The sequence below is a fragment of the Brevundimonas sp. ALps5 genome (genome assembly GCF_058681645.1).
In genome coordinates this window covers 173,015-229,867 of sequence record NZ_CM178744.1, presented here as the reverse complement: position 1 = coordinate 229,867, position 56,853 = coordinate 173,015, and the positions used below count along the sequence as shown (strand labels likewise).

49 protein-coding genes, 2 tRNA genes and 1 pseudogene (2 of these 52 only partly in view) are annotated in these 56,853 nt (G+C 68.8%); 32 read left to right on the top strand and 20 right to left on the bottom strand.

Annotation, left to right across the window (positions count from 1 at the left end):
* The 8 genes and pseudogenes from ACW172_RS00910 to ACW172_RS00875 all read left to right on the top strand — a co-directional run.
* Positions 1–835, top strand: the 3' portion of a protein-coding gene (locus ACW172_RS00910; RefSeq protein WP_492033322.1) for a pectinesterase family protein. The gene continues 290 nt to the left of window position 1, outside the view; 835 of the gene's 1,125 nt are visible here — the last part of the coding sequence; its start codon lies off the left edge, out of view; the stop codon is at positions 833–835.
* Positions 836–953: 118 nt separating this feature from the next.
* Positions 954–2,123 (top strand): pectate lyase, encoded by a 1,170-nt coding sequence (pelA, locus tag ACW172_RS00905; protein WP_492033321.1) that lies wholly within the window; start codon positions 954–956, stop codon positions 2,121–2,123.
* 10 nt (positions 2,124–2,133) lie between these two features.
* A complete protein-coding gene (locus tag ACW172_RS00900; protein WP_492033320.1) occupies positions 2,134–3,726 on the top strand; it encodes a carboxylesterase/lipase family protein in 1,593 nt (530 codons plus the stop codon).
* 38 nt (positions 3,727–3,764) lie between these two features.
* Positions 3,765–4,967 carry a TetR/AcrR family transcriptional regulator gene (locus ACW172_RS00895; RefSeq protein WP_492033319.1) on the top strand — a complete coding sequence of 401 codons (1,203 nt, stop codon included), beginning with the start codon at positions 3,765–3,767 and terminating at the stop codon, positions 4,965–4,967.
* 42 nt (positions 4,968–5,009) lie between these two features.
* Positions 5,010–5,198 (top strand): annotated as a pseudogene (locus tag ACW172_RS00890) (LuxR C-terminal-related transcriptional regulator); the annotation flags it as partial.
* A gap of 166 nt (positions 5,199–5,364) precedes the next feature.
* Positions 5,365–5,625, top strand: coding sequence for a hypothetical protein (locus ACW172_RS00885; RefSeq protein ID WP_492035033.1), 261 nt, complete (start codon positions 5,365–5,367; stop codon positions 5,623–5,625).
* A 115-nt stretch (positions 5,626–5,740) separates the two neighbouring features.
* Complete coding sequence (locus tag ACW172_RS00880) at positions 5,741–6,109, top strand: hypothetical protein (protein ID WP_492033318.1); 369 nt, start codon at positions 5,741–5,743, stop codon at positions 6,107–6,109.
* 31 nt (positions 6,110–6,140) lie between these two features.
* Complete coding sequence (locus tag ACW172_RS00875) at positions 6,141–6,548, top strand: hypothetical protein (protein WP_492033317.1); 408 nt, start codon at positions 6,141–6,143, stop codon at positions 6,546–6,548.
* A 19-nt stretch (positions 6,549–6,567) separates the two neighbouring features.
* On the opposite strand, the gene ACW172_RS00870 is transcribed toward ACW172_RS00875, so the two are convergent.
* The 4 genes from ACW172_RS00870 to ACW172_RS00855 form a co-directional block, all read right to left on the bottom strand.
* A complete protein-coding gene (locus tag ACW172_RS00870; protein ID WP_492033316.1) occupies positions 6,568–7,746 on the bottom strand; it encodes a hypothetical protein in 1,179 nt (392 codons plus the stop codon).
* 30 nt (positions 7,747–7,776) lie between these two features.
* On the bottom strand, positions 7,777–8,253 hold the full coding sequence (locus ACW172_RS00865) for a phage tail protein (RefSeq protein ID WP_492033315.1): 477 nt from the start codon (positions 8,251–8,253) through the stop codon (positions 7,777–7,779).
* A 35-nt stretch (positions 8,254–8,288) separates the two neighbouring features.
* Positions 8,289–9,845, bottom strand: coding sequence for a hypothetical protein (locus tag ACW172_RS00860; RefSeq protein WP_492033314.1), 1,557 nt, complete (start codon positions 9,843–9,845; stop codon positions 8,289–8,291).
* 368 nt (positions 9,846–10,213) lie between these two features.
* Positions 10,214–10,288 (bottom strand) — tRNA-Asn (locus ACW172_RS00855).
* Positions 10,289–10,354: 66 nt separating this feature from the next.
* Here ACW172_RS00855 and ACW172_RS00850 point away from each other — a divergent pair.
* Both ACW172_RS00850 and ACW172_RS00845 read left to right on the top strand, forming a co-directional pair.
* A complete protein-coding gene (locus tag ACW172_RS00850) occupies positions 10,355–11,155 on the top strand; it encodes a TrmH family RNA methyltransferase (RefSeq protein WP_492033313.1) in 801 nt (266 codons plus the stop codon).
* A 354-nt stretch (positions 11,156–11,509) separates the two neighbouring features.
* The gene (locus ACW172_RS00845; protein WP_492033312.1) at positions 11,510–13,159 is read left to right on the top strand and encodes a M28 family metallopeptidase; all 1,650 of its coding nucleotides are present in this window, start codon (positions 11,510–11,512) and stop codon (positions 13,157–13,159) included.
* A 64-nt stretch (positions 13,160–13,223) separates the two neighbouring features.
* Here ACW172_RS00845 and ACW172_RS00840 read toward each other — a convergent pair whose 3' ends face one another.
* Positions 13,224–13,616, bottom strand: coding sequence for a DoxX family protein (locus ACW172_RS00840; protein WP_492033311.1), 393 nt, complete (start codon positions 13,614–13,616; stop codon positions 13,224–13,226).
* A 77-nt stretch (positions 13,617–13,693) separates the two neighbouring features.
* A complete protein-coding gene (locus ACW172_RS00835) occupies positions 13,694–14,392 on the bottom strand; it encodes a pirin family protein (RefSeq protein ID WP_492033310.1) in 699 nt (232 codons plus the stop codon).
* A 147-nt stretch (positions 14,393–14,539) separates the two neighbouring features.
* On the opposite strand from ACW172_RS00835, the gene ACW172_RS00830 reads away from it, so the two are divergent.
* The 3 genes from ACW172_RS00830 to ACW172_RS00820 all read left to right on the top strand — a co-directional run bounded on the left by ACW172_RS00830 (position 14,540) and on the right by ACW172_RS00820 (position 18,866).
* Complete coding sequence (locus ACW172_RS00830) at positions 14,540–15,472, top strand: LysR family transcriptional regulator (RefSeq protein ID WP_492033309.1); 933 nt, start codon at positions 14,540–14,542, stop codon at positions 15,470–15,472.
* Between the two features lie 43 nt (positions 15,473–15,515).
* On the top strand, positions 15,516–15,902 hold the full coding sequence (locus tag ACW172_RS00825; protein ID WP_492033308.1) for a hypothetical protein: 387 nt from the start codon (positions 15,516–15,518) through the stop codon (positions 15,900–15,902).
* 102 nt (positions 15,903–16,004) lie between these two features.
* Positions 16,005–18,866, top strand: coding sequence for a M16 family metallopeptidase (locus ACW172_RS00820; protein ID WP_492033307.1), 2,862 nt, complete (start codon positions 16,005–16,007; stop codon positions 18,864–18,866).
* 83 nt (positions 18,867–18,949) lie between these two features.
* Here the strand turns inward: ACW172_RS00820 and ACW172_RS00815 are convergent, their stop codons facing one another.
* Positions 18,950–19,870 (bottom strand): hypothetical protein, encoded by a 921-nt coding sequence (locus tag ACW172_RS00815; protein WP_492033306.1) that lies wholly within the window; start codon positions 19,868–19,870, stop codon positions 18,950–18,952.
* Between the two features lie 240 nt (positions 19,871–20,110).
* Positions 20,111–20,184, bottom strand: a tRNA-Cys gene (locus tag ACW172_RS00810).
* Positions 20,185–20,314: 130 nt separating this feature from the next.
* On the opposite strand from ACW172_RS00810, the gene ACW172_RS00805 reads away from it, so the two are divergent.
* The 5 genes from ACW172_RS00805 to ACW172_RS00785 all read left to right on the top strand — a co-directional run bounded on the left by ACW172_RS00805 (position 20,315) and on the right by ACW172_RS00785 (position 27,386).
* Positions 20,315–20,944, top strand: a complete 630-nt coding sequence (locus tag ACW172_RS00805; protein WP_492033305.1) for a protein-L-isoaspartate O-methyltransferase family protein — start codon at positions 20,315–20,317, stop codon at positions 20,942–20,944.
* A gap of 137 nt (positions 20,945–21,081) precedes the next feature.
* Entirely contained in the window at positions 21,082–22,560 is a 1,479-nt protein-coding gene (locus ACW172_RS00800; RefSeq protein WP_492033304.1) for a TolC family outer membrane protein, read from the top strand.
* Positions 22,561–22,758: 198 nt separating this feature from the next.
* Positions 22,759–23,343: a DUF2497 domain-containing protein gene (locus ACW172_RS00795; RefSeq protein ID WP_492033303.1), complete on the top strand. Its 585-nt coding sequence runs from the start codon at positions 22,759–22,761 to the stop codon at positions 23,341–23,343.
* Positions 23,344–23,421: 78 nt separating this feature from the next.
* Positions 23,422–26,223, top strand: a complete 2,802-nt coding sequence (locus ACW172_RS00790) for a valine--tRNA ligase (RefSeq protein WP_492033302.1) — start codon at positions 23,422–23,424, stop codon at positions 26,221–26,223.
* A gap of 425 nt (positions 26,224–26,648) precedes the next feature.
* Positions 26,649–27,386, top strand: coding sequence for a TlyA family RNA methyltransferase (locus ACW172_RS00785; RefSeq protein WP_492033301.1), 738 nt, complete (start codon positions 26,649–26,651; stop codon positions 27,384–27,386).
* Positions 27,387–27,653: 267 nt separating this feature from the next.
* Here the strand turns inward: ACW172_RS00785 and ACW172_RS00780 are convergent, their stop codons facing one another.
* Positions 27,654–28,385, bottom strand: a complete 732-nt coding sequence (locus tag ACW172_RS00780; RefSeq protein ID WP_492033300.1) for a YMGG-like glycine zipper-containing protein — start codon at positions 28,383–28,385, stop codon at positions 27,654–27,656.
* A gap of 232 nt (positions 28,386–28,617) precedes the next feature.
* On the opposite strand from ACW172_RS00780, the gene ACW172_RS00775 reads away from it, so the two are divergent.
* Complete coding sequence (locus ACW172_RS00775; protein WP_492033299.1) at positions 28,618–29,862, top strand: class I SAM-dependent RNA methyltransferase; 1,245 nt, start codon at positions 28,618–28,620, stop codon at positions 29,860–29,862.
* Here the strand turns inward: ACW172_RS00775 and ACW172_RS00770 are convergent.
* From ACW172_RS00770 to ACW172_RS00760, 3 genes are read right to left on the bottom strand one after another with little or no spacing between them, the layout of a single operon-like run.
* Positions 29,852–30,622: a pseudouridine synthase gene (locus ACW172_RS00770; RefSeq protein ID WP_492033298.1), complete on the bottom strand. Its 771-nt coding sequence runs from the start codon at positions 30,620–30,622 to the stop codon at positions 29,852–29,854. The two genes, ACW172_RS00775 and ACW172_RS00770, sit on opposite strands and share 11 nt — an antisense overlap.
* Positions 30,623–30,661: 39 nt before the next feature.
* Entirely contained in the window at positions 30,662–31,159 is a 498-nt protein-coding gene (locus tag ACW172_RS00765; RefSeq protein WP_492033297.1) for a GlcG/HbpS family heme-binding protein, read from the bottom strand.
* Between the two features lie 26 nt (positions 31,160–31,185).
* Positions 31,186–31,734 carry a DUF938 domain-containing protein gene (locus tag ACW172_RS00760; RefSeq protein WP_492033296.1) on the bottom strand — a complete coding sequence of 183 codons (549 nt, stop codon included), beginning with the start codon at positions 31,732–31,734 and terminating at the stop codon, positions 31,186–31,188.
* Between the two features lie 290 nt (positions 31,735–32,024).
* Here ACW172_RS00760 and ACW172_RS00755 point away from each other — a divergent pair, with 290 nt between their 5' ends.
* Both ACW172_RS00755 and ACW172_RS00750 read left to right on the top strand, forming a co-directional pair.
* Positions 32,025–33,887: a phosphoenolpyruvate carboxykinase (GTP) gene (locus ACW172_RS00755; RefSeq protein WP_492033295.1), complete on the top strand. Its 1,863-nt coding sequence runs from the start codon at positions 32,025–32,027 to the stop codon at positions 33,885–33,887.
* A gap of 116 nt (positions 33,888–34,003) precedes the next feature.
* Positions 34,004–35,035 (top strand): NAD(P)/FAD-dependent oxidoreductase, encoded by a 1,032-nt coding sequence (locus ACW172_RS00750; RefSeq protein WP_492033294.1) that lies wholly within the window; start codon positions 34,004–34,006, stop codon positions 35,033–35,035.
* A gap of 3 nt (positions 35,036–35,038) precedes the next feature.
* Here the strand turns inward: ACW172_RS00750 and ACW172_RS00745 are convergent, their stop codons facing one another.
* Positions 35,039–35,767: a TonB family protein gene (locus ACW172_RS00745; RefSeq protein WP_492033293.1), complete on the bottom strand. Its 729-nt coding sequence runs from the start codon at positions 35,765–35,767 to the stop codon at positions 35,039–35,041.
* Positions 35,768–35,936: 169 nt separating this feature from the next.
* On the opposite strand from ACW172_RS00745, the gene ACW172_RS00740 reads away from it, so the two are divergent.
* Both ACW172_RS00740 and spbR read left to right on the top strand, forming a co-directional pair.
* Positions 35,937–36,734: a transglycosylase SLT domain-containing protein gene (locus ACW172_RS00740; RefSeq protein WP_492033292.1), complete on the top strand. Its 798-nt coding sequence runs from the start codon at positions 35,937–35,939 to the stop codon at positions 36,732–36,734.
* A gap of 418 nt (positions 36,735–37,152) precedes the next feature.
* A complete protein-coding gene (gene spbR / locus ACW172_RS00735) occupies positions 37,153–38,295 on the top strand; it encodes a SpbR family protein (RefSeq protein ID WP_492033291.1) in 1,143 nt (380 codons plus the stop codon).
* A gap of 102 nt (positions 38,296–38,397) precedes the next feature.
* On the opposite strand, the gene ACW172_RS00730 is transcribed toward spbR, so the two are convergent.
* The 3 genes from ACW172_RS00730 to ACW172_RS00720 form a co-directional block, all read right to left on the bottom strand.
* On the bottom strand, positions 38,398–38,874 hold the full coding sequence (locus tag ACW172_RS00730; RefSeq protein ID WP_492033290.1) for an Hpt domain-containing protein: 477 nt from the start codon (positions 38,872–38,874) through the stop codon (positions 38,398–38,400).
* 68 nt (positions 38,875–38,942) lie between these two features.
* Positions 38,943–39,740: an NAD kinase gene (locus ACW172_RS00725; RefSeq protein ID WP_492033289.1), complete on the bottom strand. Its 798-nt coding sequence runs from the start codon at positions 39,738–39,740 to the stop codon at positions 38,943–38,945.
* A gap of 64 nt (positions 39,741–39,804) precedes the next feature.
* Complete coding sequence (locus tag ACW172_RS00720; RefSeq protein WP_492033288.1) at positions 39,805–40,932, bottom strand: DUF2336 domain-containing protein; 1,128 nt, start codon at positions 40,930–40,932, stop codon at positions 39,805–39,807.
* Positions 40,933–41,102: 170 nt separating this feature from the next.
* Between ACW172_RS00720 and ACW172_RS00715 the strand changes: the two genes are divergently transcribed.
* From ACW172_RS00715 to ACW172_RS00700, 4 genes are all read left to right on the top strand, one after another.
* The gene (locus ACW172_RS00715) at positions 41,103–41,870 is read left to right on the top strand and encodes a class II aldolase/adducin family protein (protein ID WP_492033287.1); all 768 of its coding nucleotides are present in this window, start codon (positions 41,103–41,105) and stop codon (positions 41,868–41,870) included.
* Positions 41,867–42,667: a hypothetical protein gene (locus tag ACW172_RS00710; protein ID WP_492033286.1), complete on the top strand. Its 801-nt coding sequence runs from the start codon at positions 41,867–41,869 to the stop codon at positions 42,665–42,667. Before ACW172_RS00715 ends, ACW172_RS00710 begins: the two co-directional genes overlap by 4 nt.
* Before the next feature lie 164 nt (positions 42,668–42,831).
* On the top strand, positions 42,832–43,995 hold the full coding sequence (locus ACW172_RS00705; RefSeq protein WP_492033285.1) for an efflux RND transporter periplasmic adaptor subunit: 1,164 nt from the start codon (positions 42,832–42,834) through the stop codon (positions 43,993–43,995).
* Positions 43,995–47,231: an efflux RND transporter permease subunit gene (locus tag ACW172_RS00700; protein ID WP_492035031.1), complete on the top strand. Its 3,237-nt coding sequence runs from the start codon at positions 43,995–43,997 to the stop codon at positions 47,229–47,231. The genes ACW172_RS00705 and ACW172_RS00700 overlap by 1 nt, the downstream gene beginning before the upstream one ends.
* 125 nt (positions 47,232–47,356) lie before the next feature.
* On the opposite strand, the gene ACW172_RS00695 is transcribed toward ACW172_RS00700, so the two are convergent.
* Positions 47,357–47,830, bottom strand: a complete 474-nt coding sequence (locus ACW172_RS00695; RefSeq protein WP_492033284.1) for a c-type cytochrome — start codon at positions 47,828–47,830, stop codon at positions 47,357–47,359.
* A 158-nt stretch (positions 47,831–47,988) separates the two neighbouring features.
* On the opposite strand from ACW172_RS00695, the gene ACW172_RS00690 reads away from it, so the two are divergent.
* From ACW172_RS00690 to ACW172_RS00680, 3 genes are read left to right on the top strand one after another with little or no spacing between them, the layout of a single operon-like run.
* Complete coding sequence (locus ACW172_RS00690; protein ID WP_492033283.1) at positions 47,989–48,273, top strand: FeoA family protein; 285 nt, start codon at positions 47,989–47,991, stop codon at positions 48,271–48,273.
* Entirely contained in the window at positions 48,273–50,174 is a 1,902-nt protein-coding gene (feoB, locus tag ACW172_RS00685; RefSeq protein ID WP_492033282.1) for a ferrous iron transporter B, read from the top strand. Before ACW172_RS00690 ends, feoB begins: the two co-directional genes overlap by 1 nt.
* Positions 50,175–50,213: 39 nt before the next feature.
* Positions 50,214–50,993, top strand: coding sequence for a prepilin peptidase (locus ACW172_RS00680; protein WP_492033281.1), 780 nt, complete (start codon positions 50,214–50,216; stop codon positions 50,991–50,993).
* A gap of 13 nt (positions 50,994–51,006) precedes the next feature.
* Here the strand turns inward: ACW172_RS00680 and ACW172_RS00675 are convergent, their stop codons facing one another.
* Positions 51,007–51,639 (bottom strand): TetR/AcrR family transcriptional regulator, encoded by a 633-nt coding sequence (locus ACW172_RS00675; protein ID WP_492033280.1) that lies wholly within the window; start codon positions 51,637–51,639, stop codon positions 51,007–51,009.
* Between the two features lie 349 nt (positions 51,640–51,988).
* Here ACW172_RS00675 and ACW172_RS00670 point away from each other — a divergent pair, with 349 nt between their 5' ends.
* Entirely contained in the window at positions 51,989–52,189 is a 201-nt protein-coding gene (locus tag ACW172_RS00670; protein ID WP_492033279.1) for a hypothetical protein, read from the top strand.
* A 6-nt stretch (positions 52,190–52,195) separates the two neighbouring features.
* Here the strand turns inward: ACW172_RS00670 and ACW172_RS00665 are convergent, their stop codons facing one another.
* Both ACW172_RS00665 and ACW172_RS00660 read right to left on the bottom strand, forming a co-directional pair.
* Positions 52,196–54,043: a M56 family metallopeptidase gene (locus ACW172_RS00665; RefSeq protein WP_492033278.1), complete on the bottom strand. Its 1,848-nt coding sequence runs from the start codon at positions 54,041–54,043 to the stop codon at positions 52,196–52,198.
* Positions 54,040–54,426 carry a BlaI/MecI/CopY family transcriptional regulator gene (locus ACW172_RS00660; protein ID WP_492033277.1) on the bottom strand — a complete coding sequence of 129 codons (387 nt, stop codon included), beginning with the start codon at positions 54,424–54,426 and terminating at the stop codon, positions 54,040–54,042. Before ACW172_RS00660 ends, ACW172_RS00665 begins: the two co-directional genes overlap by 4 nt.
* Positions 54,427–54,764: 338 nt before the next feature.
* Here ACW172_RS00660 and ACW172_RS00655 point away from each other — a divergent pair, with 338 nt between their 5' ends.
* Positions 54,765–56,853 carry the 5' portion of a TonB-dependent receptor gene (locus tag ACW172_RS00655; RefSeq protein WP_492033276.1) on the top strand. The gene runs 233 nt beyond the window's last position, so only the first 2,089 of its 2,322 coding nucleotides appear in the window; its start codon is at positions 54,765–54,767; the stop codon falls past the right edge of the window.

The window sequence follows — 56,853 nt, the reverse complement described above, 5'->3', positions numbered from 1 at the left end:
CGTGATCAATCATCTGGCCGCCTCGGGACTGGCGGGACCGGACGGGCGCAACTGGGGCACGACGCGCAGCGCGACCCTGTTCGTGCGGGCGCCGGACTTCCGGGCCGAAAACCTGACCATCAACAACGCCTTCGACGGCCTGGCCGAGATGACGAAGCCGGGAGGCCTCAGGTCGCACGACGGGGCGGGACCGCAGGCCGTGGCCCTGATGCTGGACCGGGGCGCCGAGCGGTCCGTGATCCGCGACTGCGACGTCCTCGGCTATCAGGACACCCTGTTCGCCAATGTCGGGACGGCCCTGTTCGAGCGCTGCCTGATCGTCGGCAGCTATGACTTCATCTTCGGCGCGGGGCGGGTCTGGTTCGAGGGCTGCGAGATCCTCTCGCGTCCGCGTCCGGGCGAGACGGCCGACAAGATGGGCGACGGCTATATCGCCGCGCCCAGCACCCCGATCGACCAGCCGTTCGGCTTCGTCTTCCATCGCTGTCGGCTGACGAAGGAGGCGGAGACGGCGAAGGCTTCCGTCTTCCTCGGGCGGCCCTGGCGGCCGACGACGACCTTCCCCGACGGCCGCTACGGCGATCCGCGCTTCGTGGCGGCGGCGAGCTACCTCGACTGCTGGATGGACGACCATATCGCTCCGGAGGGCTGGACCGAGATGTGGTACACGGGCCGCGACGGCAATCCGCGCACCATGCTCCAGCCGGAAGAGGTGCGCTTCTCCCAGCATGGGTCGGTTGGGCCGGGCGCTGCGGCGTTCGGACGTGGCAAGACGCTGACCGACTCCGAGGCCGCCGCCGTCACCCGCGCCGCGGTCATCGGCGACCTGCGCTAGCATACCGTTTCCCCAAATCGGACCTTCCAGCGGCCTTCTGGCCTCTTGACGTCCGCACGCAACGGGCGCACCCCTAAAGAAAAACATACCACAAACACAAATGGCCCGGGGAAACGCCATGACTGTACGAAAGGGGCTCGCCGCCGTCCCGCTTCTTGCCGGTGTGGCGGCGGGCGCGGCGTGGGCCCAAACGCCTGCGCCCGTACCGTCGGCCCAAACCGCCTCGCCCGATCAGGCCGCTCTCGCGGCCATGACGCCCGAGCAGCTCCGCGCCCGGGCGCAGGCGCGGATCGCCAATCCCAACCGCCCGACCGGCTGGTGGGCCGAGACGGTCAGCAAGCAGCCCGACGCCTGGTACCGCACGCCCGAAGGCCTGCAGATGACCGCCAACATCCTGTCCTGGCAGGATCCGACCGGCGGCTGGCCGCTGATGAACACGACGCGGGAGCTCAACCGGGGCGACCCGGCGCAGGCGGGGCCGTGGGGCACGAAGGGCGCCCTGATCAAGGCCACGGTCAATGAGATGCGCTTCCTCGCCCGGGCCTACCGCGCGACCGGCGATGAAAAGGATCTGGCCGCCGTGCGCCGGGGTCTGGGCTTCATCCTGATGTATCAGTACCCGACCGGCGGCTGGCCCCACTCCGTGCCGCCGCCCGCCGAGGGCTATGAGCGCTACGCCACCTTCAACGACGACATGATCGTGGATGTGATGAGCCTGCTGCGCGAGGTCGCGGGCGGAGGGGACTTCGCGAGCCTGCCCGAGGCCGACCGTCAGGCGGCGAAGGCGGCCTTCGACAAGGCGCTCGATTTCATCCTCAAGACCCAGATCGTCGTCGACGGCCAGCGCACCGCCTGGGGCCAGCAGTATGACGAGGTGGCGCTGGAGCCGCGCGCGGCCCGGCGGTTCGAGCCCGTAGCCATCTCGGGCGGGGAGAGCGTCGGGGTGCTCCTGCTGCTGATGAGCCTCGAGGATCCGTCGCCGGAGGTCCGGCGTGCGATCCGCGAGGGCGCCGACTGGTTCGACCGGAGCCAGCTGCACGGCATCCGCTTCGTGCGCGAGAACGGCGACGGCCAGGTGCGGCCCGACCCGGACGCCCCGCCGCTGTGGGCGCGCTATTACGAGATCGGGACCAACCGGCCGATCTTCGCCGGGCGCGACGGTGTGATCCGCTACGACCTCAGTGAAGTCGAGCAGGAGCGACGCGGCGGCTACGGCTGGTACAGCCCGGCCGGGGCGCAGGTGCTGACCGCCTGGACCCAATGGCGTCAGGCCCATCCCGAAAACTGAGGAGAACCCGATGGCTGATCTCGATCGCCGGAGCCTGCTGGCCGCCGCCGGGGTCACGGCGGCCCTCGCCGCGCCGGGGCTCGCCTACGCCCAGTCTGTGCCCATCGCCCGCACGGCTTACGGACGCGTCAGTGGCTTCCGCAACGGCGACATCCTCGGCTTCAAGGGCATTCCCTACGGCGCGGACACGGCGGAGACCCGGTTCGCGGCGCCGAAGCCGCCCCGGCCCTGGCGCGGCGTGAAAGCCTGCACCGCCTTCGGACCCATGGCGCCCCAGCCGGGCAGCGGGGCCAACAGCGGCTATCTGCCCGACCGCGCCTTCACCACCGACGACACCTCGGAGGACATGCTGAAGCTGAACGTCTGGACCCCCGGTCTGGATGGGAAGAAGCGGCCGGTGCTGGTCTGGATCCACGGCGGCGGCTTCATCAACTTCTCGGCCAACAGCGACCTCTACGACGGGACCCATCTGGCGCAGTTCGGGGATGCGGTGGTGGTGTCGATGAACCACCGGCTGAACAGCTTCGGCTATCTGTATCTGGCGGAGCTCGGGGGCGAGGAGTTCGCGGATTCCGGCAACACCGGCATGCTCGACCTGGTCCTGATGCTGCAGTGGGTGCGGGACAATATCGGCGCGTTCGGCGGCGATCCCGGCTGCGTCACCATCTGGGGGCAGTCGGGCGGTGGGGCCAAATGCTCGGTCCTGATGGGGATGCCGGCGGCGCGCGGCCTGTTCCATCGGGTCATGACCATGAGCGGCCAGCAGGTCACTGTCACCCCGCCCGAGATGGCCACCGAAACGGCGAGGAAGGTCCTGACCCAGGCCGGGGTCTCGACCCCCGCCGAGCTGAAGCGCCTGACGAAGGACCAGCTGATCGCGGCCAGTCGGGGCGTCTATTACGGCCCGGTGCTGGACGGGCGGACCCTGACCCGGCACCCGTTCGAGCCGGACGCCACGCCCCTGTCGGCCGACGTGCCCCTGATCATGGGCAATACCCATGACGAGACCCGGCTGCTGATCGGCCCCTCGGATCCGGCGCTTTTCGACCTGAAGTGGGACGATCTGCCCGCCAAGCTGACCCGGGCGATCCAGTCCTATATGGGCCAGATGACCCCCGAGGCGGTGACCGCCTGGTATCGCGACAAATATCCGATGTATTCGCCGTCGGAGGTCTTCTTCGCGGCGACCACGGCGCTGCGGTCGTGGCGGGCCCAGATCATCCAGGCGGACCGGCGCGCGGTGCAGCCGGGCGCCTCGACCTGGGTCTATCAGTTCGACTGGAAGAGCCCGGCCATGGGCGGCAAATGGGGCGCGCCCCACTGCGCCGACATCCCCTTCTACTTCCGGAACAATCGGGAGATGGTCTCCATGACCGGCGGCGGGGCCGAGACCGACGCCCTGGCCGAGACCATGTCGAAGGCGCTGCTGAACTTCGCCCGCACCGGAAACCCGAACGGGGCGGGGGTTCCGGACTGGCCGAAGTATGAGTTGCCGGGCCGGGTCACCATGCAGTGGGACACCGTCAGCCGGGCGACGCCCGATCCGCGCGGCGAGGAGCGGCGGCTGGTCGGGCTGATCCCTTACCGCCAGCCAGGGACGTGACGGTTGCGGTTGTCGGGCCGGGCGGGCAGTCAGGGGCGATGACCGACGCCGCCGCCTCCCCCCGCTTCGAGAGCAAGCGCCGGCTGATCCTCGACGAGGCCACGCGGCTGTTCAAGGCGCGCGGGCTGAAGGGGGCGACCCTGATCGACGTCGCCCGCAGCATCGGCCTGAGCAACACCAGCGTCAGCTACTACTTCCCGCGCCGCGACGATCTGGCGGCGGCCTGCTTCTTTCGCACGATCGCGGCCTATGACGCCCTGCTGGACGCGGTGGGGCCGGTGGAGGCGGAGGGACGGATCCGCGCCTTCATGGATCTGTATTTCGCCCATCTGGCCCGGATGGCGCGGGGCGAGGCGCCGGACCTGATCGGCTTCAGCGACCTCAGCGCCCTGACCGGGCCGCAGGCGCAAGCCGTGTTCGAGGCCTTCGTGAACCTGTTCCGGCGGGCGAGGGCGGTGCTGATCGGGCCGCCGCGTCCGGGCGACAGCGCGTCCGCAAGGAACGCCCGCGCGCATCTGCTGCTGTCGGTCGTCTTCGGCGCCGCCCACTGGGCGCGGGAGTTCCAGGCGGAGGACCTGCCCCGGATCGGGGCGCGAACGGCGGACATCCTGCTGAACGGCCTGTCGGGAGCGGGCGCGATCTGGCCGCCCGAGCCGCTGGATTTCGACGCCGGACCCGACGACGGCGCGCGCGAGGCCTTCCTGCGCGCGGCGACGCGGTTGCTCAATGAAAAGGGCTATCACGGCGCCTCGGTCAGCCAGATTTCGGCGCGGCTGGGCGTGACCAAGGGCTCCTTCTACCACCACCTCGACACCAAGGCGGACCTGGTCAGCGACTGTTTCGACCGCAGCTTCGGCATCGTGCGCCGGGCCCAGGACGCGGGCTTCGCGCTTGAGGCGTCAGGCTGGGAACGGCTGTCGCGGACGGTGGCAGGTCTGGTGCGGTACCAGTTGTCGGAGCAGGGGCCGCTGCTGCGCCACACCGCCCTCAGCGCGGCGCCGCAAGAGGTGCGGTCCGACATCGCGGCGGCGACGCGTCGGGTCGGGGACCGCTTCGGACAGATGGTCGCGGACGGGATGATCGACGGCTCGATCCGGCCGGTGGACCAGACCCTGGCCGCGCGGATGCTGGACGACATGATCAACGCCGCCGCCGAGCTATGGCGCTGGGCGCCGGGCCTGGATGAGGCCGGGGCGGTCCGCGGCTACGCGCGGCCGATGATGTTCGGTCTGCAGGGCTGACGGCCCGCGGGCGGCCGCCGTCTAGCACTAAAGCCTGACAGTATGACGCCTTGCGTCGCCGCGCGTCTGGCGGCAACGATGATCGGGCGGAGAGGCCGCGGGTGCAGGTCCATGTCAGGAGCCCACGACAAGCTGACGGAACGCGAGCGCGAATGTCTGCGCCTCGTCCACGCGCACCTGAACTCCAAGCAGATCGCCCGCGAGCTGGGCATCAAGCCGGGCACCGTCGACCGGCATTGCGAGAACGCGGTCCGCAAGCTGCAAGCCGGCAACCGGATCGACGCGGCCCTGCGTCTGGCGGCCTCGGAGACCCTTGGGACCGGTTCCCAATCCGATCCGATCCCAATGGCCCATTGGCCCTCTTCGGCCTCCTTTGAGGGGGCAAACGAGGAAGACCATGACCGCGAAACAGGATCTGATACCGAGCGTCAGCTGGGTCGGGGTGGAAGCCATTCTCATGGGGATGGCCAATACGCCCGACAAACGTCTGATGGTCGGCCATCTGGTGGAGGGCACGCGCAAACAGGCACCCTTCCTGACGCCCGAAGGGGTGATGACCGAGCTCTTCTATCTGGCCACGGCATTGCTCGATCAGGACTTCAATCCGTCCTTCACGGGAACGAGCTCCTCGGGCGCATCCTCGTCGTCTTCGGCGTAGCCGCCGTTGCGGCCTTGATCCTTCTCAGCCTCGCGGGGGCCGAAAGCTTCGCCTTTCTTCTTCAGAAGTTCCGCTACGGCGGCTGAAGCCCCCGGTCCATCTCCGGAAGCCCGATATGAAACGCGCCGAAAAGGCCGCGAGCATCGCCGCTCGCCTGCACAAAGCCCTGAGCCAGGCCGAGGCCGGTCAGGACCAGTCCATCGCCCGCCTGGGCCGTCTGGCCGAGACCCTGACCCGGTCACGCCGCGACGCCGGCCTGTCGCCGACCGTCGGCCAGCCGGTGTTCGACGCCCTGTCCCGGGCCATGGCCGCCCAGATCGAATCCCAGCGCGCCATGGTCGATCTGCATCAGGCCCTTGCCGAGGTGCAGGAGCGCACCGCCTTCCGCGGCCTCAAGCTGGGTGGGCTGGACAAGGACGATCTCTTGAGCCCGCGCGTATTCCGCCACTTCCCTCGCCTATCACTGGTTGAGGAAACCGCCTGATCAGAGGTAGGAGACGGCGGGGGGAACCGCCGTGTCGCCGATCTATCTGTTCACGCTCGTCATCTTCATCGTCGTCGGCCTCGCCGCCCTGCTGCGCGGGGGGCGGTGGGAACGGATCGCCGTGGGCGTCCTGGCGGCGGCCTGGATCGGCTCGGCCCTGACGCCCTTCAACAAGATCGATCCGCCGTGGATGGCCATCGCCATCGACACCGCCGTCTTCCTCTTCTTCCTCTACGCCGCCCTCTATTCGGGACGCGGCTGGACCAGTGCGGCGGCGAGCTTCCAGTTCCTGATCCTGTGCACCCACTTCGTCTTCGCCCGCGACCGCGCGCTGGAGCAGTGGGCCTATATCTCGGCCTACTACGTCTGGAACCTGGGGGTCATCGGCGCCCTTGCCTGCGGCGTGGTGTGGCGCGGGGGAAGGCGGGCTCAGCCCTGACACCCGGCGGCGCGCTGCTTCAGTCGTGCATTCCCTCGGCCTCGGCCTCGGCGTCCGACATCTGGGTGTCGAAGGGATTGGCGTCCGTCGGAGACGCGGACGAAGGGGCGAAGGGTGAGGATTCGAGTCCGCCGGGGGCCAGGCTGTCCGCCGGAGCGAAAGGCGAGGGCTCAAGGGTGTTGGACGAGGCGCTCTCGAACGCCCGGGTCGTATAGTGGAACTCGCGGGACGGTTCCTGGGCTGTCGACGGCTCGGCGACAGAGGTGGTGCTGAAGGAGTTTCGGCGCGGGCGCGCGGCCACGGATGACGGACCGCGGAAATAGTCGATGGCGCTCACCCGTGTCGATGTCCGGCCGTGGATGTCGAACGCGGAGGAGGTGACGTCCTGAAGCGTGGCGCGATCCTTGGCGACGGCCAGGGAGCTCATCGCGCGTCGCGGGGAGATCAGACCGTTGGCGGCCAGCCGGTTGACCGCGTCGATGATGCCTTCGGTCTCGGCCGAGGGCCGGCCGTTGATCACCACCGGATCGAACTGGTTCGAGATCTGGCCATTGGTCCGGGCGTCGCCGAAACGCAGGTTCAGGATGCCGTTGCAGGCCTCGTCCATGACCTGGTTGAACAGGCCCACGTCATTGTTCACCCGGGCCTGGTGGAGGCGGGCGTAGAGATCTTCGCCCGCCTGGTCGCCGGCCAGGGCGCGCAGGAAGCCGGCCAGGGCCTCATCCTCCCGCGGCCGCGCCGATGAAGAGGACGAGCCGAGCCCCTGACGGTCGCGGCGGTTCAGGGCGTCGCGGGCGTCGATCAGGATGATGCGGATGCGGCTGTCGGCCAGGATGTGGTTGCGGGACACCCGGGCGGCCCTCAGGCGCGGACCCCCGCCGTCGAGGGGCAGGATCCGCATGGCGTATTCCGAACCCGGTCCCCGACGGCTTTCCGCGAGCATGTCCTGGGTGACCGCCTCGGACATGGACGAGCGGCCATGCGCCGCCCGCTCCCCGTAGGAGGCGGTGTAGATGATGTTTTCGGTGTCCCGCCCGAAACCGCGCGAGCGTTTGTTCGACTCGGGCAGCGGCCGCTCACCGCTTCTGTGGCTGCGCGTGGCGAAGGGTGACGAGGACGAGGATGAGGATGAGGATGAAGAGGAAGACGCGGAATTGCCGTCCTCTTCAAAGGCCTCACGGGATCGCTTCTTGGTCATTCGAGCGGGACCTCCGTTGGCGGGGCGCGATCAGCCGCCGGCGTAGATCAGATAGTAGACATAGACGTTCTTGGGGCGCGTTTCGGTGCTTCCGCCGGTCGCGCCCGTCGCATTGGCCGTCATCGTACCCTGGAGATAGACCGGATAGTCGCCCTGACCGTGATATCCCCACGGCTGCCCGAGGGCGTGGGCGTGCGAAACTATTTCATCCTGCTGTCGCGTACCGACCGCGTCGCCGGTGTTGCCGCCGGCGGCCTGGGCTGTTCGGCCGGTGGTATCGGGATCGTTGCCGGCTCCGCCGTCGACGCCGCGCAGGAACATGCCGCGCAGATCCGGCAGGTTGAAACTGGTGCTGTCGCCGCCGAAGGCGTTGTCCAGGGCGCCCGAGAGCGCGGGGTAGTCGGTGCTGGCCAGCGGTCGACCGTCGCACAGGAGCCAGTTGGCCGGCAGGCTGTTCAGATTGGAGCCGACGAAGGGAATGATGGCGCCGACGGGCAGGGTGGTCATGGGGTTCGCTCGCATGTCTGGAATGGGATCGTGGGTCAGCTGATGGCGACGGCGCGCAGGGCGTAGCCCGCGGTCGTCTGGCCCTCGGCCGGCGTGACGGTGATGGTGACGGTGTTCAGACCCACCACCAGGTAGTCGTAGAAGTCGTTGGAGGTGTAGTCCTTGCTCCGCAGGGTGACGGAGGTGAGGTTGTCCGTGCCGCTGCCCGACTCGCGCGCGTCGACGTGACGGACGATCGGGGACACCGGGTGCGCCGGATCGGGTTCGTTGACGAGGATGGTCACGACACAGCCCGCATCCGTCAGTTTCCAGTGCTTGAGATGCAGGGCCAACTCGACCAGTTCGTCGGTCACCTTGAAGTAGAGGGTGGTCTGGGCGGGCGCGGCGGCGGTGACGGCCGAGGCCGAAAGCACGGTGTCGTTGGTCGCGGGAGCGTCGAAGCCGGAGCCCGTGACATAGAGGGTGTTGGCGCCGCTCTTCGCCCGGAAGGGGGCGCCGTTTGACGCCGGGGCGCAGATGAACTCGCCCTTGACGAAGCCGACGATCGCCCCGTTGCGGGACCCTGTGGCCAGGATGGGATCGAGCGCCAGAAGCGGCAGGTTCAACGACACGGTGTCGACGGCCTTGTTCGCCGCCGCGATCACCAGGGAGGCGCCCTTGGAGTCGTGCGTGCCCTGCCAGTAGGTGATGGCGTGATCGAAGGCGACGATCTCGTCGGTCGTCGCCGCGTCGCCCTCGAGGGTGAAGATCCAGCGGGCCGTCGCGACGAAATCGACCCCGAACTGCGACAGCTCGCTGGGCGGGTACAGGAAGGTGCCGTCCCACAGCCGCTTGCCGACGAAGGGCGGCATGTCGATCTGCGGCGCCGTAGCCTGAAGATTGCGATAGTCGATGACGTTCCAGGGATACTCCTGCCCCCACACCCAGGAGAGCGTCTGTTTGGCGCTGTCCAGGAAGGCGTAGGAGGCCCAGTCCTTGACCGTCATCGACGCCCCGGTGCCGTTGAGGGCGGACTGGGAGCTGGTATGCCCTTGCGATTTCGACTGTTCGGTGGTGGAGGTGGTGGAGTGACCCATGCTGGCCGAGACGCCGCCGGTCGCCGCCTCTCCGAAGAAGCCCACGGAATCGGACACCTCATAGGAGTTGGTGACCGAGAGGGAGGAGCCCGAGGAATACTGGACGGAGTTGGCCTGATCAGCGCTCGTGGACTGGTTGCCGCTGGTCGAGACCGAGGCGTTGAGCGTCCTGGGGTGATAGTCCTCGATGATGAACTGCAGCCCCGCGGCGGTCGTGGAGGGCGTGACCATCTGCACCGCCAGCACCGGATAGCCGCTGTAGGAGGTGACCTGGTTCAGGGCGTTGAAGGAATTGGCCAGGGTGCTGGACAGGCTGAGCTTCTGATGCAGCGAGACGATGTAGCCCCGCATGGCCTTCAGCCCCCCGACCGGGCCGGCCGCGCCGTAGGACTGCCGTAGATCCCTGTATTCCTTGACCTCGTAAAGGCTGGCCAGGACGCCGATCTGTTCGGGCACCGTGGCGCCGATCGTCACCGGGGATTGTTGCACCAGGGCGTTGATGTAGCGTGCCGTCATGAATCCTCCGCCTGGACGATCGCCGCATGCCCCTGGGCGGGGTGTGGGCGGCGTCGCCCCTTGTGATTGAGGCCGTGCCAGGCACGACGAGGACGCAGCCTCCATCCCGTCCGTGCGGCGCGCCGCGACTTGCGCCGCGGCCAAGCCTGGTCGAACGGCTCTTGCACCCTTGGGGTGTGAGTCGGATTGGTTTCATCCCTGACGCGATAGGGGCCGAGCTTGGGCGCAAAATCAAGCGGCCCGGCGAGGCGTCCCACATTCGGGACGCGGCCGCGTCGGCGATACGTCAACCCGGCCGAGGCAGGGCGGAAAGCGGAAGGTTGTCGGGGGGTCTGTTAAGTCAACAACGCAGATGACTTGGGCCGAGATGGCTCCGCAGGTAGGATTCGAACCTACGACCAGCCGATTAACAGTCGGCTGCTCTACCACTGAGCTACTGCGGAACATCTGCTCGGGAGGCGGGCGTATAGCAGTGGCCTCGCGCGTCTTGCAACGGCTAATGTGGGGCCATGCGCATCATTTCCATCGAGGCCCCGGATGATCCCCGGATCGCCGCCTATCGCGATATCAAGGAGCGCGACCTGACCGGGCGGGAAGGGCTGTTCATCGCCGAAGGGGAGGTGGTGCTGCGCAATCTGGTCTCGTTCGCCAGCCTGTGCCGGCCCAGCTCGATGCTGCTGGCCGAGAAGCGAATAGCGGCGCTTGAGCCCCTGATCGCCGCCGCCCCGGACGATATGCCGGTCTATGCGGCCAGCCAGGCGGTGCTCGATTCGGTCGCGGGCTTTCCCCTGCATCGGGGCATACTGGCGCTCGGCGAGAAGCCCGCGCCGGAAGAGGCGTCCGTGGTGCTGGACCGGCTGGGCGAGGATGCCGTGGTCGTCGCGGCCGAGGGCATCGGCAACCACGACAACATCGGCGGCCTGTTCCGCAATGCGGCGGCCTTCGGGGCCGGGGCGGTGCTGCTGGACGACCGGTGTGGCGATCCCTTCTATCGCAAGTCGATCCGGGTCTCGGTCGGGGCGGTGCTGCGCACGCCGTCGCCGCGACCCCTGCCGCTGGAAGAGTTGGTCGAGACCCTGAAGGCGGCGCGGTTCGAGGTCATCGCCCTGACGCCCTCGGCGACCGAACCCCTGGCGGCGCTCAGGCCCGGCGGACGCCGCGCCCTGCTGCTGGGTTCCGAGGGGCCGGGCCTGCCGCAGGGGATCATCGACCGTTGCCGCGCGGTGGGGATCGCCATGGCGGGAGGCTTCGATTCCCTGAACGTGGCCGCGACCTCGGCCATCGCCCTGCATCAGCTGACCCGCGCCTGACGGCTGCGAACCGCTGGCGAATTCGCCACCCACGTGAGGGTCGGCGAAGCAATTGCGCCCATCGGGTGACAATCATGCGAAATCAGGCCGTTAACGCTTTGTTGACCTTGCCGAAACCGCGGTTCCGTGTCGCCATGCGTCCGGGGAGATTGTCATGGGCAGCATTCTGGATTTCGTCACCCGCAACGGCCGCATCGCGACGGCTTTGGGCGTGGTGGTTTTCGCGGTCAGCACGGCCGGCGCCATCGGTTGGATGACCGCTCCGGTCTAGCCGATTCAGGGCGTTAGAGGTCGACACGACGGCCGTCGGGGGGCAGGGTTCGCCCGTCCCCGACCAGCTGCCGAGTCCGTCTGATGCCCCTGCACAAATCGATCACCGCTTCCGCCGTCGCCCTGCTGCTGGCGAGCGCAGCGTCCGTTGCGAGCGCCCAGGATCCGCAACACATCGATCCGGCGCGGCTGAACGCCCATATCGCGGCCCTCGCCGACGACGCCATGGGCGGGCGCGGCCCGACCACGCCGGGCGAAGAGGCGGCGGTGAACTATGTCGCCGACCAGTTCAAGGCCATGGGGCTGGAGCCTGCGGGCGATGACGGCGGCTGGTTCCAGACCGTGCCGATCAACCGCTTCCTCCAGGATGGTCCGGCCGTTCTCACCGCCAAGGCGGGCGGCGAGGCCCTGACCTTCAATCGCGGAACCGACATCATCGTCGGCAGCCATCGGCCGGTGTCCCGCATCACCCTGACCGACGTGCCCGTGGTCTTCGTCGGCTATGGCGTGACGGCGCCCGAGCGCGGCTGGGACGACTTCAAGGGCGTGGATGTGCGCGGCAAGATCGTGCTGATGCTGGTCAACGACCCGGACTTCGAAGTCGCCGCCGACAGCCCCGTGGCGGGCAAGTTCGACGGCAAGGGCATGACCTACTACGGCCGCTGGGTCTACAAGTTCGAGGAGGCCGCGCGTCGCGGCGCGGCGGGGGTGCTGGTCATCCATGAGACCGCCGGCGCCGGTTATCCGTGGACCACGCTGCAGAACTCCTCCACCGCCGCCGGCTTCGACATCGTGCGCCAGAACGTCGAGGCCGAGCGGGTCCAGGCCCAGGGATGGATCCAGCAGCCGATCGCGGCGAAGCTGATGGCCGCCGCCGGCCTGGACTATGCGACGCTCAAGGCCCAGGCCCAGACGGCGGACTTCCATCCGGTGGCACTGGACGGCGTCACCCTGTCGATGGACTTCGGCCTCAAGTACGAGCGACTGACGACCCGCAACGTCGCGGGCAAGCTGACCGGCACGACGCGCCCGAACGAGACGGTGATGTTCGGCGCCCACTGGGACGCCTTCGGCCACGCGACGCCCAACGCCCAGGGCGACGACATCTACAACGGCGCGGTCGACAACGCCTCGGGCGTCGCCGGGGTGCTGGAGCTGGCGCGGCTGTTCGCCGCCGCCCCGCGCACGGAAAGGTCCGAGATCTTCGTCTCCTGGGCCGCCGAGGAGGCGGGGCTGCTGGGGGCCTACTACTATGCCGCCCACCCGCTGGTGCCGCTGGAGACCACGGTCGCCAACATCAATATGGACTCGCTTCTGCCCGGCGGGCCGTCGCCCGAGATCGTGGTCATCGGCTATGGCAAGACCGATCTGCAGGACCGGCTGGCGCGCGATGCGGCGAAGGAGGGCCGGACCCTGATCGCCGACCCGGCGCCGCAGGTCGGGGCCTTCTACCGCTCGGACCACTTCCCGCTGGCGAAGATGGGGGTGCCGGCCCTGTTCGCGGCGGCGGGCTTTACCGGAGCGTCCGAGGCCAGCCGGATCTATGTCCGCGACCGCTATCACCAGCCGACCGACGCCTGGGAGCCGGGCTGGGACATGACCGGCGCCGCGGCCGACGTCCAGTTGCTCTATGACGTGGGCCGCGAGCTGGCGACAGGGACCGACTGGCCCAGATGGACCCCCGGCAATGAGTTCGAGGGCGTCCGCGAAGCCAGCGCGGCCTCCCGGAAGTAGGCGGATACGAAAACGGCCCGGAGCGAACTCCGGGCCGTTTGTCATTGACGCTCAGGCTGTCAGCTTACTTGCGCTTGCTGTCCAGGCTCCAGGCGCCCGCGCCGGCGCAGGCCAGGTACAGGAAGATGAAACAGAACAGGATGGCCGCGTCGCCGCCGTTCACGGCCGGATACGGGCTCTTGGGGAAGTGGAACATCCAGTAGGCGACGGCCATTTCGCCGGCGAGGACGAAGGCGGCCGGACGGGTGAACAGGCCCAGGATGATCAGGGCGCCGCCGACGACTTCAAGCACGGCGCCGATCCAGAACAGGCTGAACATCGGGACCACGCCGGGCTGGGCGCCGTCGGGGAAGCCCCACAGCTTGATCACGCCGTGAGCGAGGAACAGCAGGCCCGCGACGATGCGGAGGGCGGCGAGGGCGCGGGGCGCCCAGGGAGCGGTATTGAAGGAAGCCATTGTCTTTCTTTCTCTGAAGAGAGGCCCGACGGCTGTGAGACCGCCGGGTCTTATTGAAACAGTGTTAGTTCCAGTTATCAGGCAGCGTCAACCAGGACAATCTCTGCATCCTTGATTGCGCGAACCGTCAAGGTTTCTTCGTCGGTGATGGCGACGCCGTCACGGGCATTGAGCAGGACACCGTTGACCTCGACCTCGCCGAGGGCGGGGACCAGATAGCCGCGGCGGCCGGCGCCCAGGGGATAGGTCGCCGTTTCACCGGCCTTCAGCGTCGCGCCCACGACCCGCGCATCGGTGCGGATGGGAAGCGCGTCCGTGTCGTCCTCGAAGCCCGAGGCCAGAACCACGAACTGACCGGCGCGGTCGCCCTTGGGGAAGGGCTTGGCGCCCCAGGCGGGTTTCTCACCGCGACGGGTCGGCTCGATCCAGATCTGGAAGATCCGGGTCAGGTCCGGCTCGGCGTTGTATTCGGCGTGGCGGATGCCGGTGCCGGCGCTCATGACCTGAACGTCGCCGGCGACGGTGCGGCCCTTGTTGCCCAGGCTGTCTTCATGGGTGATGGCCCCTTCGCGGACATAGGTGATGATCTCCATGTCGGCGTGCGGGTGGGGCGGGAAGCCCGAGCCGGCGGCGATCTCGTCGTCGTTCCAGACCCGCAAGGACCCCCAGCTCATCCGCTTGGGGTCGTAGTAGTTGGCGAAGGAGAAGTGGTGCTTGGCGTTCAGCCAACCGTGGTTGGCGCCGCCCAGGGATTCAAAAGGTCTGCGCTCGATCATCGTCTCGTCTCCGCGGTCCCGGCAGGGGCGGGGACATCCCCGCCGCGCTCGCCGCCGCTCTTGGCTTGAGGGCAAGATAGCGATCCGCTACCGATCAGAAATAGAAACAGCGGAAACACATCGTTTCCACCAGCGGTCCTGAAACCCATGTCGAAACTGCCCGACCTCGAAGCCCTCGCCATCTTCGCCAAGGTGGCCGAGACCCAGTCCTTCTCGGGCGCGGCCGAGGCGCTGAACCTGTCCAAGGCGACGGTGTCCAAGGCCGTCAGCCGGCTGGAGGTGCGTCTGGGCACGACCCTGCTGCACCGGACCTCGCGCCGCTTCGCCCTGACCGAACAGGGCAGGGGTCTGGCCGCCCGCGCCGCCCAGATGGTCGCCGAGGGCGAGGCCGCCGAGGCCCAGGCCCTCGACCAGTCGATGAACCCGCGCGGCCTGGTGCGCCTCGCCGCGCCGATGTCGTTCGGCATCGCCTATGTCGCGCCCGCCCTGCCGGAGTTCCTGGCGCGTCACCCCGACGTCTCCATCGACCTGCATCTGTCCGACGAGGTGGTCGATCTGGTCGGCGGCGGCTTCGACTGCGCCCTCAGGATCGCGGCCCTGCCGGACTCGTCGCTGACGGCGCGCAAGCTTCGCACCATCAAGCGCCATCTGGTCGCCTCGCCCGAATATGTCGCCCAGCGCGGCCGGCCCCAGGACCCGGAGGAGCTCTCGCGCCATTCCTGCTTCGGCTATGCCTATCTGCCGACGCCCAACACCTGGAAGTTCCGGCACAGGACCGACGGGCGCGAGGTCATGGTCCGGCCGCACGGTCCCTTGCGCGCCAACAACGCCGACGCCCTGACCGCCGCGCTCCTCGCCGGCCTGGGCATCGCGGAACAGCCCGACTTCTTCCACTGGGACGACCTCGCCAAAGGCCGTCTGGAGATCCTGCTGCCCGACTGGGAGCTGCCGCGCATCGACCTGCATCTGGTGGCGCCCGGGGGCGGGCCGAGACCGGCGCGGGTCACGGCCCTGATGGACTATCTGGCCGGCCGGTTCGCGGGACCGCTGTGGCCGGGCGACACCGGCGGCAAACGCTGATCTTGCGCATTGCCAGACGGCGGCAGCGGCCTATTCTGGCGCCATGAAAACCCTGATCGCCGTCCTGTCTCTCGGTCTCGCGCTCGCGGCCTGCGGGTCTCCGCCCGCGCGGACCGCGCCCAAGGCCGAGGATGACCCCGTCAAGGCCACCCGCGCCCTGTTCGGGACCGACGACTGGAACCTGATCGGCGGCAAATGCGTCGCCATCCTCGAGCTTCCGGCCAATGCGGGCCAGACGGAGAACGACGCCGCCCACACCCGCTGGAAGAAATGGCTGGAACACAGCATCCAGTCGGAGCTGGCCGGGCAGATGGTCACCCTGAACAAACAGACCTTCGCCGCCTCGCCGGCGGACACCCTCACGGCGGCCGCCACCTACTGCCGGGGCAAGATCGACGAGGTCGCGCCGCAGACCGCGCCCGCGGCCTGACCGCCGTCCGGGCGTCGAGCCGCCGCATTACAGATCGGTCACTTTTCCCGCCGCGCTTGCGGGCCTAGGTCTGGAGCAGACCTGTCCGGAAAGTGAAATCGCATGAAGTTCCGTCTGTTGGCCGCCGCCTCCGCCGCCGCCCTCCTGGCCGCCGCCCCCGCCTTCGCCGAGGGCGCCGCATCGCCGCCCGCCGCCGCCACCGCCACCGCCGGGATCGAGGTGCCGCCGCTGGGCTTCACCAAGCGCACCCTGGCCAACGGTCTGGACGTCTATACGGCGCGGGATGCCTCGACCTCGAACGTCACGGTCCAGGTCTGGTACCGCGTCGGCTCCAAGGACGACCCCCAGCAGCGCTCGGGCTTCGCCCACCTGTTCGAACACCTGATGTTCAAGGCCACCAAGGACTTCCCGGACGAGACCTTCGACCGCCTGACCGAGGACGTGGGCGGCAACAACAACGCCTTCACCTCCGACGACGTCACCGCCTATCACGAGACCATCCCGGCCAATCACCTGCAGCGGCTGATCTTCGCCGAGGCCACCCGTCTGGGCTCGCTGGTCGTCAATGAGGACGTCTTCAAGTCCGAGCGCGACGTCGTGAAGGAAGAGTACCGCCAGAGCGTCCTCTCCAGCCCCTATGGCCGCCTGTTCGGCCTGTTCGCCCCGGCGACCATCTATCAGGACAGCCCCTACCGCCGCTCGACCATAGGCTCGATCGAGGATCTGGACGCGGCGACCATCGACGACGTGCGCCGCTTCCACGCCACCTACTACCGCCCGGACAACGCCATCCTGATCGTGGCGGGCAATTTCGACGAAGCCCAGCTGAACGGCTGGATCGACCAGTATTTCGGCCCCCTGACCAACCCGGACCGCCCCCTGCCGGTCAATGACGTCAAGGAGCCCGAGCCGACCGGCCCGCGCGAGGCGACCTTCTACGCTCCCAATGTGCCGCTGCCGGCGGTGGTCGTGGCCTACCCGACTGTGGCCTACAAGGATGAGGACCGCATTCCGCTGACCGTGCTGGACGGCATTCTGTCGACCGGCGAGAGCTCCAGGCTCTATCGCTCGCTGGTCTATGATCAGCAGATCGCCGCCCAGATCGGCTCCAGCCCGGATTCCTCGCAGCAGGCCGGCAATCTGCAGGTCTATGCGATCATGGCCGGCGGCCATACGCCGGAGGAGGGGATCGCCGCCCTGAACGCCGAGGTGGCGAAGTTCCGCGACGCCCCCGTCACCGCCGCCGAACTGACCGAGGCCAAGAACGAACTGGTCGCCGACGCCCTGAGGAACCGCGAAACGGTCGACGATCGCGCCAACGTCCTCGGTTTCGCCCTGATCAACACCAATGACGCCTCGGTGGCGGACCGCGAGATCGCAGCCATCCAGGCCGTGACCGCCGCCGACATCCAGCGCGTCGCCCGCCGCTATCTGACGCCCGAGCGCAGCATCACGATGCGCTATCTGAACGCCGACGCCGAACATCCGGTGACCCAGCAGAACACCCGGGTCACCGCCCCGGTCCAGATCGCCGATCTGGCCCCCGCCGGCGAAGTCCTGACCCTGCTGCCGGAGGCGCAGCGTGCGAAACTGCCCGAGCCCACCGCCGCCGTCTCGCCCACGACCCCCGCGGTCGCCGAGGCGCGGCTGGACAACGGCATGCGCATTCTGGTGGTCAACAAGCCGGGTCTGCCGCTGGTCTCGGCCCGTCTCAGCTTCGACGCCGGTTCGGCCGATGACGGCCCGGGCAAGTCGGGCGTCGCGGCCATGACCGCCAACCTCCTGACCCAGGGCACCACGACCCGCGATGCGCCCCAGATCGCCACCCAGATCGAACAACTGGGCGCCTCGATCGGCGCGGGCGCCGGGTCCGACTTCACCAGCGTCTACGCCAACGCACCGGCCGACGTCTTCCCCCAGGCCGTGGCCCTGATGGCCGATCTGGTCCGCAACCCGACCTTCGCCGAGGAGGAGCTGGACCGCCAGCGGACCCAGACCCTCGACGGCCTCAAGGTGTCCCTGGCCTCGCCGGGTCAGGTGGCCTCCATGGTCTCGGGCCGGGTGGTCTATGGCGACGCCCCCTATGGCGCGCCGGGCATCGGCACGGTCACCACGGTTCCGGCCCTGACCCGCGCCGACGTCGTGGCCTTCCACGCCGCCCGCTACCAGCCGTCGGACGCCACCCTGGTGTTCAGCGGCGACATCACCCCGGAAGCGGCCCGGGCCCTCGCCCAGTCGGCCTTCGGCGACTGGCGCGGGTCGGGCTCCGACGCGGCGGCGGCCAATGCGGCCGCGGCTCCGGCCGGCCAGACCCTGTCGCCGCGCGTGGTGGTGATCGACCAGCCGGGCGCCGGTCAGGCGGCGGTGGTCGCGGCCCTGCGCGGCGTGCCCCGCGTCAACGCCGACTACTTCCCCCTGACGCTGGGCAACACCCTGCTGGGTGGCAGCTTCACCTCGCGCCTCAATCAGGAAATCCGCATCAAGCGCGGCCTCAGCTACGGCACCCGTTCGTCGCTGGGCCTGCGCGAAGGCCCCGGCCTGTTCACCGCCTCGGCCCAGACCAAGAACGAGACCGCCGTCGAGGTGTCGGACCTGATTCTGGCCGAGATCGAGCGTCTGGACACGACCCAGCCGACCGAGAGCGAACTGACCACCCGCCGCGCCATCCTGACCGGCGCCTTCGGCTCCCAGCTGGAAACGGTGGACGGTCTGGGCTCGCTGGTGGCCAATCTCGCCCTCTACGACCTGCCGATGAGCGATCTGGCCGCCTATGCCGGCAATGTCGCCGCCGTGGACGGTCCCTCGGTCCAGGCCGCCTTCGCCCGCGCCCTGCCGGTCTCCAACGCCAGCCTGGTCATCGTCGGCGATGCGTCGAAATTCATCGACGCCCTGCGCGCCAAACACCCGAACGTCGAGGTCATCCCGGTCTCCAGCCTGAATCTGGATACGGGCGCCCTGAAGTAGGAAAGAGAAAGGGGGGAGGGCTCGCGCCGCTCCCCCCTTACTCCCGCGAATCCTCGCCCGACCGAGCTTCCCAAAGGTGGGGATCAGATATCCTCAGCCGCACCGTATGAATGGTCTCCTATACCTACCGCCATCACTCCCCTCACTCGAGTGTATTCGTCCGGTATGTCTGAAGAAAATTCGATACGGTCAAAATCTTTTGTGGCTAACGGCCTAAATCGTTCGGGGTTGTGGTGCATTGGTATCGACGTGTTGCCAAACCAAAGCGTGAGGTATACTGCGGAGTCGGTTACATGATCTGTAGAATCGTTCCGAAGTTGAGAAGCGATGGCATTTCCGTGGGTTTTTTCTAATTTAAACGGAATATTTTCGCCAGTAGCGTCCGGCATGTAGTATCCGTCTCTCAATGGTGCGGGATTGGCGAACGCTCCGATGAGATGGAAGTCTCTCACCCACTTCCTGTCAAAGATGCAAGTTGGGGAGCTATCCGGTAGGTGAATTTCGACTCTTTGAGAGTCGGTACTTTTGCATGCCCGATAAATCTCAAATGCATTTTCTAATAGACGAGAATTAGTAAACTCTTCTAGCTTTCGCGGTTTTATATCCTCATCTTTTGTATTTACGACGGTTTCTGCCGGGCTGCGAGATACGATAAGGTCGTAAAGTCCTTTATCACCGAAGCACAATGTCCAAATCACTAGGCCAAAAGCAGCGTAGTTTGCTACGGTTTGTGCCCTGCTTTGCGAAATTGGGTCATCAATGCTTGAGTTTATTATATTTTTTACGGCATATCTTATCCAGATTACGAGGCTTCCCCGAGTAGGGGGCGCGACGATGTTGATTTGGAAATCACATTTATTACCCAGAACTTCTGAGGTGGTCGCGAGGAAATTTTCTAAAGAAGAAGCGATTTGGCCGATTTGGACCGCCGATACTTCGGGGGCTTCAGATTCTTTGTTGCCGTGGAAGCATAATGCTGTTGCGTCGTTCGGTATGCTTGTCATGCTGACCCCGTATATCGCTGGTCACTATACCTAACAGCACGGCTAGTCGCGTTTCAATCATGCCGCGGAGTTGATCCTCCGCCCATTGAGTGAACCGGGGGGCGAGAATGATCTGCTTGATCCGCCAAGGGATCGAAGCAGATAGTCTACAAGCTGCGCGTCGCGGCGTCGCTCTGCCAAATAGAGTGCTGGGTGATCGGGGGTCAGGTCGCTTCCGACCTAACCCCCCTGATCCCGCGATGGAGGCCTGACCCGGAATCGAACCGGGGTGCAAGGATTTGCAGTCCTCTGCGTAACCACTCCGCCATCAGGCCGTCGGGAACCCCGAAAGGGGCCCCGTCGTCATCGGGAGGCGTTCGCTATCAGATCGGATTGTCCGCTGCAACGCACGGACCTATAAGCACGGCAGATTTTCCTCTCTGAACGCACAAGGATTCGCCGCCGATGGATTACGCCGCCGCGCGCAAGGTCATGGTGGACTCGCAGGTCCGGGTGAATGACGTCACCGATCGCAGCCTGCAGGCCGCGCTCAACAGCGTGCCACGCGAGCGTTTCTGCGCCCCGGAACGCGCCTTCGCCGCCTATGCCGAGGTCGAGACCGAGATCACCCCGACCCGCAAGCTGATGATGGCCCGTGATGTGGCCAAGCTGCTGCAGGCGACCGACGCCCGCGCGGGCGAGACGGCCCTGGTCGTCGCCGGCCCCTATGCCGCGGCCCTGCTGGCCCATCTGGGCCTGACCGTCACGGCCCAGGAGGCCGATGCGGCGGTGTTCGAGATCGCGGGCGAGGCCCTGGCCGAGGCCGGCGTGACCACCGTCGTGGCCCCGGTCACCGAGCCCTCGGGCGGCGACTACGACATTATCGTCTCGGAAATGGCGACCCCGGTCCGCCCCGAGGCCTGGATCAAGGCGCTCAAGGTCGGCGGCCGTCTGGTCGTCGTCGAACGCCCCGGCACGGCGGGCAAGGCCGTGCTCTACGTCCGTGGCCGCGAGGGTCTGTCGCGTCGCGAACTGTTCGATTCCAACCCCCAGGTTATGGCGGAAATGTCGCCCCCGATGATTTTCGCACTGTAGTGTCCATTTTTCCGCCGGGCGGGGGTGGCGGGCGCGTGAAAAAAACTTAACTGGCGTGGCGTAGGCGGAATGCGCTCTACGCGAGAATAGAAGTGTCCAGGGACGCGCTCCTCCGCGAACCCTATCGGGAATTAGACATGCTGAAACGTTCGTCCGTCATCGCGGTCGCCCTCGCCTCTGTGTCCTGGCTGGCCGTGTCCGCCGGATCCGCCTCCGCCGAGACGCTGCAGGAAGCGCTGGCCCTGGCCTATCAGACCAATCCGACCCTGCTGGCGCAGCGCGCCAACCAGCGGGCCCTGGACGAGAGCATTCCGCAGGCCCGCGCCTCCTACCGCCCGACCGTCGATGTCGGCATCGGCGCCAGCTACACCCGCACCGACGTCAAGGGTTTGCCCGTCACCGACGTCGACAACGCCAGCCTCGAAGTCAGCCTGTCGCAGACCCTCTACAGCGGCGGCCGCATCGGTCACGCCGTCAGCGCCGCCGAGGCCAATGTCCTGGCCGGCCGCGAGAACCTGCGCTCGGTCGAGCAGCAGGTCCTGGCCTCGGTCATCCAGGCCTATGTCGGCGTCCAGCGCGACATGCAGATCCTGCAGATCCGTCAGGACAATCTGACCGTCCTGCGCCGCCAGCTCGACGAATCCAACGCCCGCTTCGAAGTGGGTGAGATCACCCGCACTGACGTCGCCCAGTCCGAATCCCGTCTGGCCTCCTCGCAGGCCGATCTGGCCAACGCCCAGGCCCAGCTGTCGGTGTCGCGCGCGGCCTATGCCGCCGTCGTCGGCCAGGCCCCGACCAATCTGGTCACCCCGCCCGAGCTGCCGGGCGTCCCGACCGACTTCGAACAGGCCCTGGACATCGGCCTCGTCGAGAACCCCTCGGTCGTCGCCGCCGACTATACGCTGCAGGCCGCCGAGGCCCGCGTCGCCGCCGCCAAGTCGGCCTATCTGCCCCAGGCGGGCCTGACCGCCTCCTACGGCGGCTCGGGCGATCTCAGCCAGTTCGACCTGGCCGACCGCTCCAGCCTGACCGTCGGCGCCCAGGTTTCGATCCCGCTGTTCACCGGCGGCCTGAACTCGTCGCGCGTCGCCCAGGCCCTGGAAACCGCCAACGCGGCCAAGATCGCCATCGACGGCGAGCGCCGCGGCGTGCTGCAGGACGTCTCTTCCGCCTATGCCCAGGTCGTCTCGACCAAGGCCAACGTCACCGCCGGCAATGAGGCCGTCCGCGCCGCCACCGTCGCCGCCGAGGGCGTGCGTCAGGAGGCCCAGGTCGGCCTGCGCACCACCCTGGACGTCCTGAACCAGGAGCTGGAGCTGCGCTCCGCCCAGGTTCAGCTGGTCAGCGCCGTGGCCAACGCCTACATCGCCCAGGCCTCGCTGCTGGCCGCCATGGGCCGTCTGGAAGGCCCGACCCTGGTGCCGTCGCTGGAAGCCTATGACGCGGCCGCCAACACCGACGCCGTTCGCAACCGCGGCGCCCTGCCGTGGGATGGCGTGCTGGAGACCATCGACCGCATCGCGGCGCCCCAGGTCGTCCCCACCCCGCAAGGCGCCCAGGCCCCCATCGACACCCAGCTTCAGTCCGACGTCGTCAAGACGGCTCCCCAATCCTGAGGGGCCGGCTTAAGCCCTGGGGGTAACGGGGAGGGCAGGGACCCTCCGCGTTTACCGTGCACCTGCAAAACGCCCGTTGATTCCGGCGGGCGTTGATGCGACGACAAGGACTGTGGGGACGGCGATGGCATCGCCTGCGACCCCGCGCCGTCCATCCACGCCGTCAAGTGCGCTTTCAAGTGCCGCCGAGGTTTACGAATGTCCGACCCGACCGCCCAGGAACCGACGATGGAAGAGATCCTGGCGTCCATTCGCCGGATCATCTCCGAGGACGACGCCCCGGCCGAGACGGCCGCGGCCCCCGCGCCGGAGCCCGCCCCGGCGCCCGAGCCCGAGCCCTTCCCGGTCGCGGCGGCGCCCGAGCCCGCGCCCGTGGTGCAGGAGCCCGAGGCCGTCGAGGAGGACATCCTCGAACTGACCGACACCTATGAGGCCCCGGCCGTCGAGAGCATCGGCGATCTGGACGTCTCCTCGCCCGAGCCCGAGGCCCCGACCGCCTGGACCCCGCCGACCCCGACGCCCGACTACGACGCCTTGGTCGGCGAAAGCGCCGCCGCCAGCGCCGCTTCGGCCTTCGCCGGCCTGCACGCCAGCCTGAAGCCGGCCTCGGCCGCTCCGGCCCCGACCGGCGATCTGAACTTCATCAGCGGCTCGACCGTCGAGGGCATGGTCGCCGAAATGCTCAAGCCCATGCTCAAGGGCTGGCTCGACGCCAACCTGCCGGGCATCGTCGAACGCGCGGTCAAGGCCGAGGTAGAGCGGATCTCCCGCACCGCCGGCTAGCCCTTCGCGTATCCCGCGACTAGATCAACAGGGGCGGCTCCGGCAGGGGCCGCCTCTTCTGCTTTCTGAGATTACCTCATGCTCGACAAGACCTTCGACCCCAAGGCCTCCGAACCCCGCCTGTACAAGCAGTGGGAGCAGTCCGGCGCCTTCGCCCCGACCGAGGGCGCGGCCGAGGCGTATTCGATCGTCATCCCGCCGCCGAACGTGACGGGGTCGCTGCACATCGGCCATGCGCTCAACAACACCCTTCAGGACATCCTGACCCGCTATCACCGGATGAAGGGCAAGGCCGCCCTGTGGCTGCCCGGGACCGACCACGCCGGCATCGCCACCCAGATGGTCGTCGAGCGCCAGCTGGCCGCCGCCGGCAACATCGGCCGCCGCGACATGGGCCGCGACGCCTTCGTCGAGAAGGTCTGGGAATGGAAGGCGGAATCCGGCGGCGCCATCGTCCAGCAGCTGCGCCGCCTCGGCGCCTCCTGCGACTGGTCGCGCGAGCGTTTCACCCTCGACGAAGGCCTGAACGCCGCCGTCCGCAAGGTCTTCGTCCAGCTGCACAGGGAAGGCCTGATCTATCGCGACAAGCGGCTGGTCAACTGGGACCCGCAGTTCCAGACGGCCATCTCGGATCTGGAGGTCGAGCAGCGCGAGGTCGACGGCGCCTACTGGCATTTCGCCTATCCGCTGGCTGACGGCGTCACCTTCGAATACCCCGTCGCCTTCGACGAGGACGGCAAGGCCACCGAATACGAGACGCGCGACTATATCGTCGTCGCCACCACCCGGCCCGAGACCATGCTGGGCGACACCGGCGTCGCCGTCCACCCGACCGACGAACGCTATGCCGCGATCGTCGGCAAGTCGGTCATCCTGCCGATCACCGGCCGCCGCATCCCCATCGTCGCCGATGACTATGCCGACCCGACCAAGGGCTCGGGCGCGGTCAAGATCACGCCCGCCCACGACTTCAACGACTTCCAGGTCGGCAAGCGCGCCGGACTGCCAACGATCAACATCCTGGATGCGTTTGGTCGCATCGTCGGTCTGGCGCAGACGGACATGCGCTTCGATTCCAGCCGAGGCGGCTTCGTCGAAGATGAACAGAACCCGGACGTCAGGGGGGACGACTACGCGGCCATCGCGGCAATCCCCCATGAGCTCCAATACCTCGACCGCTTCGTCGCGCGTAAGGCCATCGTCGCCCGCGCCGAGGCCGAAGGCTGGCTGAAGGAGATCGAGAAGACCAAACACATGGTCCCGCACGGCGACCGTTCGGGCGTCGTCATCGAGCCCTGGCTGACGGACCAGTGGTACGTTGACGCCCACACCTTGGCCCAGCCCGCCATCAAGGCGGTCGAGACCGGCGCGACCGTCTTCGAGCCGGCCAGCTACTCCAAGATCTATTTCGAATGGCTGCGCAACATCGAGCCCTGGTGCATCTCGCGCCAGCTCTGGTGGGGGCACCGCATCCCGGCCTGGTATGATGCCGACGGCCAGATCTATGTCGCCGAGACCGAGGCCGAGGCGCGCGAACTGGCAGGCAACAAGCCCATCACCCAGGACGAGGACGTCCTCGACACCTGGTTCTCCTCGGCCCTGTGGCCCTTCTCGACCATGGGCTGGCCCGAGAAGACGGCGGATCTGGAGAAATTCTACCCGACCTCGGACCTGGTCACGGCGGCGGACATCATCTTCTTCTGGGTCGCCCGGATGATGATGATGGGCCTGCACTTCATGGACGAGGTCCCGTTCAAGCGCGTCATCATCAACGGCCTCGTCCGCGACGAGAAGGGGCAGAAGATGTCGAAGTCCAAGGGGAACGTCATCGATCCCCTGGTCATCATCGACGAGCTGGGCGCCGACCCGCTGCGTTTCACCATGGCCATTCTGTCGGGTACGCGCGACATCAAGTTGTCCAAGGAGCGCATTGAAGGCTACCGCAATTTCGGCACCAAGCTGTGGAACGCCGCGCGCTTCAGCCAGATGAACGAGGCCGTCCGGGTCGAGGGCTTCGACCCCTCGACCGTGACCCAGACCATCAACCGCTGGATCCGTGGCGAGCTGACCAAGGCCGAGCGTCAGGTCTCGGAAGCCATCGAGGGCGGCCGTTTCGACGACGCCGCCTCGGCCCTCTACCGCTTCGTCTGGAACGTCTTCTGCGACTGGTACGTCGAACTGTCCAAGCCGGTCCTGCAAGGGACTGACGAGGCGGCGAAGGCCGAGACCCGCGCCATGACCGCCTGGACCCTCGACCAGACGCTGAAGCTGCTGCACCCGGTCATGCCCTTCATCACCGAGGAGCTGTGGGACGAGCTGGGCAAGGAGGGCCCCGCGCGTGACGAACCGATGCTGATCGGCTCGACATGGCCCGTCCTGCCCGACGCCTTCGTCGATGCGGAGGCCGAGGCCGAGATCGGCTGGCTGGTCGATCTGGTCACCGAGGTGCGTCAGTTGCGCGCCGAGATGAACGTCCCGCCCGGCGCCAAGCCGCCGCTGGCCTTCGTCAGCCCCGACGCCGTCACCGCCGGCCGCATCGATCTGCACCGGCCCCTGATCCTGACCCTGGCCCGGGTGTCCGAGGTCGCGACGGCCGACGCCGCGCCCGCGGGCGCGGTCAGCTTCGTCATCGGCGGCGCCACGGCCGCGATCTCGCTCGCCGGGACAATCGACGTCGCCGCCGAGAAGGCGCGTCTGGCCAAGGCCATCAAGGCCGCCGTCGACGACGTCGCCCACATCAACAAGAAGCTGGGCAACCCCAACTTCGTCGCCAAGGCGGCCCCCGCCGTGATCGAGGAACAGCGCGCCAAACTGGCCGAGGCCGAAGAAGCCCACGCCAAACTGGTCGCCGCGCTAGAGCGCATCGAGGCGATGGGCTGACCCACATCTACCGCTCATCCCGGCGAAGGCCGGGATCCAGATCCAGACTGGGCATCTGCCGCAAGGATCCGGACGGCGGGAAACTTCAGGCGCTGCCTGTGAATCTGGATCCCGGCATTCGCCGGGATGAGCGGTGAGAGTGGGGGATGAGCGGCGTGTGGTGTGAAATCGGGTCAGCATGGCGAAACACGGCCACGCCTGACCCAGCAGTCCATCCGCACCCTTCAATCCGGCGCCGTCCGCGCCCGTGCTAGAATGCCTGAACGGCTGATCCCGCCCGGAGACCTCCTCCGACGTGGCACGGTTTGGCACGGTTTGGCGCCCCGTTTTCGCGGCGCCCTGCCAGACTTCGCAGAGCGGCAAGTGGCGGTGTTTGGCGGTGTGGCGGTGTTTTCCAGACCGCCAGATCAAGACGACGAGGGATCATGATGAAAGACCGCCTGGACCAGCTTCTCGTCGATCGCGGCCTGTCCGAGAGCCGGTCGCGGGCGCGCGCGGCGATCGAGGCGGGCGGGGTCACCGTCAACGGCCAGCCCGCCAAGGCCGCCTCCCAGAAGGTCGATCGCGACGCCGAGATCACCGCGGTTGACGCCCACCGCTTCGTCGGGCGTGGCGCGCTCAAGCTGGATCACGCCCTGACCCTCTGGCCCATCGTCGTGGAGGGCAGGGTCGCCCTTGACGTCGGCGCCTCGACCGGCGGCTTCACCGAGGTCTGTCTGGAGCGCGGCGCGGTAAAGGTCTTCGCCGTCGACGTCGGCTCGGGCCAGATGCATGAGCGGATCGCCGCCGACCCGCGCGTGATCAATCTGGAGAAGACCGACGCCCGCACCCTCGACACGGCCCTGATCCCCGAAGCGCCCCAACTGGTCGTCTGCGACGCCAGCTTCATCGGCCTCGCCAAGGTCCTGCCCGCCGCTCTCGACCTCGCCGCGCCCGGCGCCGACCTGATCGCCCTCGTCAAACCCCAGTTCGAAGGCTCCGGCCCCTCCAGCGCGGGCAAGAAGGGCGTGGTCAAGGACCCCGAGGCCCACGCCGCCGCCGTCGCCGGTGTCCGCGACTGGCTCGAAAGCATCGGCTGGACCGTCAAGGCCACGACCGAAAGCCCCATCACCGGCGGCGACGGCAACGTCGAGTTCCTGCTGTGGGCCGCAAAGGGAGGCTGAAGAAACCACCAACCTGTCGCTCAAGCAGCGAGCCGCCGCGCGGCGAGCGTTAGCGACACCCCACAATGTCGCTGAAGCAGCGAGCGACCGCGTCGCGAGCGTTAGCGACCCTTCAACATGTCGCTCAAGCAGCGAGCCGCCGCGCGGCGAGCGTTAGCGACACCAGAAAATGGAAAGCCGCCGACGGATTTCTCCGCCGGCGGCTCCCGTCACGTCGTCGACCGACAGGGGGGCTGAAAAGAATCGACGCCGCGATCTCGTTAGGGCTTAGCGCGGGCGCCAGCCGTATTGGGGGTCGTACCAGTACCGGCCGTCGGCGCTGTACTGGACCTGGCCGCGGTAGTCGTCGCGACGGTCATAGCCGTCCCGGCGGTCGCGGCGGCTGTCCTGGCGACCATCGGTGTAGCCCTGGTTGTAGGAGCCGTAGCTGGAGCTGTAGCTCGAGCCATAGCTGCTGGAGGGCGCCGAATAGTAGGAGGACGAACCCGAGTAGGAGGGGGCGGTGCTGTACGGGCCATAGCCGTTCTGGTCGTAGTAGACCTGGGCCCGCTGGTCGTAGCCACGGTCGTCATAGCCGCGGTCGTCATAGCCCTGATAGGCCGGGACCCGGGCATAGCCCGAGCTGTAGGCCGGCTGGCCATAGCCCTGGTTCTGGTAGCAGCGGTCGCTGGAGCCCCGGCCGACGCTGCCGCCGATGACGGCGCCGAGCACGCCGCCCAGGATCGAGCCCTCGGTGCGGCGGCCGCGCGCGGCCAGCTGGGAGCCGACGACGGCGCCCGCGCCCGCACCGATCACGGCGCCGGCCCCGGTGCGGCCTTCGCGCTCGCGGTCGCAGGGGTTGTAGTAGGTTTGCGAGCCGTAGTCGTACTGCGACTGGCCGTAGGTGGCGCCGCCGTAGCCCTGGACATAGGTCTGGGCGCTGGCCGCGGCGGGCAGCGAAGCGGCGGCGGTCGCGACGGCGACGGCGGCCAGAACGGGTTTTGAGAACGTGGCGAACATCTTGAGGTCCTTGATCCCTGTTGCAGATCTGGCCGCTGAACGGATCAGCACCGCGTCTGTTGCATCAAGGTTTAGGACACCGAAGCTGAACGGCCTTTGAGCGCGCCGTTCATCTTCGTTCATGTTTGAAGAGCGCTAACGCTCACCGCGCGGCGGTTCGCTGCTTGAGCGCGAAAGCGTGTGATTTGGCTCCGGCTTGAGCGCCGGAAGGGTAGGGGATAGAGACCCGCTGATGGAAACCTTGACGATCGCCCGTGTCGGCGGACAGGGCGACGGGATCGCCCAGACGCCGGGCGGGCTGGTGTTCGCCCCCCTGACCCTGCCGGGCGAGACCATCCGTGCCGAGACGATCAAGGACGGCCGCGCCGAGGGCGTGGAGATCCTCACCGCCAGCCCCGACCGGGTCGCCCCCGTCTCGCCCCGGTACGGCGACTGCGGCGGCTGCTCGCTGCAGCACTGGGCGACCGGCCCCTATCTGGAGTGGAAGCGCGAACAGGTGCGGCTGGCCCTGGCCCGCGAGGGGATAGAGACCGAGATCGAAGCCACCGTCGCCGTGCCCATGGCCTCGCGCCGCCGCGTGGCTCTGCATGCCCGCCGTCTCGAAGACGGCAAGGTCGTCCTCGGCTTTAAGGCCCGCAAGAGCTGGCGGCTGGTCGAGATCACGGAATGCCCGGTCGCCGACCCGCGTCTGGTCCGCGCCTTCCCGTCGCTGGCCAAGGTGGCGGGGGCCTTCCTCGAACACCCCAAGTCGGCCCCCACGCTTCATGTGACCTGGACCGAGGCCGGCCTCGACGTCGATGTGACCGGGGTGGAGCGCAAGTCGGGCGGCCTGTCCCGTGACCGGCAGATGCAGGCCATCCGCGCCGCCAATGAGGCCGATCTGGCCCGGCTTTCGATGGCCGGAGAGACCCTGGTCATGGCCCGCCAGCCGCGCGTCATGTTCGGCCCGGCCAGCGTGCCCCTGCCGCCCGGCGGCTTCCTGCAGGCCGTGCCTGAGGCCGAACTGGCCATGACCAGCCGCGCCGTCGCCGCCGTGAAGGGGGCGAAGAAGGTCGCCGACCTGTTCTGCGGCTCCGGCAGCTTCACCTTCCCCCTGGCGACCGTGGCGCCCGTGCTGGCCGCCGACGCCTCCGCGCCCGGGATCGCGGCCCTCAAGGCGGGGGTCAGCTCGACCTCGGGCCTGCGCCAGATCACGGCCGAGGCGCGGGACCTGTTCCGCCGCCCCCTGTCGCCGTTCGACCTCAAGGGCTGCGACGCCATCGTCTTCGACCCCCCGCGCGCGGGCGCCCTCGATCAGACGCAGCAGATCGCCGGGACCAAGGCCTCGGTGGTCGTGGGCGTGTCCTGCAACCCCACGACCTTCGCCCGCGATGCGAAGGTCCTGATCGACGCCGGCTTCCGGCTGGAGACGGTGACCCCCGTCGACCAGTTCCTGTGGTCGGCCCACGTCGAACTGGTCGGGGTGTTCAGGCGCTAGGCGTCTGCCCCAGCAGGGCGGCGCGCTCCTCGGCCGTGGCCATCCGCCACTTGCCCTCGGGAATGCCGTCCAGCCGGATCGGGCCGATGCGGACGCGGATCAGGTCGACGACCTCGAGGTCCACCATCTCGCACATCCGGCGGATCTGGCGATTGCGGCCTTCGCGCAGGATGAACTTGAGCCGGAAGGACTCCATCCGGCTGACATAGGCGGGGCGCAGCTGACGCCCGTCCAGCATCAGGCCGTGGCGCAGGATCTTGAGCTTCTTCTCGGTCACATCGCCGACCACCCGGACGAGGTACTCCTTGTCGAGGTCGCTGTCGGGCCCGATCACCGCCTTGGCCACCACCCCGTCGGAGGACAGCAGCAGGAGGCCGCGCGAGTCCTCGTCCAGCCGCCCGATGGGGGGCAGGGAGGCGTCGGCCGGCGGGACCTCGCCCTCGCCGATGCGATTGGCCTCGGTCAGCAGGCGGACGGCCGGGATCTTGTCGGGCTCGGGCTGGCCCGAGACATAGCCGACGGGCTTGTGGATCAGGATGGTCACGCCCGCGGCCAGGGCCTCGGTCGCCTGATCGGCCAGAACCAGCGTCTGGCCGGTCTCGATCTTGCGCCCGGCGTCGGTGACCACGGCCCCGTCGATGGAGACCAGACCCTGGGCGATCAGGGCGTCGGCCTCGCGGCGGGAACAGACGCCGGTCTGGCCCATCCACTTGTTCAGCCGGATCGGTTCGTCGCCGTCATAGGTGCGGGTGAAAGCCATGGCCGGTCCTAGAGGCCATGGCTCCCATCGGGCAAGGCTTTACTGACCCAGCGCCGCCTTCGCGATCTCATTGTCCTCGGACGCCGCCGCGCCCGAGACGCCGATGGCCCCGACGATCTTGCCGTCGACGACGATGGGAATGCCGCCGGCGATAGGCAGGCTGTCTTCGTTGGCCAGGGTCACCGTGCGGCCGGCCAGGGTGCGTTCTTCCATCGTGGAGGTGGGCATCCGGTAGCGGGCGGCCGTCGAGGCCTTCTTCTGGGCCACGAAGATGGAGCCGTACTGGGTGTCGTCCATGCGCACGAAGGCGACCAGCTCGCCCGAGGGCTCGACGATGGCCACGGCCATGCGGAAGTGACGGGCCTCGGCGGCGGCGACGGCGCGGGCGATCAGGGCCTGGGCGGCCTCAAGGCTGATCGGCGCACCATAGGCGGGCGGCTGGGGCGAGGGGGCCGGGGCAGGGGTGGGCGCCGCAGTCTGGGCGAAGGCCGGGGCGGTGAGGGCGAGACAGGCGATAGCGGCGAGAGCGGTCTTCATGGGCGTTTCCTTTGTTGTCGTTGGGTTCAGGCGCGGCGGAACAGGAGCATCAGGTTGTTGGCGGGCATGGCGACCCTGAGGGTCAGGTGCAGGCCGTGCCTGCGGGCCTCGGCGGCGATGGCGTCGCGGTCGCGCAGGCCCCAGGCGGGGTCGCGGGACCTCAGGCTGTCGTCGAAGGCGGCGTTGGACGGGGCCAGTTCGACGTCGGCCTCGCGATAGGGGCCATAGAGGGCCAGAAGCCCGCCGGGATTGGCCAGGACCCGCTCCGCGCCGGCCATCAGACCCTCGGTCGCGGTCCAGGGGCTGATGTGGATCATGTTGATGCAGAGGACCGCGTCGAACGGGCCCTCAGGCCAGCTCTCCGGTTGGGAAGCGTCCAGATCGAGGGGAGGGCGCAGGTTCGGCGGACCATGCAAGCCGGTCCAGGCCCCGATGCTGATCCGCGCCTCCTCACTGGGGTCGGCGGGCGTCCAGTCGAGCCCCGGGAACGACTCGGCGAAGGCGACGGCGTGCTCTCCGGAGCCCGCGGCGATCTCCAGCACCCGTCCATGGGTCGGAAAATGCGCGGCGAGCACCTGTCGGATAGGTTCAATATTGCGTCTCGCCGCCGGCGAGGAAATCGCTCCGGACGGGAGGTTTTCAAGCGCATCCATCGTCTTCATTCGAATGATACCGGTGTCATCGCAGAGGTCAAAAATCACTTCATGATGAACAACATAGCGGGCGTGAGCGGTGGAAACTTGCCACAGTTGACGCAGGGTCCGCAGGCTGTCTTTGTAACTGAAACATCACGTCATGTTACATCTAGAGGTTAGCGGCGCCGCTTCGAAATGAGCGCCGCAGCCGGTGGTTCAGGAGCTATCCCATGTCCGCACTCGAGATCGAACCGGTATCTGTACCGGGCCTTCACCCTGCGCCAACGCGTCACGCCCGGCTGGTCGCCTGGGTCGAGCAGATCGCGGCGTTGACGCGGCCGGACCGGGTCCACTGGTGCGACGGGTCGGAGGCCGAGAAGGCCGCCATCGTCGCCGACCTGATCGACAAGGGCACGCTGAAGGCGCTGGACCCGGTCAAACGCCCCGGCAGCTACTACGCCGCCTCGGACCCGCGTGACGTGGCCCGGGTCGAGAGCCGCACCTTCATCTGCTCAGAGGATGAGGCCGACGCCGGCCCGACCAACAACTGGTCAGACCCGATCGAGATGCGCGAGCGGCTGGACGGCCTGTTCGACGGCTGCATGGTCGGCCGGACCATGTATGTGGTCCCGTTCTCGATGGGGCCGCTGGGCTCGAAGATCTCGGCCCTGGGCGTCGAGATCACCGACAGCGGCTATGTCGCCGTCTCGATGGGCATCATGACCCGTATGGGCAAGCCGGCGCTTGACGTGCTGGGCGACGACGGCGTCTTCGTACCGGCGGTCCACACCCTGGGCGCGCCCCTGGCCCCCGGCCAGTCGGACGTGGCCTGGCCCTGCAACGCCGACAAGTGGATCGTCCACTTCCCCGAGACGCGCGAGATCTGGTCCTACGGCTCGGGCTACGGCGGCAACGCCCTGCTGGGCAAGAAGTGCTACGCCCTGCGCATCGCCTCGGTCATGGCCCGCGACGAGGGCTGGCTGGCCGAGCACATGCTGATCCTCAAGCTGACCAACCCGGACGGTGAGGCCAAGTACGTCGCCGCCGCCTTCCCCAGCGCCTGCGGCAAGACCAACCTGGCCATGCTGCAGCCGACGCTGCCGGGCTGGAAGGCCGAGACCATCGGCGATGACATCGCCTGGATGCGCTTCGGCGACGACGGCCGGCTGTACGCGGTGAACCCCGAGGCCGGCTTCTTCGGCGTCGCGCCGGGCACCAGCCATGCCTCGAACACCAACGCCATGGCCACCCTGGCGACCAACACCGTCTTCACCAACACCGCCCTGACCGCCGACGGCGACGTCTGGTGGGAGGGGATGTCGAAGGACGCCCCCGAAGGCATGACGACCTGGAAGGGCGCCGCCTATGACGCCGCCTCGGGCGAGCCCGCGGCCCACCCGAACGCCCGCTTCGCCTCGCCGGCCTCGCAGTGCCCGACCATCGCCCCCGAATGGGAAGACCCCAGGGGCGTGCCGATCTCGGCCATCCTGTTCGGCGGCCGCCGCGCCTCGGCCGTGCCGCTGGTGACCGAGGCCTTCGACTGGGAGCACGGGGTCTTCCTCGGCTCGACCGTCGCCTCGGAAGGCACCGCCGCCGCCGAGAACGCCATCGGCGAGCTGCGCCGCGATCCCTTCGCCATGCTGCCCTTCTGCGGCTACAACATGGGCGACTACTTCCGGCACTGGCTGAGCCTGGGCGAGACCGCGCAGGACGCCTCGAAGCTGCCGCGCATCTACTTCGTCAACTGGTTCCGCAAGAACGAGGACGGCCAGTTCGTCTGGCCGGGCTTCGGCGAGAACGCCCGCGTCCTGAAGTGGATCTCCGAGCGTCTGGACGGCACGGCGACGGCGACCGAGACCCCGGTCGGCCGCGTGCCCACGGCGGACGCGCTGGACCTGGAAGGCCTCGACCTGTCGGACGCCGACCTGCAGCTGCTGCTGGACGTCGATACGCAGGTCTGGAGCGAGGAAGCCTCGCTGATCCCGGCCTTCTACGACAGGTTCGGCGACCGCCTGCCCAAGGCCCTGTGGGCCCAGCATGAGGCGCTGGTCGAGCGTCTGAACGCCGAAGGCGGGTTGGCGGTCTCCGCTTAAGAGCCCCTCCGTCTCCTCGCGAAGGGCTCGGAGCCACCTCCCCATCGCTGCGCGACGGGGAGGAGACGGGGAGGACAAGGCTTGAAATGAAGGCACGGGCGGTCGAAGGACGGTCCGTGCCTTCTTCGTTTCCTCCCCTGACTACCGACACTCTCGTCATCGGCGCCGGCGTGCTGGGGCTGTGCACGGCCGTGGAGCTGACCCGGCGCGGTCGGGACGTGCTGGTGCTCGATCCGGGTGGGGCCAACGCCTCGTCCGTGGCGGCCGGGATGATCGCCCCGGGGATCGAGGCCTTCGTCGACGGGGCGACGCCGGAGCAGGCGCGGCTGCTGCGCGCGGCGGGGCGGCTGTGGGCGGACATTCCCGAGGTCAGGCTGAAGCCCGCGCCCGCTGTCTGGCGCGGCAAGGATGCCGAACGAACCGTGGCGGCGCTGGAGGCCTTGGGCTTTTCAGCCTCGCTGGACGGTCAGGGACAGGTGCAGGTCCCCGGCGATGTTCAGGTGGACCCTGTGTCGGCTCTGGCGGCCCTGAAGGCGGTGCTGAAGACGCCGCCAGTGGTGACCTCTGCCCTTCGGATCGCCCGGGCCGAGACGGGCTGGAGCGTTGAGACGGAGGCGGGGCCCATCGCGGCGACGACGGTGGTGCTGGCCACCGGCGCGGCCGAACCCCTGCCGGGCCTGCCCGAGGCCGTCGCGGCGCTGATCCGCCAGATCGCCCCGATCCGGGGGCAGATCGGCTTCACCGCCCAGACCCTGGCGGAGACGGTCACGCGCGGGGCAGGGGGCTATGTGGCGCCGACCGAGGGCGGGTCCCTGATCGGGGCGACCATGGAGCCCGGGCGGCGCGATCTGGAGCCCGACGCCGACGTCGGGGCGCGGCTGGCGGCCATGGCGGCGGCCCTGATCGAATGCGAGATCGAGGACGGCGTCTACTGGCGCGTCGGGGTGCGCGGGGCGACGCCGGACGGCCTGCCCATGGCCGGCTTCAGCGGCGAGGCAGGGCTCTATCTGGCCCTGGCGCCGCGCCGCAACGGCTGGCTGCTGGGACCGCTGGTCGGGCGGGTGGTCGCCGATGAGATCACTTCACAGGCTGGGGGCGGCGACGCGCTCGAGCACGCCGCCGCCCTGAACCCGCTCAGGTTCGCCTGAGTCTTACTCGCCCGCCGCGAAGCGGACGGTGAAGGAGACCTTGGCGCCGTCGATGGCCTGGCCGTTGACCGCGCCGGGCTGCATCCGGAAGTACCGGGTCAGGCCCATGGCCGCATTACCGAAGCGGCGGCCGGACGGGGTCTCGGCGGTCACCGAGCAGTTGCTCAGCGTGCCCGCCGCGCTGACCGTGCACAGCAGGGCCGCCGAGCCGGACTCACCGTTGCTGAGCGCCCGTTCCGGATAGGCCCGGCTCATCTGCGCCGCCGAGGGCTGGCTGGCCCACTGCGGCCGGGTGATGACCGCCGGAGGACGGGGCGGCTCGACCGCCGTGCCCGGCTGTTCGACCGGCTTGGCGTCATTGAAGTTGATCACCGGCCCGGGCTCGCCCGTGGGCTTGGACAGGGTCTCGGCGACAAAGGTGTCGGTCACCGTGGTCGGGGTGGGCGTCTGGTGGATGGTGTTGGTCGCCGGCCGCGGTTGGTCGGGCTTGGGCGGTTCGGGCACGGGCGGCTTCACCAGCGGGTCCATCGTCACCTTGATGGCGTCCGGCTCGGGCGCCGTCTCGTTCGGCGTCAGTTCGAACTTCTGATAGTAGAGGGCGGCGCCGACCCCGATGTGGGCCAGGACCACGATGCTCACCGCGATCAGGGTCGCGCGCGGCATCGGCTTCTTGCGTTCGGCGTAGTCGATAGGGCTGACCAGTCCAGGTCCCCCGGCTGTCTTCATCATCATGGCAGTCACTCCCGTGGCCGCTCCCCAGCCGCCCACAAAACGAAGTTCGCGCTCAGCTTGTGTCGGCTTTTGGGCAAGGCACAGCTTATCAGCGCTTACCTGCCGCGAAGACGCGCGGAGGTGGCGAATTTACCTTTCGTTAACCACGTTCGACGAGCGTCCGAGCATCATGGCGGTTGGATCGATTCCCTCATCGAGCGGCGTGGAGGCGGCCATCCGGCGCGCCTCGACGGCGACCGGCGTGGACTTCGACTTCCTGATGAAGACCGCGCGGCGCGAGAGCGCCTTCAACCCCCAGGCCCAGGCGCGGACGTCGTCGGCGGCGGGGCTGTTCCAGTTCATCGAACAGACCTGGCTGGCGACCGTCAAACAGTCGGGCGCCAAGCACGGCTACGGCCAGTACGCCGACCTGATCCATCAGGGACGGGACGGGCGCTGGCGTGTCGACGGCTCGGCCCGCAACGTGGTCATGGACCTGAGGTTCGACCCCCAGGCGGCGTCCAGCATGGCGGCGGAGCTGACGGCGTCCAACGCCGCCTATCTGCGCGGCCGGACGGGCAAGGAGCCGGGCGCCGGCGACCTGTACGCCGCCCATTTCCTGGGGCCGGCGGGGGCGGCGCGGCTGATGCAGGCGATGGACGCCAACCCGGGCGCCAGCGCGGCGGCGATGTTCCCCGACGCGGCCCAGGCCAACCGCCCGATCTTCTACCGCGACGGCCGACCGGCGACGGTCGCCGAGGTCCACGCCAATCTGCAGCGCACCGCCGGAGACGGAGCGCCGGCCGCCGACGCCAGCCGTTCGCCCATGACGCCGCCGACCGATCAGGAGCGGGACATCATGATGGCCGCGCGTCTGGACCGGCTGAAGCAGAACGAGAGCCTGCTGGCCCTGCTGCTGGGCCAGGACGGGGAGGGGAAGGGCGGTGGCTTCGGCGGCGCCTACGGGCCGGAGACCGACGCGGCCTAGGGTCCGCGCGTGCACTCGAAAAAACCGGGTGCAAAAAGTGCAATTCTGAAAGTGGCGTATGAGGAGGCGGCGGTCAGGCCGTTGAATTTACGGCTTCGATGTCGCGACACCGCTTTGCACTCGGCCGTGCAAGCGCGTGCAGAACCGGAGCCGGCGGATGTCGTCCTTCGCCTATCGTATCGCCTGCGATGTCAAAGACCCGAAGGCAGCCTACCACGGCGCAGGACCCTGCTGGACCGATTGTCGATTTCCGCGGAAAGGGCATGTGATTTCAACGCCGGCCTGTCGACGGATATGCGAGGTCAGACCACGAGGTCGGGGCCGATCTTCGTAGAGTTGGTAAACCGGACGTTAAGCATGGCAAGCTGAGGATCGACCGGGGGCCGATTCTTCGCTCGCCCGTCTCAAGAGCCGCCGCATGACCGCCTTTCGCGCCCGTCTGACCGAGTTCGACATCCGCCGGCTGATCAAGGCCACGGACGAGGACGAACGCGCCTCCGCCGCCCACAAGCTGTGCCGCAGCATGGACCGGGCCGAGCTGACCGACGCCGACCGCGAGGCGGCGCAGAAGATCCTGCGCGTGCTGGCCAATGACGCCGCCGAACTGGTGCGCCGGTCGCTGGCGGTGACGCTGAAGGCCTCGGACCTGCTGCCGCACGATGTGGCGCGGCGTCTGGCGGCCGACGTCGACAGCGTGGCCCTGCCCATCATCGGCGCCTCGCCCGTCTTCACCGACGACGACCTGATCGAGATCGTGCGCGCCGGATCGGCCGTGCGCCAGGTCGCCATCGCCGCCCGGCCGAAGGTGTCGCGCGACGTCGCCGAATGCCTGAGCATCGACGGCTGCGAGATGGCCGTGCGGACCCTGGCCTCGAACGACAACGCCGACCTGTCCGAAGGGGCGATGATCCGCTCCATCGACCGTTTCGGCGACACGCCCGAGCTGGTCGCGGCCCTGTCCTATCGCCAGGTCCTGCCGCTGGATGTGACCGAGCGGCTGATCGCCCTGGCCAGCGACGCCGTGCGCGAGCACCTGATCAGCCGCCACGCCGTGGCGCCCGAGACCGCCATCCGCCTGGCCACCTTCGCGCGCGAGCGCTCGACCATCGATCTGGTCGATCAGGCCGCGGCCAGCCCCGACCTGCCGCGCTTCGTGGCCCAGCTGAACGCCCGCAAGGCCCTGACGGCGTCGCTGCTGCTGCGGGCCCTGGCGCGGGGGCAGATGGTGCTGTTCGAGCACGCCGTCGCCGAACTGGCCTCAACGCCGCATTCGCGCGCCTGGCTGATGGTGCACGACGCGGGGCCTCTGGGGCTGAAGGCCATCTATGACCGCGCGGGCCTGCCGCCGCGGCTGTTCCAGGCCTTCCGCGCCGGGGTCGACACCTGGCGCGCGCTTCAGGCCGAGGGCGCCGACACCTCGGGCGAGGCCTTCCGCCAGCGGATGCTGGAGCGCTTCATGACCCAGCGCCCCAACGCCCCGCGCGACGACCTGGCCTATCTGATGGAGCGGCTGGACCAGCCGCCGCTGCCGACAGCGGGCCGCAACGCCTCGGCGGCCTGAGGCTTCTCCGGAAACGAAAAACGCCCGCTCGGTCCGAGCGGGCGTTTTGCTGTTCTGTTGGCGTCATGCTCGGCTCGCGGAGCCTCGCGACCAGAGCGCGGGTCAGACCTTGTAGGCGGCGACCTCGGCTTCGAGGGTCTCGGCCAGGACGCGGCCGGTCGGGTGGTCGTCGGTCTGGATCTGGTCGCGGACCACGGCCTTGATGGCGTCGATGTGGGCGTCGAGCAGACGGACCGGGGCGGCGGCGCGCTTGGTCGGGTCGTCCAGCAGCTTGCACAGCGAGCCGGCCAGGCGGGTGACCAGCGGATATTGATAGGTGGTGCCGAGACCCTTGAGGTCGTGGGCGCGGAAATACAGGCCCTCGGCGGTCTGGGCGTTCAGGCCCTCGGCGCGGATGGCGGCCTGGGCGGCGTCCAGCTTGTTGATCTCGTCCTGCAGCCACTGGCCGAACTGGGCCGACATCGCCTTCAGGGCCTCTTCGGCCTTGGCGATAGCGTTGGCGTCGATGCCGCCGAAACCGCCGCCGACCTTGAGGCGCAGCGTGTTGGGCGGACGGATGACCTGGGCCGGGTTGCTCACGGGAACTCCTGCGGGACGTGCAGGCGCAGCATGCTCCCGCCAGGCTTAAGGAACGGTGACCTTTCGGCTCAACCGGTGAATTGTTCGAGCAAAACCCGTTCCTCGAAGGAGCGGCCGGGTTCGAACAGCATGGTCAGGGCGATGTCGCGGCGTTCGCGCACATCGACGCGGGCGACGCGGCGGACCTCCAGATTGTCGGCGACGGCGCTGACGGGGCGTTTGTCGTGCTCCAGCACCTCGAAACTGACCCGGGCCTCGTGCGAGAGCAGGGCGCCGCGCCAGCGGCGGGGACGGAAGGCGCTGATCGGGGTCAGGGCCAGCATCCGGGCGTCCAGCGGGATGATCGGGCCGTGGGCCGAGAGGTTGTAGGCCGTCGAGCCCGCGGGGGTCGCGACCATGCAGCCGTCGCAGATCAGCTCGTCCAGCCGGACCCGCCCGTCGACGGTGATGCGCAGCTTGGCGCTCTGGCGCGTCTGGCGCAGCAGGGAGACCTCATTGATGGCCAGGCCGCTGGAGACCTCTCCGGCCTCGTTCCAGGCGTCCATCTGCAGCGGGTGAATGACGGCGCGGCCGGCGGCGGCGATTCGGGCCGGAAGATCGTCCTCCTCATAGTCGTTCATCAGGAAGCCGATCGAGCCCCGGTTCATGCCGTAGACGGGGGTGCGGCGCGTCAGGTCGCTGTGCAGGGTCTCCAGCATGAAGCCGTCGCCGCCGAGGGCCACGATGACGTCGGCCTCCTCGACCGGGACGGAGCCGTAGCGTTTGGCCAGCCGCGTGCGCGCGAACTGGGCCTCGGGCCGCTCGCTGGCGGTGAAGGCGATGGCCAGGTCGGGGGCTATCGGCGAGGAGGGAGCATGATCGGTCACGCCGACACGCAAGCCGAGCGCGGCGGCGAAGTCAAATACCGAAGTGCGATTTCAGGTCGCGAACTCAGGCCGCGAGGTCGGCGACCATGGCGCGGAATTCGCGGGCGGCGTCGGCCTGGGACAGGGCCGACATGCCCCAGTCGCCACCCCAGCCGGGCAGGCCGTTGGTCAGTTTGCGGATCTCGTCCAGCACGGCCGGGAAGACGGCGCGGTCGATGCCGACGGCGCTGCAGGCCAGGAAAAGGGGCTGGGGCGTGGGGCGCGAGACCGCGCTGCGGATCTGGGTCACGCTGAAGCCGCCCAGCGCCGCGAGTGAGTGTTCGAACAGGCTCAGGCGCTTTTCGCGGATGGCGCGGATCAGGAAGCCGGGACGCAGCTGGCCGGCGCTCTGCAGCTTGGCGACCAGACGGCGTTCCATCTCCTCGCGTTCGGAATGGCTGGGCTGGGGCGTGGCGGGGACCGGAACCCGGCCGGGGCCGATGCTGATGACGGCGGTCTCGATGGCTTCGGCCAGGGCGGCGTCGTCGACGCGGAAGCGTTCGCCGATGGCCTGACGCAGGGCGTGGCCGACCAGGCTGTAGAGCTCGCGGGCCAGGGTGTCGTTGAGGCGGGGGTGACGCGTCAGGGGCGCGCGCAGGGCGGCGATGCGGCGCGATTGCTCGACCAGACGGCCGAGGCCGGCCTCGCTGATCTCGGCGGTGCGGTTGGAGGCCAGGGCGGTCATGGTCGCCGGCTCGGCGGCGTCGATGATGGCGTCGGCGACGGCGCCGCTGAGCATCGGGCGGCGGGCGACCTCGATATGATGCTCGACCGTGGCCTCGACCAGGATGCGGATCAGGTCGTGATCCTTGAGCAGGGGGCTGTTGGCGATGATCGGACGGGCGATCTCGATCTCGTCCAGCGCCAGCATGTTGACGAGGGCGAGGGGCGCCCATTCGGCGCCGGCGAGGCTCTCGGCCAGGGACTTGCGGATGTCGTGTTCGGCCTGGCGGGCCAGGGTCAGGAAGATCTCGGTCAGGACCGGCGAGACCTCGGCGCCGGCCGGTGTCGAGTCGCACAGGGCGGCGATGCCCAGCAGAAGGCGTTGGCGGTCGTCGGTGGTGCGGCTCTTCGCCAGGGTCAGCAGGTCGGCGGGCGAGAAGCTCGCAGGCCGCGTGGGGGCGAAGGTTTGCAACGAGGCGACAGCGGTCACGGCGAGAACTCCGGTCGGATCAAGCCCGATTCTGGAGAGAAGGGTGCGGTACCGGTCATGAAAACGGGGTTAATGGACCATCAACCTTACCTTGCGGCACGCTTGACGACGTATCGTCGGGGGAGGACGGTAGAGGCCACGCCCGGAGAGGCGACAGGAAGGATACCCTCATGGCCGACGGCGCCGCCCCGCAAAGTCTGAAGTCCCGCGTTTCCGAGGCCGAATGGCAGGCCCGGGTGGATCTGGCCGCCCTCTACCGGCTGGTCGCCCTGCACGGCTGGGACGACATGATCTTCACCCACATCTCGGCCCGGGTGCCGGGGCCCGAGCATCATTTCCTGATCAACCCCTACGGCTGGTATTTCGAGGAGATGACGGCCTCGGCGCTGGTGAAGGTCGATCTGGACGGCAACATCGTTCAGGAGACCCAGAGCTTCATCAATCCGGCGGGCTTCACCATCCACTCGGCGGTGCATGCGGCGCGCGAGGACGCCCACTACGTCATCCACCTGCACACCACGGCGGGGGTGGGCGTGGCGGCGCAGCAGGAGGGTCTGCTGCCGATCGGCCAGAACGCCTGCCTGCTGCAGCATCAGGTCGCCTATCACGGCTATGAGGGCCTGGCCCTGAACCACGACGAGCGCGAGCGGCTGGTGGCGGATCTGGGCGACAAGCCTCTGATGCTGCTGCGCAATCACGGCACGCTGGCGGTCGGTCAGACGGCGGCGGCGGCCTGGATCGGCATGTTCTTCCTGGAGCGGGCCTGCGCCCAGCAGGTGGCGGCCCTGTCGGGCGGCCGCGAGCATGTCCTGATCGCTCCGGAGGCCGCGCAGGAAGAGACCAAGCAGCAGGGCGGGGGACTGCCCTTCGTCGCGGCCCTGGCCTGGCCGGGCGCGCTGCGCATGCTGGACCGCAAATCCCCGGGCTACGACGCTTGAAGGCGGCCGCGGCGCTTCTCGCAGGCGTCGCGGTCCTTCTGCCCTCCGTGGCCGTTGGTCCCGCGTGGGCGGGCGCCTGGACCCAGCCGAAGGGCAGGGGCCAGGTCATCGTCAAGTATGAGGATATGCGCGCCGATCAGGGGTTCGACTCCGACGGCGAGCGCGTCGACCTGCCGGAAGAGCGCCGCGACGCCTCGGCGGGGGTCTTCGCCGAATACGGCGTCACCGACCGGCTGACAGTCCAGTTCAAGGGCGACTGGCAGGACGGGGAGGACGCTTTCGTCGCCTATGAGGGGCGCGGCCCGCTGGAGGTCGGCCTGACCTGGCAGGTCTGGCGCGACGACAGGGCGGCCGTCAGCCTCTACGGCGGCTATGCCTCGGCCGGGGAGGGGCGTAACGCCGGATACGCCGCCCCGGGCGTCGGCGACCATGATTTTGAGGCGCGGGTGTCCGTCGGACGGTCGTTCGGCGGTTTGCCCGTTCGATGGGGCCCCGACCGGTCCTTCGTCGAGTTTCAGGCGGCGCGGCGGATTCGCGACGGCCTGCCGGACGAGACCCGGGTGGATGTCACCCTCGGCGGGCATTTCGGCGAGGACTGGATGGTGCTGGCCCAGGCCTTCGGCGGGGCGGCGGACGACGACGGCGTCGTCGAAGGCGCGCGCTGGCTGTCGATGGAGACCTCGGTGGTGCGCCGGCTGGGCGACTGGAGCCTGCAGGCGGGCTGGCGGCAGACGGCGGCGGGGCGGGAGACGCCGATCTCGGGCGGGCCGGTTGTGGCGGTCTGGCGCCGGTTCTGAAATCGCCCGGAAAAAGCCCCGACTGCGACATTCGCGACCGACGGAGTTACGAACGTCGAGCGTTACAGAGACTTTAGTTGCCTCGACCGCAGGACCGGCTATGTCCGTGCCCGCCTGAAAAGTCATCAGACGTCCGTCCCCCCACGGCTCCCGAGAGTTCCTGCGTGATCAAACGCCACTTCTTCCTTGTCGCCGCCGGCGTCATGCTCGGCCTCATGGTCCTGGCCGCCGTGTTGCACGTCGCCTTCGCCAAGGATGAAGGGGCCGGCAAGGCCGGTCCGGGCGGCGGCGGCGGTCGCGGCGGCGGCCGGGGCCAGCAGGTGTCGGAGGCGACCGTGTCCTCGCGGTCCTTCAGCGACACCATCCGGGTTCTGGGCGTGGCGCGGGGCCAGAGGTCGGTGAACATCACCTCCAACTCGACTGAACTGATCACCGCGGTCCTGTTCCGCGACGGCCAGCGCGTCGCCGCCGGCGCGCCCCTGGTTCGGCTGCAGGCCCGCGAGGAGGATGCCGGCATCATCGAGGCCCGTGCCCAAGTGACCCAGGCCGAGCGCAACGCCGAACGCTATCGCCAGCTGGCCGAGAAGGGCATCGCACCGCGCATGACGGCCGAACAGGCCGAGACCACGCTGGAGACGGCGCGCGCCTCGCTGGCGGCGGCCGAGGCCCGGCTGGGCGACCGGATGATCCGCGCCCCCTTCGCCGGGACCCTGGGCCTGACGACGGTCACGGCGGGGACCCTGATCAATCCCGGCGCGGTGATCACCACCCTGGACGACACCAATACGATCCGCGTCGATTTCCCGGTGCCCGAGCGGTATCTGGGCGTGCTGCGGCCGGGCCTGCCCCTGACCGCCACAGCCGACGCCTATGGCGGTCAGGCCTTCCAGGGCCACATCGCCCTGATCGACACCCGCATCAACGAAGCCACGCGCGCGGTCACCGCCCGGGCCGAGTTCCCCAATCCCGGCGGCCGTATCCGCCCCGGCATGCTGATGCGCGTGGCGGTGGCCCAGGGCCAGCGCCAGAGCCCGGCCGTGCCCGAGGCCGCCATCCAGTATGAGGGCCAGGGCGCCTTCGTCTATCGCATCGCCAAGGGCCAGCGCGGCTCCACCGCCCAGCGCGTCGAGGTCGAGACCGGCGCCGTCGAGGGCGGTTTCGTCGAGATCGTCTCGGGGCTGAGCCTGGGCGACAAGGTCGTCGGCGGCGGTCTGAACCGCATCCAGCCCAACGCCCCGGTCACCGTGGGCGGCGGACGGGGCGGCGGCGCACGCGGCGCGGGCGGTCATGCTCCGGCTCAGGGTCAAGCCCAGGGCGCCGCACGATGATGCTCTCCGACGTCGCGGTCCGGCGGCCCGTCTTCGCGGCGGTCGCCGCCATCGTGCTGTGCGTCATCGGCGCGGCGGCCTTCTTCTTCCTGCCGGTGCGCGAACTGCCGGACGTCGACCCGCCGGTCGTCTCGATCAGCACCAGCTACGCCGGGGCCTCGGCCGAGGTCATCGAGAACCGCATCACCGAGCCGGTGGAGCAGCAGATCGCCGGCATTCAGGGCGTCGAGCGGATCACCTCGTCCAGCCGCGACGGCCGCTCGAACGTGACCATCGAGTTCTCGCTGGACCGCAATATCGACGACGCCGCCAACGATGTGCGCGACCGGGTCGCCCGGGTCGTCGGCCGTCTGCCCGAACAGGCCGATCCGCCGGAAGTGTCCAAGGCGGACAGCGACAGCTCGCCGATCATGATCCTGTTCCTGCGGTCGTCGACGATGAACCGGCTGGAGCTGACCGACTACGCCGACCGCTATCTGCTGGACCGTCTGGCGACGGTGCCCGGCGTGGCCCAGGCGCAGATCTTCGGCGAGCAGCGCTACGCCATGCGCATCTGGCTGAACGCCGGGGCCATGGCCGCGCGCGGCATCACCGTGACCCAGGTCGAGAACGCCCTGAACGCCCAGAACGTCGAACTTCCGGCCGGTGCGCTGGAATCGACCGACAAGGACTATACGGTCCGGGTGGCCCGCACCTATGCCCGGGCCGAGGACTTCGCCCAGCTGCCTATCGGCACGACGGGTTCGGCGCCGACCGCGAGCACCCTGACCACCACCAACGCCAATACCCAGCCGTCGACCTCGGGTTCGACCGGGGCGATCATCGGCGCCAACCGCTATGTGACCCGTCTGGGCGATATCGCCCGGGTGGAGGAAGCGCCGGCCGAGGCGCGGCGTCTGTTCCGCGGCAACGGGCTGGACCAGATCGGTCTGGGCGTCACTCGTCAGGCCCAGTCGAACGACCTCGCCATCTCGGACGGCGTGCGCAAGGCCCTGGTCGACATGCAGGCCAGCCTGCCGCCGGGGACCGAACTGGTCGTCGGCTCGGACAATTCGGTCTTCACCTCCCACGCCATTTCCGAGGTCTGGATCACCATCGGCATTTCGCTGGCTTTGGTGGCCCTTGTGAACTTCATCTTCCTCGGCAGCCTGCGGGCGGCCCTGATCCCCTCGATCGTGGCGCCGATCTGCCTGCTGGCGACCTTCATCGTCCTGGCGCCGCTCGGCTTCTCCCTGAACCTGCTGACCCTGCTGGCCCTGGTGCTGGCCATCGGTCTGGTGGTCGATGACGCCATCGTGGTGACCGAGAACATCCAGCGCCGTCTGGACCACGGCGAGCCGCCGCTGGTCGCGGCCGAGCGGGGCGCACGCCAGGTCTTCTTCGCCGTCGTGGCCACGACCATCGTCCTGCTGGCGGTGTTCGCGCCCCTGCTGTTCCTGCCCGGGTACGTGGGCCGTCTGTTCGTCGAGCTGGCGGCGGCGATCGCGGCGGCCGTGGCCTTCTCGGCCTTCCTGGCGCTGAGCCTGTCGCCGATGCTGGCGTCCAAGATCCTGAAGCCGGCCTCCGGCTCGGGCTGGGTGGCGCAGCGCGTCGACAAGGCGATGGATGTGCTCAAGAACAGCTACGGCGCCTCGCTGGACCTGCTGGTCGGCAGCCGCATCGCCGTCATCGGCGTGATCGCCCTGATCCTGGTGGTCGGGGGCGGGGCGGTCGGGATGTTCTTCGTCCTGCCCAACGAACTGGTCCCGCAGGAAGACCGCGGTCGGGTGCAGGTGCGGGTCCAGGGGCCGGAAGGCGCCGGCTTCGACTATACGAAGAAGATCATGCTCGGCCTCGAGCCCATCCTGGCCCAGTACAAGGAAGACGGCGAGGTCGAGAGCTATCTGATCTCCTCGCCCGGCTTCGGCGGCGGCAGCTACAACTCCGGCAACGCCACCCTGATCCTCAAGGACTGGTCCGAGCGCGACCGTCCCGCCGACAAGATCGCCCAGGAGCTGAACGGCAAGCTGCGCGGCCAGACGGGCGCCCAGGTCAACGCCTCGATCCCGGGCGCCTTCCAGCGCGGCGGCGGCGGGGGCGGCGGCTCCTCCAACTCGGTGGAGATGATCGTCACCGGGCCGGAATATGAGGACATCTATCGCTGGCTGCAGCCGGTGCTGGCGGCCTCGCTGGAGCACCCCGGCTTCTCGCGTCCGCGCCTGAACTACGAGCCCAACGCCCCGCGCCTGCTGGTCGATGTGGATCCGGAGAAGGCGGCGGCCCTGGGCGTCTCCTCGCAGGAGATCGGCCGGACGCTGGAGACCATGTTCGGCTCCCGCCGGGCCACGACCTACATCCGTGGCGGTCAGGAGTACGACGTCATCCTGCAGACGGACCGGGTGAACCGGTCGGGCGTCGGCGATCTGGAGGGGCTCTATGTCTCGACCGGATCGGGGACCCTGATCCCCCTGTCGTCGGTGGTCGACACCAAGACCAGTGGCGACACCCCGGACCGTCGCCGTCTGGACCGTCAGCGCTCAATCAGCCTGCAGGCCGACCTGAACCCCGGCGAGACCATCGCCGACGCCGTGGCCTTCCTGAACGCCGAGGTCGCCAAACAGCCGCAAGGCGTCGTGGCCATCCAGTGGGGCGGGGCGGCACGCGATCAGGCGGAAGCGGGCGGTGCGGTCGGCGCGGCCTTCGGCCTGGCCCTGCTGCTGGTCTTCCTGGTGCTGGCGGCCCAGTTCGAGAGTTGGATCACGCCGGCGGTGATCATGCTGACGGTGCCGCTCGCGGCGGCCGGCGGTCTGTTCGGCCTGCTGATGGCCGGGTCCAGCCTGAACATCTATTCGCAGATCGGCCTGATCATCCTGATCGGGGTCGCGGCCAAGAACGGCATCCTGATCGTCGAGTTCGCCAACCAGCTGCGCGACCAGGGCCGGTCGATCCGCGAGGCGATCATCGAAAGCTCGACCCTTCGTCTCAGGCCCATCATCATGACCTCGATCGCCACCGCCTTCGGCGCCCTGCCGCTGGTGCTGTGGCACGGGGCGGGGGCGGGCAGCCGCCAGACCATCGGGGTGGTGATCTTCACCGGCGCGATGTTCTCGACCCTGCTGACCCTGTTCGTGGTGCCGGTGATCTACGGCGCGCTCGCCCGCTTCACCAAGTCGCCCGAATGGACCGCCCGCAAGATCGAACAGTGGGAAGCCCAGGAAGCCACGGCCAACGACCCGGTCCCGCACGCGGCTGAGTAGTCCTCCCCCAACGGGGGAGGGGGACCGCGAAGCGGTGGAGGGGGCAACCCCGGACACCGTGTGCGCGGCGAGCTTCCACCGTCACGGCGCAAGCGCGCCGCGCCACCTCCCCCGACGGGGGAGGATCAGCGCTTGGCCGCCTCGACGCTCAGATACGCGATGACGTCGCGGCGGTCCTCGGCGTCGGGGAGGCCGGGGAAGGTCATCTTGTTGCCGGGCAGGAAGGTGCGGGGGTTGGTCAGCCAGTGGTCGATGTGGTCGTCGTCCCAGGCGAAGCCGGCGCCCTTCACGGCCTTGGAATAGTTGAAGCCCGGATGGGTCCCGGCGACCCGGCCGATGACGCCATAGAGGTTGGGGCCGGTCATGTTCGGGCCGTTGGCGGTCGCCGTGTGGCAGGCCTTGCAGCGGGCGAAGACCTTGGCCCCGTGCTCCAGATCGGCCGTGTTGTACGGCGCGGGCAGGGCGGCCAGCATGGTCGCGCGCTGGGCGTCGGTCAGGGGCGGCGGAACCGGCACGGGCGGCGCCGCGGGCGTGCTCTCGCCCGATCCGCAACCGCCGAGGGCCGCCAGCATCGCGCCCGCCAGGATCATTCGCCGCATGGTCGTCTCCCGCCTGTCGGAAACCCTGATAGCGCAAGCGCGGCCGTGTGCAATCGGACGGCTTGACCTATGGACGCCATGGTATCGCACCTGATAATCAGTCACAGATACGGCGACCTTTACCCTGTCGTCGGCATCCGCGTTCCGAGTGGTCCTGAATGTCCAACATCATCAAGCTCAGCGAGGCCCGAGTGGGCGATCGCGGCGTCATTACCTCCGTGGGGACCCACTGCCATCACGAGGCGGCGGAGACCGAGCTGGAACGGCGCCTGCTGGAGCTGGGTCTGGTCGAGGGCGCGCGGATCGAGCTGATCCATGAGGGGCTGTTCGGGCGCGATCCGATCGCGGTCAAGGTCGACGACATGCGCGTGGCCCTGCGCCGCAAGGAGGCCGCCAGCCTGACCCTTCGCCTCGGCGACGACATCGCGGAAGCCGCCGAATAATGGACATCGCCGTTCGCCCCGCCCGGGTCGCCCTGGTCGGCAATCCCAACTCGGGCAAGACCGCCCTGTTCAACGCCCTGACCGGCGCCCATCAGAAGGTCGCCAACTACGCCGGCGTCACCGTCGAGCGGAAGGAGGGGATCATCCGTTCCGCCTCGGGCCGCAGCCTGTCGGTGCTGGACCTGCCGGGCACCTATTCCCTGCGCGCGCGCAGCCCGGACGAGGAGGTCACCCGCGACGCCGTCCTCGGCAAGCTGGCCGGAGAGGCCGAGCCGGACGCCATCATCTGCGTCGCCGACGCCACCAATCTGCGCCTCGTGCTGCGGCTGGTGCTGGAGCTGAAGCAGGTCGGGCGGCCGATGGTGCTGGCGCTCAACATGTACGACATCGCCCAACGCCAGGGCCTCCGCATCGATCTGGAGAAGCTTCAGGCCGAACTGGGTCTGCCGATCGTGACCACGGTGGCGACGCGCAAGCGCGGCGTCGACGAGCTGATTTCGCAGGTCGAGAGCCTGACCCTGACCGCCGCGCGCGACGAACCGGCGACCGGCGGCTGGCATGCGCCGGACGCCGCCGGGATCCGCGCCGCCCACCGCCGCGCCGAACAGATCATGCGCGACTGCGTGCGTCCGCCCGAGCGGCCCGACACCCTGACGGGCAAGATCGACGCTGTCCTGCTCAACCCGGTCGCCGGCCTGGTCATCCTGCTGGCCATCCTGTTCGTCATGTTCCAGGCGGTCTTCACCTGGGCCACGCCCCTGATGGACGCGATGGACGCGGGCTTCGCCCTGCTGGGCAGCGGGGTCAGCGCCCTGATCCCCGACACCGGCGTCTGGGTGCTGGTCCAGAGCCTGCTGGTCGACGGCGTCATCGCCGGGGTCGGCAAGGTGCTGGTCTTCCTGCCCCAGATCGTCATCCTGTTCGCCTTCATCATCCTGCTGGAAGACTTTGGCTATATGGCCAGGGCGGCCTTCCTGATGGACAGGATCATGGGCGGGGCGGGCCTGCACGGCCGGGCCTTCATCCCGCTTCTGTCCAGCTTCGCCTGCGCCATTCCGGGCGTCATGGCCGCGCGGGTGATCGATGCCAGGCGCGACCGGATGACCACCATCCTCGTCGCCCCCCTGATGACCTGTTCGGCGCGCATCCCGGTCTACACCCTGATCATCGCCGCCTTCATCCCGCAGCGGACCGTCTGGGGCTTCGTCAATCTGCAGGGGCTGGTGATGTTCGGCCTCTATGCCGCCGGCATCGTCTCGGCCCTGGCGGTCTCCTTCGTCATCCGCAAGATCTTCTGGAGGGGCGCGGTCGAGCCCTTCATGATGGAGCTGCCGACCTACAAGATGCCCGACCTGAAGAGCGTCGGCTTCAACCTGTGGGTCCGGGCCCGGATCTTCATGGAGCGGGCGGCGCGGATCATCCTGCCGCTGATGATCCTGATCTGGGTGCTGTCGACCTTCCCCTATCCGCCCGAGGGCGCGACCGGCGCGGCGATCGACTATTCCTTCGCCGGCATGATCGGCCATGCGCTGGAGCCGATCTTCCGGCCCATCGGCTTCAACTGGCAGATGGTCATCGCCCTGGTGCCCGGCATGGCCGCGCGCGAGGTCGCCGTGGCGGCGTTGGGCACCGTCTATGCGGTCGCCGATACCGACAGCGCCGGCAGTCTGCTGGGCGCCACGCTCGCCGCCCAGTGGTCGCTGGCGACGGGTCTCAGCTTCCTGGCCTGGTATGTCTTCGCGCCCCAGTGCGTGGCGACCCTGGGCGTGGTCAAGCGCGAGACCAACAGCTGGGGCTGGATGTGGGTGATGGTCGCCTACATGTTCGGCCTGGCCTATCTGGCCTCGTTCGTGACCTATCACGTGGCGGTCGCCCTTGGCGGGGGCGCGGTCGGGGGCTAAGCCCGGAAGGCCGCACAGGGCGCGGCGCCGGATTCGTCCATGCCGCTTGTCGCCGCCACGGCCGTTCTGTCGGGTCTGTTCGGACTGATCGTCGGAAGCTTCATCGCGACCGTCAGCCTGCGGCTGGCGCGGGACGACGAGGCGGTAGCGGGCCGGTCCCGCTGTCTGGGCTGCAATGAGCCTCTCAAGCCCTGGCAGATGATCCCGGTCATCAGCTGGCTGATCCTGCGCGGCCGTTGCGGGCGGTGCGGAGCGGCGATCTCGATCCGCTATCTGCTGATCGAACTGGCGGCGGGCGCGATCGGGGTATGGGCCGTGCTGCACGGCGCCGCCCCGGCCGCGATGATGGGCGGCTCATGGCTGCTGATCGGGGCGACGGCCCTGCTGGGCTGGCAACTGCTGCTGATCGCCGTGGTCGACGCCGAGAATTTCTGGCTGCCCGACATCCTGACCCTGCCGCTGATCGGGACGGGACTGGTCGCCTCGGGCCTGCTGGCGCGGGGGATACCGCTCGCCCAGATCGTCGGGGCGGTCATGGGGTTCGTCCTGCTGTGGCTGATGGCCTGGCTCTATCGGCGGGTCCGCAAACGCGATGGTCTGGGCGGGGGCGATCCGATCCTGTTCGCGGGCGCGGGCGCCTGGGTCGGCGTGACCGGCCTGCCCAGCGTCCTGCTGTGGGCCTGTGTGGTCGCCCTGTGCCTTGTGCTGGGGCGGCTCCTGATGCGCCGGCCGGTCAGCGGGGCGGACCGGCTGCCGTTCGGGACCCTGCTGGCGATCGGCGCCGGGCTGACGTGGATCTACGGACCGCTGGGGCTCTAGCGAGCGGCCCCGATCAACGCCCGGTGACGATCTTCACGACGATATGGGCGGTCGTGTCGATGATGGCCTCGGGCGGGGTGTCGCCGCGCCGGAGCAGTTCGAAGCCGTCGGCCATGGCCTCGACCAGATTGGCGACCTGATAGGAGGTCAGGCGCGGGTCCAGCCCCTTGGCGTGATAGCCGGTGGAGTGGGCCTGGGCGATACGGCGTTCGAAGGCCAGGTGAACCCGGCGCAGACGCTTTACCCGGCTCTCGATGAAGCCCGCCTCGCCCTTGTCGGCCAGCATGTGCTCGATGCGCAGCACCGGTCCGTGTTCGTGCCAGAAGGCCAGGACGTCGACGACATAGGCGCGGGCGGCGAGAAAGGCGTTCTCGCCCGACCAGTCCCCGTCCAGATGCCGGGCCAGAACCTGGAAGTCCGTCGCGCAGTCCTCGCACAGGGCCAGGACAGGCTCCTCGACCGTCTTGAAGTAGGTGTAGAAGTTGGACGGCGACAGGTCCGCCTCGGAGGCGACGTCGGCGACCCGGATTTCACCCAGATGCCGGCTGTCCAGCAGGCGGCGCGTCGCGGTCAGGATGGAGGCCCGGGTGCGGCCGCCGCGCGCGCCGATCCGGTGTCCCAGCTTGTTGATGTTCGAGGGGGCCATGGGGGAAGTGTCGTCCGGCGGGGCGCGTTCGCTCTCGACCTGAGGCGAGAAGGGGAAAACGGGCCGTTTCCCGCCCGCGCATCTGTTTCGCCAGATTTGCTGCGGCGCGTCAACGGACGGCTTTGGCCCCGACCTTGGGTGAGGCTTTTGGGCGAGGTTTCGGCCAAGGCCGACCGAAGGCTTGCGCCGTGTCCGGATGAGTTTGGAAAACCGGCGTATTTACGACTTGGTAAGGACTGCCGACCGGCGCTATCCTGTCATCATGTCGAGGGGGGCGCTGACAGCTTCCGGCCTGATCGCGGCGCCGTTTGCGGCGTCGGCGGTCTCGTGTTCGCGGAAAGGCTGAGGCATGGATCTGCCCGTCGACGCCGCGCTTCTGTCCTACTCCATCCAGCCCGAGGACACCGGCGCGCCGGGCGCCGGCCCCTGGGTCTGGACGGTGATCGACGAGGACGGACGAAAGATCATCACGGGCCTGGCGCCGAACCAGGACCTGGCCCAGACCCAGGCCCGCAACGCGATTTCCGACCGGTCCCAGACGCCTTTCTAGAGGCTGTCAGGCTGGATTGGCCGCCTGGCGCTGAAGCTCGTCGGCGCGACGTTCCATCTCATCGGCGCGCTCCGGCAAGGTGCGCGACAGCTCCTGCAACCGCTCATCGGTGACGGTGCGGCCCTGTTCGCGGTTCCTGGCGATCTGTTCGGCGCGATAGGCGGGGTCGCGCAGACGCACGCCTTCCTCACGCATCTCGCGCGCGCCACGCCGCATCTCCTCGGCACCGCGGCCCATCTGGACCCGGGCGTCGGCGCGGGCGCGGGTGGCCTGCTGGCGGGCGATCTCGGCGCCGGCGCGGGCCTGGTCGGAGCGGGCCATGGCGGCGCGCGCCTGAACGCGGGCGGCGTCGGCCTGGGCGCGGGCCTCGGCCTGAGCCCGAGGCGCGGCGACGGCGCGGGCCTCCGCCCTGGCCTGGGCGCGGACCTGGGCGGCTTCGGCGCGGGCGGAGGCGGCCTGCTGGCGAGCGACATTGGCCTGCTGGCGGGCCTGGGCGGACTGGGCGCGGGCCTCGACGGCGGCGCGTTGCTCCTCGGGCGTGGCCTCGCGGCTGATCGAGTAGCTGTAGCCGTTACCGGAGCTGTAGCTGAAGACGCGGCCCGGGGCCGGGGGAGCGGGCGGGGCCGGAGGGGCGGGCGGCGCCCGGAGCGCGGACGGGGGCGCCGGAGGGGCAGGGGGAGCCGGAGGAGAGACCCTGGACCACTCATAGCTCTCAGGCGCGGCGACGGGCGCGGCAGGCGGGGCGGGCGGCGCCGGGGGCGTCGGCGGGACGCCCGGGGCGTCCTGATCCGGCAGCGGAGCCATCGGCGGAAGCGGGGGCAGGGGCGCGATGGCGGCGACGGCCGGGATTGGAGGCAGGGGCGGCAGGGGCGAAGCTTCGAAGCCGTGCTCGCGCAGCTCCAGCGCGGCGAGCGGGGTGGCGACGGCGGCGAGAGCCGCGACGGTCAGGGCGACGGTCAAGGGGCGGCGGCGGTTCGGCGAGGCGGTCATGATGCAGGCGATCCTTCGTTTGAGGGTGCGGGCGTCTGCCGCCATCGGGGTGGCGGCGTGCGAGAGAGAGGGCGGACAGGCGGCCAGCCGGACCAGTGCGCGGGCGTAGGTCGAGGCGTCGACGTTCCGCAGGGCTTCGGCGTCGGCGGCCTCCTCCGACCGGGCGGCGAGGACGGCGTGCAGCCGCCAGACCAGCGGATTGAACCAGAACAGGGCCACCGCCAGCCGCGACAGGATCAGGAAGACCCAGTCCCTGCGCTTCAGATGGGCCAGTTCGTGGGCCAGGACGGCCGGGGCGGTCTCGGCGGCGTCCAGACTGGCCGGATCGACGATGATGACCCCGGGCGAGACGCCCCAGCTGAGCGGGCTGGACAGACGGTCGCTGCTGACCAGTCGGGGGCGCGGCGCGGGCGCAAGACGGGCGAGCGGGGTCAGCCAGGCCGGGGCGGTGACGGTGCGGCCCTCGCGCGTCCAGCGGTCGAGTGTGGCCAGACCCAGCAGGAAGCGGCCCGCGACGGCTGTGGCGCCCAGGATCCAGATCGCGGCGGCGATCAGGGCCGGGGACGGCGGCGGCAGGGCGCCGGAGACCTCGACACCCGCGACGGGACCGATCTGCCCGGCCCAGAGCGGATCCGCGGCGGCGGGCGGGACCTGTGGTGCGATCTGGGGCGCCGGCAGGATCGCCAGGGACAGGGCGGGCAGAAGGGCGGCGATGACCGGCAGGAGCAGGAGCACGCAGACGGTGGCGCGCAGGATATCGACGCGGTCCGCGGCCCGGCGGCCGATCCAGTGGGAGGCGGCCAGACCGGCGCCGGCGACGAGGCCGGACTTGATCAGCAGGGAAAGGAAGAGGGCCAGGGTCATGACCGGCCGCCTTGCTTGCGCTCGGTGGCCTCGTCGATGGCGCGCTCCAGGGCGGCGGCCTCTTCGGGCGTCAGGCGCTGGCCGAGGCCGAGCAGGGCGGTGGCGGCGCTGGCGGCCGATCCGGCGAAGAAGGTGTCGATCATCTTCTGCAGGGCCCCGGCCGCGACGGCGTCCGTGCGCGGCACGGGGCGATAGACGACGCCGGTAGCGGCCTGGCTCCGGGCCACCAGCCCCTTGGCCTCCAGCCGGGCCAGCAGGGTGCGGACGGCGGAATCGCTGATCGGGTCGGCCAGGGCGTCGCGGACGTCGGCGACGGCGCCGGCCTCGAGCCGACAGAGGGTCTCGAACACCTCGCGCTCCCGCCGGGGAAGGGTCTCGATCATGACAGGTCCCTCGCAAGGTTCGCTACATTTGTAGCGCTACATGCGTAGCGAATTGGGTCAGGATTGAGGCCGCGAAATGAACTCGCCGTAGGGTGGGCGGGAGCCGTCGGCACGGGCCCTCGGCCTCGGCGCGGGCCTGGATCGCGAACGCTCGTCCTTATGAGGTCGCGGCATGAGGTCGCAGCCGCCCGATGTATCAAAACCGACATGATCGGGACACGGGCGCGTCACGCGTCGTACATTTCCGCGTCACGGAGAATACATTTGCCTGTCTCAGACCTGTGAACTGAGCAAAACAATTCCGCCCTAGTTTTGGCGTCCTCACTCAGGGGACAATAATGAACCGCCAAAACAAACTGCGCGTCCAGCTTCTGCTGGGCAGCGCTCTCATGGCTGCTGCTATCCCGGCCTTCGCCCAGGCCCAGACCGCTCCGGCTGCCGAAGAGCAGACGACCGCTCTGGATGACATCGTCGTCACCGCGACGAAGCGCGAAACCAATCTGCAGGACACGCCGATCTCGATCTCGGTCGTCAACGCCGAGGCCATGGCCGACCGCCACGTCCAGAGCCTGATGGACCTCGCCGACGGCGCCGTCCCCTCGCTGCGCGTCCAGACGTTCGAAGCCCGCCAGTCGGCCCTGACCATCGGCATCCGCGGCATCGTCCCGAACGACGCCAACCAGCCCGCCCGTGAACAGGGCGTCGGCGTCTATGTCGACGGCGTCTACCTGGCCCGCCAGCACGGCCTCGGCGCCGCCCTGCTCGACATCGAACGCGTCGAAGTCCTGAAGGGCCCGCAAGGCACCCTGTTCGGCCGCAACACCGAAGGCGGCGCGCTTTCGATGGTGACCCGCAAGCCCACCGGCGAGTTCGGCATGCGCGCCGTCGCCGGCGTCGGCAACTACAGCTCCTACAACTCCGAACTGCACGTCAACTTCCCGTCGTTCAACGACTTCGCCTTCAAGGTTGACGGCGTCATCTCGGTGCAGGGTCCGATCACCAAGAACCCGCTGCCGGGTCAGACGGGCTTTGGCGAATACGACCGCCGCGGCCTGCGCGTCCAGACGCGCTGGACCCCGACCGACAACTTCACCGCCGACCTGGCCGCCGACATCGGCAAGGACAAGAACACCCCGTTCTACAGCCAGCTGCTGAACTTCAACCCGAACAACCTGACCGTGGTGCCCTTCACCTCGGCCACTGTTCCGTCGGGCTCGATCCGCGCCCTGGCCCCGATCGTCCAGGTCAACGGCACCAGCGTGATGCGCGTCGCCGACATCGGCGTGCCGCAGCAGTACAGCGTCGACGACACCCGCGGCACCGACCTGCACCTGTCGTACCGTCCCAACGACAGCGTCGAGCTGCGTTCGATCACCGCCTACCGTGAAGTCGACGTCGAACAGTACGACAACATCGCCGGCGCCCACCGTCCGCCGGTCGTCGGCCCGAACGCCAACTTCAGCCGCTACTCGCTGGCCGGCTTCTGGCAGCACCAGTTCAGCCAGGAGCTCCAGGCGGTCGGTTCGCTGGGTGACAGCATCGACTACGTCGGCGGCCTGTTCTACTTCAAGGAAACCGTCTCGGACGACGCGGCGACCCCGTCGACCAACCGCTGGAACGCCGACGGCACGGGCTACACGATCAACGATCCGACCCCGACCATCCGCGGCTTCCGCTCGATCGACCGCGCCTCGACCGCCCATTCGGAATCGAAGGCCGTCTACGGTCAGGCGACCTGGACCCCGACGGGTCTGGACGCCCTGCACCTGACGGTCGGCGGCCGCTACACCTGGGATGACAAGGACGGCGTCCTGTCCACGGTCAACAACGCCGCGACGAACTTCACGTTCGCCTCGTCGGTCAAGCGTTTCGACCCGATGGTCACCCTGGCCTATGACGTCTCCGACCAGATCAACGTCTACGCCAAATACTCGACCGGCTACCGCGCCGGCGGCGCCTCCTCGCGCTCGCTGACCTACCGCTCGTTCAATCCGGAAGAGGTCAAGGCCTACGAACTGGGTCTGAAGAGCGACCTGCTGGACAACCGTCTGCGCCTGAACGCCGCCGTCTATGCGATGGACCGTACCGACAGCCAGATCGACTTCAGCCTGGTTACCGTGGTCGGCGCCTCGACCCGCAACACCCTGGAAACCATCAACGCCCCCGGCACCACGAAAATCCGCGGCGCCGAGCTGGAAGGTCAGTTCCAGGCCACCGAGAACCTGCGTCTGTCGGCCTCCTACGCCTACACCGACGCGAAGATCCCGGACACGGTCAACCCGTTCAACGGCGTCCTGCAGCAGGTGTTCATCGCCTACACCCCGGAAAACGCCTTCAGCGCCGCCGCCGACTTCGACACGCCGCTGATGGGCGCGACCTTCAAGGCTCACCTGGACGTCAACTACGCCGACGCCACCCAGAGCTTCG

Coding starts and splice junctions, on each gene's coding strand:
- ACW172_RS00715 (WP_492033287.1), top strand. CDS start 41,103: ATGGCCGACGGCGCCGCCCCGCAAAGTCTGAAGTCCCGCGTTTCCGAG.
- ACW172_RS00785 (WP_492033301.1), top strand. CDS start 26,649: ATGATGAAAGACCGCCTGGACCAGCTTCTCGTCGATCGCGGCCTGTCC.
- ACW172_RS00840 (WP_492033311.1), bottom strand. CDS start 13,616: ATGGCTTCCTTCAATACCGCTCCCTGGGCGCCCCGCGCCCTCGCCGCC.
- ACW172_RS00900 (WP_492033320.1), top strand. CDS start 2,134: ATGGCTGATCTCGATCGCCGGAGCCTGCTGGCCGCCGCCGGGGTCACG.
- ACW172_RS00675 (WP_492033280.1), bottom strand. CDS start 51,639: ATGGCCCCCTCGAACATCAACAAGCTGGGACACCGGATCGGCGCGCGC.
- ACW172_RS00660 (WP_492033277.1), bottom strand. CDS start 54,426: ATGATCGAGACCCTTCCCCGGCGGGAGCGCGAGGTGTTCGAGACCCTC.
- ACW172_RS00795 (WP_492033303.1), top strand. CDS start 22,759: ATGTCCGACCCGACCGCCCAGGAACCGACGATGGAAGAGATCCTGGCG.
- ACW172_RS00670 (WP_492033279.1), top strand. CDS start 51,989: ATGGATCTGCCCGTCGACGCCGCGCTTCTGTCCTACTCCATCCAGCCC.
- ACW172_RS00880 (WP_492033318.1), top strand. CDS start 5,741: ATGAAACGCGCCGAAAAGGCCGCGAGCATCGCCGCTCGCCTGCACAAA.
- ACW172_RS00770 (WP_492033298.1), bottom strand. CDS start 30,622: ATGGCTTTCACCCGCACCTATGACGGCGACGAACCGATCCGGCTGAAC.
- ACW172_RS00850 (WP_492033313.1), top strand. CDS start 10,355: ATGCGCATCATTTCCATCGAGGCCCCGGATGATCCCCGGATCGCCGCC.
- ACW172_RS00740 (WP_492033292.1), top strand. CDS start 35,937: ATGGCGGTTGGATCGATTCCCTCATCGAGCGGCGTGGAGGCGGCCATC.
- ACW172_RS00755 (WP_492033295.1), top strand. CDS start 32,025: ATGTCCGCACTCGAGATCGAACCGGTATCTGTACCGGGCCTTCACCCT.
- ACW172_RS00695 (WP_492033284.1), bottom strand. CDS start 47,830: ATGCGGCGAATGATCCTGGCGGGCGCGATGCTGGCGGCCCTCGGCGGT.
- ACW172_RS00805 (WP_492033305.1), top strand. CDS start 20,315: ATGGATTACGCCGCCGCGCGCAAGGTCATGGTGGACTCGCAGGTCCGG.
- ACW172_RS00820 (WP_492033307.1), top strand. CDS start 16,005: ATGAAGTTCCGTCTGTTGGCCGCCGCCTCCGCCGCCGCCCTCCTGGCC.
- ACW172_RS00790 (WP_492033302.1), top strand. CDS start 23,422: ATGCTCGACAAGACCTTCGACCCCAAGGCCTCCGAACCCCGCCTGTAC.
- ACW172_RS00885 (WP_492035033.1), top strand. CDS start 5,365: ATGACCGCGAAACAGGATCTGATACCGAGCGTCAGCTGGGTCGGGGTG.
- ACW172_RS00745 (WP_492033293.1), bottom strand. CDS start 35,767: ATGATGATGAAGACAGCCGGGGGACCTGGACTGGTCAGCCCTATCGAC.
- pelA (WP_492033321.1), top strand. CDS start 954: ATGACTGTACGAAAGGGGCTCGCCGCCGTCCCGCTTCTTGCCGGTGTG.
- ACW172_RS00815 (WP_492033306.1), bottom strand. CDS start 19,870: ATGACAAGCATACCGAACGACGCAACAGCATTATGCTTCCACGGCAAC.
- ACW172_RS00780 (WP_492033300.1), bottom strand. CDS start 28,385: ATGTTCGCCACGTTCTCAAAACCCGTTCTGGCCGCCGTCGCCGTCGCG.
- ACW172_RS00845 (WP_492033312.1), top strand. CDS start 11,510: ATGCCCCTGCACAAATCGATCACCGCTTCCGCCGTCGCCCTGCTGCTG.
- ACW172_RS00860 (WP_492033314.1), bottom strand. CDS start 9,845: ATGACGGCACGCTACATCAACGCCCTGGTGCAACAATCCCCGGTGACG.
- ACW172_RS00680 (WP_492033281.1), top strand. CDS start 50,214: ATGCCGCTTGTCGCCGCCACGGCCGTTCTGTCGGGTCTGTTCGGACTG.
- ACW172_RS00895 (WP_492033319.1), top strand. CDS start 3,765: ATGACCGACGCCGCCGCCTCCCCCCGCTTCGAGAGCAAGCGCCGGCTG.
- ACW172_RS00690 (WP_492033283.1), top strand. CDS start 47,989: ATGTCCAACATCATCAAGCTCAGCGAGGCCCGAGTGGGCGATCGCGGC.
- ACW172_RS00870 (WP_492033316.1), bottom strand. CDS start 7,746: ATGACCAAGAAGCGATCCCGTGAGGCCTTTGAAGAGGACGGCAATTCC.
- ACW172_RS00665 (WP_492033278.1), bottom strand. CDS start 54,043: ATGACCCTGGCCCTCTTCCTTTCCCTGCTGATCAAGTCCGGCCTCGTC.
- ACW172_RS00765 (WP_492033297.1), bottom strand. CDS start 31,159: ATGAAGACCGCTCTCGCCGCTATCGCCTGTCTCGCCCTCACCGCCCCG.
- spbR (WP_492033291.1), top strand. CDS start 37,153: ATGACCGCCTTTCGCGCCCGTCTGACCGAGTTCGACATCCGCCGGCTG.
- ACW172_RS00865 (WP_492033315.1), bottom strand. CDS start 8,253: ATGACCACCCTGCCCGTCGGCGCCATCATTCCCTTCGTCGGCTCCAAT.
- ACW172_RS00835 (WP_492033310.1), bottom strand. CDS start 14,392: ATGATCGAGCGCAGACCTTTTGAATCCCTGGGCGGCGCCAACCACGGT.
- feoB (WP_492033282.1), top strand. CDS start 48,273: ATGGACATCGCCGTTCGCCCCGCCCGGGTCGCCCTGGTCGGCAATCCC.
- ACW172_RS00775 (WP_492033299.1), top strand. CDS start 28,618: ATGGAAACCTTGACGATCGCCCGTGTCGGCGGACAGGGCGACGGGATC.
- ACW172_RS00825 (WP_492033308.1), top strand. CDS start 15,516: ATGAAAACCCTGATCGCCGTCCTGTCTCTCGGTCTCGCGCTCGCGGCC.
- ACW172_RS00800 (WP_492033304.1), top strand. CDS start 21,082: ATGCTGAAACGTTCGTCCGTCATCGCGGTCGCCCTCGCCTCTGTGTCC.
- ACW172_RS00830 (WP_492033309.1), top strand. CDS start 14,540: ATGTCGAAACTGCCCGACCTCGAAGCCCTCGCCATCTTCGCCAAGGTG.
- ACW172_RS00700 (WP_492035031.1), top strand. CDS start 43,995: ATGCTCTCCGACGTCGCGGTCCGGCGGCCCGTCTTCGCGGCGGTCGCC.